The 57,671-nt window shown below is 71.3% G+C and carries 48 protein-coding genes (2 of these 48 running past the window's edge); 23 read left to right on the top strand and 25 right to left on the bottom strand.

What is annotated here, in order from left to right; genetic code table 11:
- Positions 1–2,757, top strand: the 3' portion of a protein-coding gene (locus AC5L38_RS00695; RefSeq protein ID WP_495240750.1) for a discoidin domain-containing protein. 21 nt of this gene lie to the left of the window's left edge; only the last 2,757 of its 2,778 coding nucleotides appear in the window; its start codon lies off the left edge, out of view; the stop codon is at positions 2,755–2,757.
- 207 nt (positions 2,758–2,964) lie between these two features.
- Here AC5L38_RS00695 and AC5L38_RS00690 read toward each other — a convergent pair whose 3' ends face one another.
- The 3 genes from AC5L38_RS00690 to AC5L38_RS00680 form a co-directional block, all read right to left on the bottom strand.
- Positions 2,965–3,597, bottom strand: a complete 633-nt coding sequence (locus tag AC5L38_RS00690) for an HNH endonuclease family protein (RefSeq protein WP_495240749.1) — start codon at positions 3,595–3,597, stop codon at positions 2,965–2,967.
- Positions 3,598–3,893: 296 nt separating this feature from the next.
- Positions 3,894–4,613, bottom strand: coding sequence for a DUF8817 family protein (locus AC5L38_RS00685; RefSeq protein WP_495240748.1), 720 nt, complete (start codon positions 4,611–4,613; stop codon positions 3,894–3,896).
- Positions 4,614–4,776: 163 nt separating this feature from the next.
- Complete coding sequence (locus AC5L38_RS00680) at positions 4,777–5,331, bottom strand: PadR family transcriptional regulator (protein WP_495240747.1); 555 nt, start codon at positions 5,329–5,331, stop codon at positions 4,777–4,779.
- A 154-nt stretch (positions 5,332–5,485) separates the two neighbouring features.
- Between AC5L38_RS00680 and AC5L38_RS00675 the strand changes: the two genes are divergently transcribed.
- The 4 genes from AC5L38_RS00675 (at position 5,486) to AC5L38_RS00660 (ending at position 9,483) form a co-directional block, all read left to right on the top strand.
- Positions 5,486–6,628: a Gfo/Idh/MocA family protein gene (locus AC5L38_RS00675; RefSeq protein WP_495240746.1), complete on the top strand. Its 1,143-nt coding sequence runs from the start codon at positions 5,486–5,488 to the stop codon at positions 6,626–6,628.
- Complete coding sequence (locus AC5L38_RS00670) at positions 6,628–7,767, top strand: dihydrodipicolinate synthase family protein (RefSeq protein WP_495240745.1); 1,140 nt, start codon at positions 6,628–6,630, stop codon at positions 7,765–7,767. The genes AC5L38_RS00675 and AC5L38_RS00670 overlap by 1 nt, the downstream gene beginning before the upstream one ends.
- Positions 7,764–8,609: a sugar phosphate isomerase/epimerase family protein gene (locus AC5L38_RS00665; protein WP_495240744.1), complete on the top strand. Its 846-nt coding sequence runs from the start codon at positions 7,764–7,766 to the stop codon at positions 8,607–8,609. The genes AC5L38_RS00670 and AC5L38_RS00665 overlap by 4 nt, the downstream gene beginning before the upstream one ends.
- 127 nt (positions 8,610–8,736) lie before the next feature.
- Complete coding sequence (locus AC5L38_RS00660; RefSeq protein WP_495240743.1) at positions 8,737–9,483, top strand: hypothetical protein; 747 nt, start codon at positions 8,737–8,739, stop codon at positions 9,481–9,483.
- 103 nt (positions 9,484–9,586) lie between these two features.
- Here AC5L38_RS00660 and AC5L38_RS00655 read toward each other — a convergent pair whose 3' ends face one another.
- Entirely contained in the window at positions 9,587–10,579 is a 993-nt protein-coding gene (locus tag AC5L38_RS00655; RefSeq protein WP_495240742.1) for a LacI family DNA-binding transcriptional regulator, read from the bottom strand.
- A 205-nt stretch (positions 10,580–10,784) separates the two neighbouring features.
- On the opposite strand from AC5L38_RS00655, the gene AC5L38_RS00650 reads away from it, so the two are divergent.
- Positions 10,785–11,984 (top strand): thiolase family protein, encoded by a 1,200-nt coding sequence (locus tag AC5L38_RS00650; RefSeq protein ID WP_495240741.1) that lies wholly within the window; start codon positions 10,785–10,787, stop codon positions 11,982–11,984.
- A complete protein-coding gene (locus AC5L38_RS00645; RefSeq protein WP_495240740.1) occupies positions 11,981–14,083 on the top strand; it encodes a 3-hydroxyacyl-CoA dehydrogenase NAD-binding domain-containing protein in 2,103 nt (700 codons plus the stop codon). Before AC5L38_RS00650 ends, AC5L38_RS00645 begins: the two co-directional genes overlap by 4 nt.
- A gap of 54 nt (positions 14,084–14,137) precedes the next feature.
- Here AC5L38_RS00645 and AC5L38_RS00640 read toward each other — a convergent pair whose 3' ends face one another.
- The gene (locus AC5L38_RS00640; RefSeq protein ID WP_495240739.1) at positions 14,138–15,598 is read right to left on the bottom strand and encodes an amino acid permease; all 1,461 of its coding nucleotides are present in this window, start codon (positions 15,596–15,598) and stop codon (positions 14,138–14,140) included.
- Between the two features lie 152 nt (positions 15,599–15,750).
- Here AC5L38_RS00640 and AC5L38_RS00635 point away from each other — a divergent pair, with 152 nt between their 5' ends.
- The gene (locus AC5L38_RS00635; RefSeq protein ID WP_495240738.1) at positions 15,751–16,488 is read left to right on the top strand and encodes a DedA family protein; all 738 of its coding nucleotides are present in this window, start codon (positions 15,751–15,753) and stop codon (positions 16,486–16,488) included.
- A gap of 98 nt (positions 16,489–16,586) precedes the next feature.
- On the opposite strand, the gene dxs is transcribed toward AC5L38_RS00635, so the two are convergent.
- Entirely contained in the window at positions 16,587–18,509 is a 1,923-nt protein-coding gene (gene dxs / locus AC5L38_RS00630; RefSeq protein ID WP_495240737.1) for a 1-deoxy-D-xylulose-5-phosphate synthase, read from the bottom strand.
- A gap of 167 nt (positions 18,510–18,676) precedes the next feature.
- Between dxs and AC5L38_RS00625 the strand changes: the two genes are divergently transcribed.
- Positions 18,677–19,555, top strand: coding sequence for a neutral zinc metallopeptidase (locus AC5L38_RS00625; RefSeq protein ID WP_495240736.1), 879 nt, complete (start codon positions 18,677–18,679; stop codon positions 19,553–19,555).
- A 283-nt stretch (positions 19,556–19,838) separates the two neighbouring features.
- Positions 19,839–20,186, top strand: coding sequence for a hypothetical protein (locus tag AC5L38_RS00620; RefSeq protein ID WP_495240735.1), 348 nt, complete (start codon positions 19,839–19,841; stop codon positions 20,184–20,186).
- Between the two features lie 186 nt (positions 20,187–20,372).
- Here AC5L38_RS00620 and AC5L38_RS00615 read toward each other — a convergent pair whose 3' ends face one another.
- The 6 genes from AC5L38_RS00615 to AC5L38_RS00590 form a co-directional block, all read right to left on the bottom strand.
- Positions 20,373–21,581, bottom strand: a complete 1,209-nt coding sequence (locus AC5L38_RS00615; protein WP_495240734.1) for an ROK family transcriptional regulator — start codon at positions 21,579–21,581, stop codon at positions 20,373–20,375.
- 35 nt (positions 21,582–21,616) lie between these two features.
- Positions 21,617–22,864 carry a sugar ABC transporter permease gene (locus AC5L38_RS00610; RefSeq protein WP_495240733.1) on the bottom strand — a complete coding sequence of 416 codons (1,248 nt, stop codon included), beginning with the start codon at positions 22,862–22,864 and terminating at the stop codon, positions 21,617–21,619.
- The gene (locus tag AC5L38_RS00605) at positions 22,861–23,625 is read right to left on the bottom strand and encodes an ATP-binding cassette domain-containing protein (protein ID WP_344748023.1); all 765 of its coding nucleotides are present in this window, start codon (positions 23,623–23,625) and stop codon (positions 22,861–22,863) included. Before AC5L38_RS00605 ends, AC5L38_RS00610 begins: the two co-directional genes overlap by 4 nt.
- A 191-nt stretch (positions 23,626–23,816) precedes the next feature.
- Positions 23,817–24,935 carry a sugar ABC transporter substrate-binding protein gene (locus tag AC5L38_RS00600; RefSeq protein ID WP_495240732.1) on the bottom strand — a complete coding sequence of 373 codons (1,119 nt, stop codon included), beginning with the start codon at positions 24,933–24,935 and terminating at the stop codon, positions 23,817–23,819.
- A gap of 426 nt (positions 24,936–25,361) precedes the next feature.
- Positions 25,362–28,133: an aconitate hydratase AcnA gene (gene acnA, locus AC5L38_RS00595; RefSeq protein WP_495240731.1), complete on the bottom strand. Its 2,772-nt coding sequence runs from the start codon at positions 28,131–28,133 to the stop codon at positions 25,362–25,364.
- 190 nt (positions 28,134–28,323) lie between these two features.
- On the bottom strand, positions 28,324–29,049 hold the full coding sequence (locus tag AC5L38_RS00590) for a metal-dependent hydrolase (RefSeq protein ID WP_495240730.1): 726 nt from the start codon (positions 29,047–29,049) through the stop codon (positions 28,324–28,326).
- 836 nt (positions 29,050–29,885) lie between these two features.
- Between AC5L38_RS00590 and AC5L38_RS00585 the strand changes: the two genes are divergently transcribed.
- Both AC5L38_RS00585 and AC5L38_RS00580 read left to right on the top strand, forming a co-directional pair.
- Entirely contained in the window at positions 29,886–30,680 is a 795-nt protein-coding gene (locus AC5L38_RS00585) for a PadR family transcriptional regulator (protein WP_495240729.1), read from the top strand.
- Between the two features lie 7 nt (positions 30,681–30,687).
- On the top strand, positions 30,688–31,260 hold the full coding sequence (locus AC5L38_RS00580) for a DUF1707 SHOCT-like domain-containing protein (RefSeq protein WP_495240728.1): 573 nt from the start codon (positions 30,688–30,690) through the stop codon (positions 31,258–31,260).
- 112 nt (positions 31,261–31,372) lie between these two features.
- Here AC5L38_RS00580 and mug read toward each other — a convergent pair whose 3' ends face one another.
- The 5 genes from mug to AC5L38_RS00555 all read right to left on the bottom strand — a co-directional run bounded on the left by mug (position 31,373) and on the right by AC5L38_RS00555 (position 39,055).
- Positions 31,373–31,936, bottom strand: a complete 564-nt coding sequence (gene mug / locus AC5L38_RS00575) for a G/U mismatch-specific DNA glycosylase (protein ID WP_495241529.1) — start codon at positions 31,934–31,936, stop codon at positions 31,373–31,375.
- Positions 31,937–31,987: 51 nt separating this feature from the next.
- Positions 31,988–33,397: a sugar porter family MFS transporter gene (locus tag AC5L38_RS00570; RefSeq protein WP_495240727.1), complete on the bottom strand. Its 1,410-nt coding sequence runs from the start codon at positions 33,395–33,397 to the stop codon at positions 31,988–31,990.
- 222 nt (positions 33,398–33,619) lie between these two features.
- Positions 33,620–36,118 (bottom strand): polynucleotide kinase-phosphatase, encoded by a 2,499-nt coding sequence (locus AC5L38_RS00565; RefSeq protein ID WP_495240726.1) that lies wholly within the window; start codon positions 36,116–36,118, stop codon positions 33,620–33,622.
- On the bottom strand, positions 36,111–37,880 hold the full coding sequence (locus AC5L38_RS00560; RefSeq protein ID WP_495240725.1) for a 3' terminal RNA ribose 2'-O-methyltransferase Hen1: 1,770 nt from the start codon (positions 37,878–37,880) through the stop codon (positions 36,111–36,113). The genes AC5L38_RS00565 and AC5L38_RS00560 overlap by 8 nt, the downstream gene beginning before the upstream one ends.
- A gap of 251 nt (positions 37,881–38,131) precedes the next feature.
- A complete protein-coding gene (locus AC5L38_RS00555) occupies positions 38,132–39,055 on the bottom strand; it encodes an LLM class F420-dependent oxidoreductase (RefSeq protein WP_495240724.1) in 924 nt (307 codons plus the stop codon).
- 148 nt (positions 39,056–39,203) lie between these two features.
- Here AC5L38_RS00555 and AC5L38_RS00550 point away from each other — a divergent pair, with 148 nt between their 5' ends.
- From AC5L38_RS00550 to AC5L38_RS00540, 3 genes are all read left to right on the top strand, one after another.
- Positions 39,204–40,268: a glycoside hydrolase family 18 protein gene (locus AC5L38_RS00550; RefSeq protein WP_495240723.1), complete on the top strand. Its 1,065-nt coding sequence runs from the start codon at positions 39,204–39,206 to the stop codon at positions 40,266–40,268.
- Positions 40,269–40,492: 224 nt separating this feature from the next.
- On the top strand, positions 40,493–41,263 hold the full coding sequence (locus AC5L38_RS00545) for a Clp protease N-terminal domain-containing protein (RefSeq protein WP_495240722.1): 771 nt from the start codon (positions 40,493–40,495) through the stop codon (positions 41,261–41,263).
- Between the two features lie 68 nt (positions 41,264–41,331).
- Complete coding sequence (locus AC5L38_RS00540; RefSeq protein WP_495240721.1) at positions 41,332–41,568, top strand: hypothetical protein; 237 nt, start codon at positions 41,332–41,334, stop codon at positions 41,566–41,568.
- A 39-nt stretch (positions 41,569–41,607) separates the two neighbouring features.
- On the opposite strand, the gene AC5L38_RS00535 is transcribed toward AC5L38_RS00540, so the two are convergent.
- Both AC5L38_RS00535 and pdxR read right to left on the bottom strand, forming a co-directional pair.
- Positions 41,608–42,768 carry a serine hydrolase domain-containing protein gene (locus tag AC5L38_RS00535; RefSeq protein ID WP_495240720.1) on the bottom strand — a complete coding sequence of 387 codons (1,161 nt, stop codon included), beginning with the start codon at positions 42,766–42,768 and terminating at the stop codon, positions 41,608–41,610.
- 196 nt (positions 42,769–42,964) lie between these two features.
- Positions 42,965–44,449: a MocR-like pyridoxine biosynthesis transcription factor PdxR gene (gene pdxR / locus AC5L38_RS00530; RefSeq protein ID WP_495240719.1), complete on the bottom strand. Its 1,485-nt coding sequence runs from the start codon at positions 44,447–44,449 to the stop codon at positions 42,965–42,967.
- Positions 44,450–44,750: 301 nt separating this feature from the next.
- Between pdxR and AC5L38_RS00525 the strand changes: the two genes are divergently transcribed.
- Positions 44,751–45,986 (top strand): MFS transporter, encoded by a 1,236-nt coding sequence (locus AC5L38_RS00525; RefSeq protein ID WP_495240718.1) that lies wholly within the window; start codon positions 44,751–44,753, stop codon positions 45,984–45,986.
- 115 nt (positions 45,987–46,101) lie between these two features.
- On the opposite strand, the gene AC5L38_RS00520 is transcribed toward AC5L38_RS00525, so the two are convergent.
- Positions 46,102–46,338, bottom strand: a complete 237-nt coding sequence (locus AC5L38_RS00520; protein ID WP_495240717.1) for a hypothetical protein — start codon at positions 46,336–46,338, stop codon at positions 46,102–46,104.
- Positions 46,339–46,496: 158 nt separating this feature from the next.
- On the opposite strand from AC5L38_RS00520, the gene AC5L38_RS00515 reads away from it, so the two are divergent.
- Together AC5L38_RS00515 and AC5L38_RS00510 are read left to right on the top strand one after the other, a co-directional pair.
- Positions 46,497–47,723: a sensor histidine kinase gene (locus tag AC5L38_RS00515; RefSeq protein WP_495240716.1), complete on the top strand. Its 1,227-nt coding sequence runs from the start codon at positions 46,497–46,499 to the stop codon at positions 47,721–47,723.
- 141 nt (positions 47,724–47,864) lie between these two features.
- Positions 47,865–48,527 (top strand): response regulator transcription factor, encoded by a 663-nt coding sequence (locus tag AC5L38_RS00510; protein WP_495240715.1) that lies wholly within the window; start codon positions 47,865–47,867, stop codon positions 48,525–48,527.
- Between the two features lie 125 nt (positions 48,528–48,652).
- Here the strand turns inward: AC5L38_RS00510 and AC5L38_RS00505 are convergent, their stop codons facing one another.
- Positions 48,653–49,543, bottom strand: a complete 891-nt coding sequence (locus AC5L38_RS00505; RefSeq protein ID WP_495240714.1) for an SAM-dependent methyltransferase — start codon at positions 49,541–49,543, stop codon at positions 48,653–48,655.
- A gap of 572 nt (positions 49,544–50,115) precedes the next feature.
- On the opposite strand from AC5L38_RS00505, the gene AC5L38_RS00500 reads away from it, so the two are divergent.
- From AC5L38_RS00500 to AC5L38_RS00490, 3 genes are all read left to right on the top strand, one after another.
- Complete coding sequence (locus tag AC5L38_RS00500; protein ID WP_495240713.1) at positions 50,116–50,430, top strand: hypothetical protein; 315 nt, start codon at positions 50,116–50,118, stop codon at positions 50,428–50,430.
- 206 nt (positions 50,431–50,636) lie between these two features.
- Entirely contained in the window at positions 50,637–51,125 is a 489-nt protein-coding gene (locus tag AC5L38_RS00495) for a SpoIIE family protein phosphatase (protein ID WP_495240712.1), read from the top strand.
- A 516-nt stretch (positions 51,126–51,641) separates the two neighbouring features.
- Positions 51,642–51,962: a hypothetical protein gene (locus tag AC5L38_RS00490; RefSeq protein ID WP_495240711.1), complete on the top strand. Its 321-nt coding sequence runs from the start codon at positions 51,642–51,644 to the stop codon at positions 51,960–51,962.
- Here the strand turns inward: AC5L38_RS00490 and AC5L38_RS00485 are convergent.
- From AC5L38_RS00485 to AC5L38_RS00475, 3 genes are all read right to left on the bottom strand, one after another.
- Positions 51,899–52,447 carry a transposase gene (locus AC5L38_RS00485; RefSeq protein WP_495240710.1) on the bottom strand — a complete coding sequence of 183 codons (549 nt, stop codon included), beginning with the start codon at positions 52,445–52,447 and terminating at the stop codon, positions 51,899–51,901. The genes AC5L38_RS00490 and AC5L38_RS00485 overlap by 64 nt on opposite strands.
- 44 nt (positions 52,448–52,491) lie before the next feature.
- The gene (locus AC5L38_RS00480) at positions 52,492–53,739 is read right to left on the bottom strand and encodes a class I SAM-dependent RNA methyltransferase (protein WP_495240709.1); all 1,248 of its coding nucleotides are present in this window, start codon (positions 53,737–53,739) and stop codon (positions 52,492–52,494) included.
- 68 nt (positions 53,740–53,807) lie between these two features.
- Positions 53,808–55,850: an APC family permease gene (locus AC5L38_RS00475; RefSeq protein ID WP_495240708.1), complete on the bottom strand. Its 2,043-nt coding sequence runs from the start codon at positions 55,848–55,850 to the stop codon at positions 53,808–53,810.
- Positions 55,851–55,966: 116 nt separating this feature from the next.
- Between AC5L38_RS00475 and AC5L38_RS00470 the strand changes: the two genes are divergently transcribed.
- Both AC5L38_RS00470 and AC5L38_RS00465 read left to right on the top strand, forming a co-directional pair.
- Complete coding sequence (locus AC5L38_RS00470) at positions 55,967–56,632, top strand: potassium channel family protein (protein ID WP_344918225.1); 666 nt, start codon at positions 55,967–55,969, stop codon at positions 56,630–56,632.
- On the top strand, positions 56,632–57,306 hold the full coding sequence (locus tag AC5L38_RS00465) for a potassium channel family protein (RefSeq protein WP_495240707.1): 675 nt from the start codon (positions 56,632–56,634) through the stop codon (positions 57,304–57,306). The genes AC5L38_RS00470 and AC5L38_RS00465 overlap by 1 nt, the downstream gene beginning before the upstream one ends.
- Positions 57,307–57,592: 286 nt before the next feature.
- On the opposite strand, the gene AC5L38_RS00460 is transcribed toward AC5L38_RS00465, so the two are convergent.
- Positions 57,593–57,671, bottom strand: partial view of a DUF3159 domain-containing protein gene (locus AC5L38_RS00460; protein ID WP_495241528.1) — the 3' portion only. 584 nt of this gene lie beyond the right edge of the window; 79 of the gene's 663 nt are visible here — the last part of the coding sequence; the start codon falls outside the window, past its right edge; it ends in the stop codon at positions 57,593–57,595.

Here is a 57,671-nt window from a genome sequence, read left to right as displayed (position 1 = left end):
CGTCTCAGGCACCTCCTCCCCTCCGCGCTGGCCGCCGCGCTCGTGGCCACGCTCGTCACGGCCACCCCGGCCCGGGCCGCGACCCCCTCCCCCGCCCAGCAGTGGACCGAGGTCCAGCAGCTGCTCTCCGGCATCAAGGGCAGATGGACCGACCAGGCCTACACCGGCGCCGTGTCGAACACCGTGCCGGGCACCGCCCTGCTCGGCAACGGCGACGTCGGCGTCACCTCCGCCGGAGGTGACGGTTTCAAGACCTTCCACATCACCAAGGGGAACTTCTGGGCGGGCAACCCCAACCCCTCCCTGGTCTCCCTGGGCTCGGTCTCCATCTCCCCCGACGGCGGCACGGGCTCCTCGGGCAACCTCGCGCTGGGCGCGTCGGCGACGGCGTCCAGCTCCCACCCGAGCTTCCCGCCGAACCGGGCCGTCAACGGCGGCTGGGGCTCCGGGTACGAGGGCTGGGTCTCCGAGGTCGGCAAGCCCCAGACCATCACCCTCGACCTCGGCTCCGCCAGGACCTTCACCCGCTACGTCCTCAGGCACGACTCCGCCGCCCGCCCCGCCGAGACGGCCAACAACACCAGGAACTTCACCGTCTCGGTCAGCTCCGACAACAGCACCTGGTCCACCGTGGACACGGTGACCGGCAACACCGGCGCCGTGAGCGACCGGACGATCGCCTCGGTGAGCGCCCGCTACGTGCGGCTGAACATCACCGAGCCGACCCAGGGCACGACGCCGGACTCCGCCGCCAACCCCCGCGCGCGCATCGGCCAGATCGAGCTGTACGGGGCCGGAGGGCCCACCCAGCCGTCCGGCCCCTTCCTGGAGGAGCAGAACATCCTCAAGGGCGAGATCGACACCACGATGACCATCGGCGGCGTGCCGGTGGCCATGAAGACCTGGACCGCGGCCGGCGACAACCTCGTGGTCACCCAGATCCGGTCGCTCGGCTCCGCCACGGTGCGGCTGAGGGCGCAGACCTCCGCCGGATCGCCCGCCCCCAGGACGGGCTTCACCAACACGGCGGGCGTCTCGGGCACCACGACGTGGGCGACGCGCCAGACCCCCTCGGGGTCGAGGTGGGTCTCCCGGGCCTCTCTCGCCACCCGGCTGGTCGGCGCGAACCCCGTGGGGAGCCCTGCCGCCTCGGGCGCGGCGGCGACGACGGTCTTCGACCTGCCGCCAGGCCAGACCGTCCGCGTCGTGACGGCCGTCGCGGGCGGCGGCCAGAACCCGGCGGACCCGGCACCGGCCGCCCGCGCGCTGGCGGACGGCCAGAGCGGAGGCTCGCTCGACACGCTCTACAACGCGCATGTGGAGTGGTGGAAGCAGTACTGGCTGAAGTCGTACGTCGACCTCGGCGACGACGTGCTGGAGAGGTTCTACTACGGGTCGCTGTACCTGATCGGCTCCTCCAGCCGCGCGGGCAAGACCGCCCCGGGCCTCTACGGCGTCTGGGCGACCACCGACTCGCCCCAGTTCAGCGGTGACATGCACCTGAACTACAACTGGATGGCCAACTTCTACGGCGTCTACTCCAGCAACAGGCCCGAGCTCGCCCTGCCGTACTACGACCTGGTGCAGGCCTACCTGCCCGAGGCCAGGCGGCGGGCGCAGCAGGACCTGAGGCGGGTCAAGCCGGACTACGTCGGCGCCCGCTTCCCCAGCGGGGGCGTGCCGAGCGGGGTGCTCTTCCCCGTGGGCATCGCGCCCTTCGGCGCGACCGCCGACGACAACTACCACCAGCAGGTGGTCAACTCGCTGTTCACCGCCTCGCAGTACATCGCCTACTACGACTACACCCGGGACCGGACCTTCCTGACGTCGAAGGCGTACCCCTTCATGAAGGAGGTCGCCGCCTTCTTCCAGCACTATCTGGAGTACGACGCCGGAGCGCAGCGCTACAACCTCTACGGCGGGCCGCACGAGGGCACCTGGGGACGCAACTCCAGCGCCGACCTCGGGCTGCTGCGGAACCTGCTGTCGACGCTGGTCGACGCGAGCGTGGAGCTCGGCGTCGACGCGGGCGACCGGGCCACCTGGACGAACATCCTGCAGCGCCTGGCGCCGATCCCGACCACGACCCACAACGGCAGGCGGGTCTACGCGCTGGCCGACCCGGGCACGCTCAGCGACGGCCGCGCGATCCGGCCGGGCGACAACACCGTGAACCTGGAGTTCATTCACCCCGGCGAGGCCCTCGGGATCAACTCCCCGGCGGCCGACCGGCAGACCGCGATCGACACGCTCGACGCGATGAACTCCTGGGGCCAGGACAACAGCTTCCCCAAGGTGTTCACCCAGGCCGCGCGGGTGGGCTACCCGGCGCAGAGCCTGATCGACAGGCTAAAGAACGAGATCAACAACAAGCTGGACGCCAACCTGCTCGTCCGGGACCCCCACCACGGCATCGAGAAGGGCGGGGCGATCGAGGCGGTCAACAACCTGATGCTGCAGAGCGACGGCGGCGTCATGCGAGTGTTCCCCGTGTGGCCCGCGAACAGGAACGCGAGCTTCGTCAAGCTGCGGGAGAAGGACGCCATGGTCGTCTCCGGCGCGTTCTCCGGCGGGCGCGTCACCTACGTCGACATCACCAGCGAGGCGGGCCGCCAGGTACGCCTGCAGCACCCCTGGCCCGGCCGGACGATCGTGGTCAACCGGGTCGGCGGCGGCACGGTGGCCCATACCGTCAGCGGCAACGTGATCACCTTCCCGACCCAGGCGGGCGCGACGTACACCATCGCGGCCCCCTGACCTTCGCCCCCCTCCCCTGCCGTAGGGCCTGACCGGTGCCGGCGGCGGCCGGCGCGTGCCGGGGAGGTCCGGGGAGGTCCGGGGAGGTCCGGGCCGGGGCGCGGGACCTGGCACGGGAGCTTCCCGCCACGCGGGCGGCGGGCGTCCGGACCCCTGATCAGAGGGTCCGGACGCCCGCCGTTCTCACGAGGGGACGGAGCGGGACGTTCAGCAGCTCGCGAGCATGCCCTGAAGGGCGCTCTTCTCCGAGCTCTGCAGGGTCAGCTTCCAGTAGTACTTCACCTGGATCCACGCCCTGGCGTAGGTGCAGTCGAAGCTTCCCAGCGGCGGCTGCCACGTCGAGGGGTCCTGGTCGCCCTTGGCCTGGTTGACGTTGTCGGTGACCGCCCACAGCTCGGGGCCGCCCAGGTCGTTGGCGTAGGACTGGCGCTGCGCGCTGGTCCAGGCGTAGGCGCCCGAGCGCCACGCCTCGGCGAGCGGCACCATGTGGTCGATGTCGACGTCGCTCGCGGCGGTCCAGGTGGCGCCGTCGAACGGGGAGTACCAGCTGCCGGAGGTGGGCGCGCAGCTGGAGTTGACGACCACTCCCGTACCGTCCCGCTTGAGCACCGTCTCGCGGGTGTTGCAGGCGCCGCTGATGGTGATCCAGTGGTTGAACAGCGACCGGTCGTAGGAGGACTGGTTGGTCTCCGCCGCGACGGTGAGCGTCGCCAGCCTGCTGGCGGCGGTGGCCGCGGAGGGAATGTTGGGCGGGGTCGCCGACGCGCTTCCCGTTGTCAGGGAGACGGTGAGGAGAATTGCCGTGAGGGTGGCGGCAATCCCGGTGACGACTCGTTTCACGAGTGGCCCCTTCTGTCGCTCCACCTCGGCCAGTCGGGGGGTCTGGGCACGGCGAGAGGAGGACAGACGGAACGTCTCAACTCATGACAAATGCGGAAATGTCATGGTTTGACGACGAGTCAGGACGCGCTTGGTCGGATACTGCCTTGGTCCGTGATCGGACGCGTTTGATCTGCGATGACATGGCGCGCGGAAAAGCGCGGGCTCCCCTTTCCCTCCGAACGCGCCGTGAAGATTGCGTGAACGCCGGAATCCTCGCGGGGATCAGCCGGAGAAAAGGACCGTCCTCGCGGGGTTCAGCCGGAGGAAAGGACCACCTCGATGTCGTCGGCGCCCGCCAGCGTCTCGGCCAGCCGTTCCCGCTCCGCGGCCTCCAGGGGGATCGCGCGGACGCGGGCCAGCAGCTCGCCCGCCCGCTCGCGGTCGGAGAGTGCCAGGGCCATCTCGGCGCGGTAGAGGAGCGCCTCGACGAGGTCCGCCTTCGACGCGTCCTCGGCCCGCGCCAGCGCGCCGTCGAGGATCTTGGCGGCCTGCCGGGGGTCGCCGCGGGAGTCGCCCATGACGACGGCGTTCCGCACCGCCGTGGCGAGTTTGCTCGCCGGGGGTTCCTCCGCCTCCTCGGGCGCGGCGGAGGGGAAGATCCGGATCCAGTTCCCTCCCGGGTCGACGACCGTGAACCCGGCGAGGTTGTCGGCGTTCTTCCGCTTCCTCGGCCGGGTTATCCGGGGGATCCCGGAGACGGGGAGTTTTCCGTACGCCGACCGCACGCCCTCGGCGAAGGCGCGGAAGAGAACCCCGGTGTCGGGGACGCTGATGATGCAACTGCCGTAGGAGTCCTCCGGCCTGAAACCCGGGATGCCGCAGAACTGCAGGTGGATGTCCTCCCGCCGCAGGCCGAGGCAGGGGTACGGGCGGTCCTGGCGATAGGTCCTGGTGAAACCCAGCGCGAGGTAGAACTCCTCGACCTCGTCGATCGATCGGCAGGGCAGTATCGGCACGGTTATCTCGTTGGCCATCTCGCTCCTCCGGATATGCAGTAGTCAAATTTTACTACTGGCGCGTCCGAGTGTAGCGGCGACCTAAGGAAGATGCCTCCTGGGTTGTCACGCTCCGCGGGGAGATGCCCCACCCGGAAGCCCCACGGAAACACCTCACGCGCGAACGCCCCGCACGGCCCTCTCAGGACGCGTGCGCGTCCTTCTCCAAACGTTCGATCAGCCCGCGGGTCCATTCGGCGCCGCTGCCGGAGAAGTGCGTCCACAGGCGCATGATCTCGGCGGTCGGCTCCCAGTCACCGGAGTCGGCGCCCTCGGACGTCCAGTGGCGGGCGACCTCCGCCCGCCAGCCGTCGAGTGCCGCCAGCCGCTCCTTCAGCAGCGCGAGCGCCTCCTCCCTGGGCAGGCAGTCGAGGAAACCCACCCCGGCCGTCAGCTCGTCGATCTTCTGGTCGTGCCTGGCCAGGGCCGTGCGCAACATGGCCAGGAACTCCACGTCGCCTTCAGCGGTGAGCTCGTACTCCACGCGCGGCGGCCCGCCCGCGACGCTCGGCGCCAGCTCGTGGGCGCGCAGCAGCCCCTGCTTGGCCATCTGCCTGAGCGCGTGGTAGATCGAGCCGGGCTTGGCGGTGGACCACTCGTGCGCGCCCCAGCTCTCCAGGTCGGCGCGCACCTGGTAGCCGTGCGCCCGGCCGCGTTCGCGGACGGCCCCGAGCACCAGCAACCGAATGGCCGACACCCTGCCCCCATCTCCGAACGGTCGGTGATCCGGAGTTTACCGGCCTCGCGGACGCCCCCCAGCTCACCCCTCCTTTCCCCTGACGCTTGCAGCGGGCGGGACGGCTGCCGTACCGTGGAAAGGAAAGCGCTTTCCACCTGGAGGTCGGAGAAGAATGTCCCCCCAAAGCATCGGCGTCGTGATGAACGGTGTCACGGGCCGCATGGGCTACCGCCAGCACCTGGTCCGATCGGTCCTGGCGATCAACGAGCAGGGCGGCGTGACGCTGTCAGACGGCGGGAGGGTTCTGCTCAGGCCGGTGCTGGTGGGCCGGAGCGCGGAGAAGCTGGAGAGGCTGGCGGGCGAGCACGGCATCGCGGACTGGACCACCGACCTCGACACCGCCCTCGCGGACGACACCAACCTGATCTACTTCGACGCCCAGGTCACCCAGGCCCGGGTGAAGGCCGTGCTCGCCGCGATCGAGGCGGGCAAGCACATCTACGCGGAGAAGCCGACCGCCGAGACGTACGAGGACGCGCTGGCGCTGGCCGAGGCCGCGACCGCGAGAGGGGTGAAGAACGGCGTCGTGCAGGACAAGCTCTTCCTGCCGGGCCTGCTCAAGCTCAAGCGCCTGATCGACGGCGGCTTCTTCGGCCGGATCCTGTCGGTGCGCGGCGAGTTCGGCTACTGGGTGTTCGAGGGCGACTGGCAGGACGCGCAGCGCCCGTCGTGGAACTACCGCACCGAGGACGGCGGCGGCATCGTCCTCGACATGTTCCCGCACTGGGCGTACGTGCTGGAGAACCTGTTCGGCCGGGTCACCTCGGTCTACGCCCAGGCCGTCACCCACATCCCCGAGCGGGTGGACGAGCGGGGCGAGACCTACCGGGCCACCGCCGACGACGCCGCCTACGGGGTGTTCGAGCTGGAGGGCGGGATCATCGCGCAGATCAACTCCTCCTGGAGTGTCAGGGTGAACCGCGACGAGCTGGTGGAGTTCCAGGTGGACGGCACGCACGGCAGCGCCGTCGCGGGCCTGCGCGACTGCCGGGCCCAGCACCGCGCCGCCACCCCCAAGCCCGTCTGGAACCCCGACCTGCCCGCCACCGCCCGCTTCAGGGACGGCTGGCAGGAGGTGCCCGACAACGCGGAGTTCGACAACGGCTTCAAGATCCAGTGGGAGCTGTTCGTCCGCCACGTGGTCGAGGACGCCCCCTTCCCCTACGACTTCGCCTCGGGCGCCCGCGGTGTGCGCCTCGCCGAGCTGGGCCTGCGCTCCTCCGCCGAGGGCCGCCGCCTGCCGGTGGAGCCCTGATGGCCGCCCTGAGGATCGCGCTGCCCGGCGGGGAGCACACCCTGCGCGAGCCGGTCACCTGGACCAGGCCCGCGGGCCCGGCGGTGAGCCGCGTCGTCTACGCCGCCGCCCACGTGGTCGCCGACCCGCTGGGCGACAACACCCCGGGCTCCCCCGCCGCCGTCGACTGGGACGCCACCCTGCGCTTCCGGCACCACCTGTGGTCGTACGGGCTGCGGGTCGCCGACGCCATGGACACCGCCCAGCGCAACATGGGTCTCGACTGGGCGGCCACCCGCGAGCTGATCCGGCGCAGCGCCACCGAGGCGAAGGCCTTCGGCGACCCGGCGGAGCTGGTGGCCTGCGGCGCGGGCACCGACCAGGCCCCGCACGCCCGGACCCTGGACGAGATCGTGGCGGCCTACACCGAGCAGATCGAGACCGTGCGGGACGCGGGCGCCGGGGTCATCGTGATGGCGAGCCGGCAGCTGGCCGCGATCGCGCGGGGCCCGGAGGACTACCACCGGGTCTACGGCGAGCTGTTCTCGCGGGTCGACCGCCCGGTGATCCTGCACTGGCTGGGCGAGATGTTCGACCCGAACCTGGCGGGCTACTGGGGCTCGCGGGACGTGCCCGAGGCCACCGCGTCGTTCCTGTCCCTGATCCGCGACCACGCGGCGAAGGTGGAGGGGGTCAAGGTCTCGCTGCTGGACGCCGAGCACGAGATCGGGCTGCGCGCGGCGCTGCCCGAGGGCGTGCGGCTCTACACCGGCGACGACTTCAACTACCCCTCGCTCATCAAGTCGGGCAGCCACGCCCTGCTGGGCATCTTCGACGCGATCGCCCCCGCCGCGGCGGCGGCCCTGGAGGAACTCGACGCCGGGGACCTCGGGCGGTACGACGAGATCATGGAGCCCACGGTCCCGCTCTCGCGGAAGATCTTCGAGGCTCCGACGTACAACTACAAGACGGGAATCGTCTTCCTGGCCTGGCTCAACGGCCACCAGGACGCCTTCGCCATGGTCAACGGCGCCCAGGCGGCCCGCTCCCTGCCCCATCTGGCCGAGGTGTTCCGCCTGGCCGACGGGGCGGGGCTGCTGGCCGACCCCGAGCTGGCGGTCTCCCGGATGCGCTCGCTGCTGGCGGTGAACGGCCTGTGAGCGTGCGCACGGGCCGTTTCTCGCTGAACCAGTGGACCACCAAGCGCTGGACGGTGGCCGAGGCCGTCGACGGGTGCGTGCGGCACGGAGTCGAGGCCATCGGCCTGTGGCGGCAGGACGTCGCCGCGCAGGGCCTGGAGCAGACCGTCAAGCTCGTCGCGGACGCCGGGCTGCGGGTGTCGTCGCTGTGCCGGGGCGGGTTCCTCACCTCCGGCGGGCCCGAGGCCCTGGACGACAACCGCAGGGCGATCGACGAGGCCGCGACGCTGGGCGCCGCCTGTCTGGTCATGGTGGTCGGCGGCCTGCCCGGCGTGGTGCCCGGCGAGCCGCTGGGCACGATCTCCCGCGACCTGCCCGCCGCGCGGGAGCGGGTCGCCGAGGCGCTGGCCGTGCTGGCCCCGTACGCGGGCGAGCGCGGGGTGCGGCTCGCCCTCGAACCGCTGCACCCGATGTACTGCGCCGACCGGGCCGTGCTGTCCACGCTCGGCCAGGCGCTCGACCTGGCCGAGGCGCACCCCGCCGAGCAGGTGGGCGTCGTCGTCGACACCTTCCACGTGTGGTGGGACCCCCGGGTGCTGGAGGAGATCGCCAGGGCCTCGGGCCGGATCGCGAGCTACCAGGTGTGCGACTTCCTGTCGCCGCTCCCCGCCGACGTGCTGCTCGGCCGGGGGGTGATGGGCGACGGGGTGATCGACTTCGCGCCGATGACCCGGGCGGTGGCCGAGGCGGGCTACACGGGGGACATCGAGGTGGAGATCTTCAACGCGGACGTGTGGGCCGCGGACCCCGACGCGATCCTGGCCAGGGTGAAGGCCGCCTTCGCCGAGTTCGTCGGCGATTGACACGCGGTCCCCCGCCACGGTGTTCCGGGGGCGGGGGACCGTTCCAACACGCGGGAAAACGCGTTCGCGGGGCCCGGAATACCGGTTCACGTTGGAGTGACATGGCAGGTACTCGTACGGTAGGGGTATGACGACCGCAGAAAGCGAAGCCAGCCCCGCCGTACAGCGGCCGCCGGAACATGTGATGGCCGTACTGGAAGCGATCAGGGAGTGGGAGGCCGCCAACCCCGACTCGGCCCCCTCCGGCCAGGGAGAGGCGATCCTCTGGGCCCTGGGCAAGCGGGAGCAGGCGCCGATCAGCGGCCGCCCCACCAACGGATCCCCGCCCTCCCTCGCCGACGCGCGCGCCGAGATCGACGCCGCCGAGCGGGTTCCGCGCGAGGGCCGGGTCGTGCCGGCCGACGGGGTCATCAGCACCCTGAACTGGCTGATCGGCGCCAAGGACGGCCTGCCCATCCCCGGCCGCAAATCCTCGGAGGGCTGGGGACACCTGGTCGGCGGGCGCGGCGTGATCCTGCGCACCGAGGCCGAGATCGCCAGGATCGCCGAGCTGGCCCGCGAGGGCCGGCCCAACGCGGCGGGCGAGTGGGAGAAGGAGTGGTGCTCGGGCACCATCGCCGTCTGCGAGTGGGTCCTCGGCACCCGCAGGAAGTCCCCCGTCCGTAACACGCCCCGCCCCATCCACGGACCGACCGGCCTCAACCTCGGCATGGAGGAGAGCGCGGCCGAGGACGTGTCCCGGCAGCTCGGCCGGGGACGCCAGCACTCCCCCGGCTACGGCGACGGGGTCATCAGGACGATCCGGTGGCTGCGCGGGCAGCTCATCGTCCCGCCGGTCAACGAGCAGGGAAACCCCGTCTCCGGCGTGCGCTGACCTCTTCTCTCCCCTACGACACGATCGGCCCGGACACCGGCAGGTGTCCGGGCCGATCGTCGTGACGCCCCCTCGCCCCGGCCTCGTCCCGGCCGAAGGCGTGTCACCCCAGGCCGCGGGTGCTCTCCCTGAGGATCACCTCGCCGGTCACGCTCTCGGCCCTGGACTCCTGCGAGGGGTCGAGGGCCAGCTCCAGCGCGCGGGCACCCATGCCGGCGAGCGGCAGCCGCACGGTGGACAGCGAGGGGACCAGGTCGCGCAGGGTGAAGATGTCGTCGAAGCCCGCGACGGAGACGTCCTCGGGGACCCGGATGCCCCGGTCCCTGAAGGCGGCCAGGGCGCCCACCGCCATCACGTCGTTGACGGCGAAGACGCACGTGACCCCGGACAGCTGGGTGGCCGCCTCGTAGCCGCCCTCCCGGTCGAAGGAGCCGTGCAGGACGCGCGGCGCGGGCAGGCCGAGCTCCTCCAGGGCACCGGTGAACCCCTCCACCCTGTCCCTGGGCGCGATCAGCCAGTCGGGCCCGGCGAGGATCGCGAAGTTCCGGTGTCCCAGCCCGGCGAGGGCGCGGGCCAGCTCGGCGGCGCCCAGGCGGTTGTCCGGCACCACCGTGTCGACGCCGAGCAGGTTCTGGCCCACGCAGGCGACCCGGCCTCCGGACTCCCGGTAGTGGTCGAGCTCCGTCCGAAGGCGCCGGGTCGTCTCGGGGTCGGTGACCCGGGAGCCGACGAGCAGCACGGCGCGGACCCGCTGGGCGTTGAGCGTCGAGACGTAGGCGATCTCCCGCTCGGGGTCGCGGTGGGTCGTACCGATCATGACCATGAGCCCCTGGCTCTCGGCGACCCGCATGGCCCCGTCGGCGATCGCGGCGAAGTAGGGGTCGGTGAGGTCGTGGACGACCAGGCCGATCACGTTGCTGGCCCCCCTGGCCAGGGTCTGCGCGGCCACGTTGGTGCGGTATCCCAGCTCGGCGGCGGCCAGCTCCACCTTGGCCCGCAGGGAGGCGCCCACCTGTCTGGTGCTGCCGTTGAGCACCCGTGACGCCGTGGCGAGCGAGACGCCCGCCTGCCGGGCGACATCCTCAAGCGTGACCACCGACAACCTCCAGGAAAGCGTTTTCCAAAGTCTGCCAGAGTTACCCCCCGCCCCGCATCCCGGACACGGCCCGCGAGGTGGGGCCTCGCAGGCCCGCACACTCTTGGGGACAACTTACCCACCTCTCGCGCGCCCGGCCGCGCCAAGCGTTGTTACTGACGAGTAGCATGGTGGGGAAGCCATCCAGCAACGAGGAGCGAACCCCGTGCCTTCGTCTCGTGACGTCGTATTCGTCGACGGTGTGCGCACACCATTCGGCAGGTCGGGCCCCAAGGGCCTGTACGCCGAGACGCGCGCCGACGACCTGGTGATCCGCGTCATCCGCGAGCTGATCCGGCGTAACCCGAATCTGCCTCCCGAGCGTGTCGACGAGGTGGCCATCGCGGCCACCACGCAGATCGGCGACCAGGGCCTGACCCTGGGCCGCTCCGCCGCGATCCTGGCCGGGCTGCCCAAGACCGTGCCCGGCTACTCGATCGACCGCATGTGCGCGGGCGCGATGACCGCGGTGACCTCCGTCGCCGGTGGCATCGCCTTCGGCGCCTACGACGTCGCCATCGCCGGCGGCGTCGAGCACATGGGCCGCCACCCCATGGGCGAGGGCGTCGACCCCAACCCCCGCTTCCTGGCCGAGCAGCTCGTGGACGGCTCCGCCCTCGTCATGGGCATGACCGCCGAGAACCTGCACGACCGCTACCCCTCCATCACCAAGGACCGCGCGGACGCCTTCGCCCTCGCCTCCCAGGAGAAGGTCGCCAAGGCGTACGCCGACGGCAGGATCCAGCCCGACCTGGTCCCGACGGCGATCAGGTCGGCGGAGAAGGGCTGGGGGCTGGCCACGGCCGACGAGGCCCCCCGCCCCGGCACCACGCTGGAGGGCCTTGCCGGGCTGAAGACCCCCTTCCGCCCGCACGGCCGGGTCACCGCGGGCAACGCCTCCGGCATCAACGACGGCGCCACCGGCTGCGTCCTGGCCGCCGCCGACGTCGCGCGGGAGCTCGGCCTCACGCCGAAGATGCGCCTGGTCTCGTACGCCTTCGCGGGCGTGGACCCCGAGGTGATGGGCGTCGGGCCGATCCCGTCCACCGAGCGGGCGCTGCGCCTGGCCGGGCTCTCCATCTCCGACGTGGGGCTGTTCGAGATCAACGAGGCGTTCGCCGTGCAGGTGCTGGCGTTCCTGGAGCACTTCGGCATCGCCGACGACGACCCCCGGGTCAACCCCTACGGCGGCGCCATCGCCTTCGGCCACCCGCTGGCCTCCTCCGGGGTGCGCCTGATGACGCAGCTCGCCCGCGAGTTCGGCGAGCGCCCCGACGTCCGCTACGGCGTGACCACGATGTGCGTGGGCCTGGGCATGGGCGGAACGGTCATCTGGGAGAACCTCGGCTGGGAGGGCGAGAAGTGACGGACATCAAGACGGGCACCGCGGGCGGCACGGACATCGCGGAGATCTTCGCCGACGAGGTCGTCACCCGGGCGGTCGTCCGCGACGTGGAGCTGCCCTACGGGGCGGGCACCCTGGCCCTGATCACGCTGGACAACGGCTTCGACCACACCAAGCCGTCGACGTTCGGCCCCGGCGGGCTGACCTCGCTGGGCGAGGCCCTGGACGCGGTCGCCGGGCGCGGCGACCTGGCGGCCGTCGGCGTCGTCGGCAAGCCGTTCGTCTTCGCCGTCGGCGCCGACCTCAAGGGCGCCGCGCTGGTCTCCGAGCGCGACCAGGCCCTCCAGATCGGCAAGCTGGGACACGACGTGTTCCGCCGCCTGGGCGAGCTGGAGGTGCCGTCGTTCGCGTTCGTCAACGGCGCGGCGATGGGCGGCGGCCTGGAGGTCGCGCTGCACTGCACGTACCGGACCATCTCCTCCGGCGTGCCCGCCGTGGCGCTGCCCGAGTGCTTCCTCGGCCTGGTCCCCGGCTGGGGCGGCACCCAGCTGCTGCCCCGCCTGATCGGCCCGGCCGCGGCCGTCAAGCTGATCGTCGAGAACCCGCTCGCGCAGAACCGCGTGACCAAGGGCCGGGAGGCGTTCGCGCTCGGTGTCGCCGACGCGATGTTCGAGCCCGCCGACTTCCTGGAGGAGTCGCTGCGCTGGGCCGCCCAGGTGCTGCGCGGCGACGTGACGGTCACCCGTACCGACCACACCGGGGACGACTGGGCCAAGACGGTCGCCGACGCGCGCTTCCTGCTCGACATGAGGCTGCACGGCGCCTCCCCGGCCCCCTACCGGGCGCTGGAGCTGGTCGAGCTGGCCCGCACCGCCTCGCGCGACGAGGGCTTCGACGCCGAGGACCGGGCCCTGGCCGACCTCCTCATGGGCGACGAGCTCCGCGCCGGCCTGTACTCCTTCGACCTGGTCCAGCGGCGGGCCAGGAAGCCCGCCGGCGCCCCCGACAAGGCGCTGGCCCGCAAGGTCACCAAGGTCGGCGTCGTCGGCGCGGGCCTGATGGCCTCGCAGATGGCGCTGCTGTTCGCCCGCCGCCTGGAGGTCCCGGTCGTGCTGACCGACCTGGACCAGGACCGGCTGGACAAGGGCGTGGGCTACGTCCACGCCGAGGTGGACAAGCTGCTCGGCAAGGGGCGCGTCTCCGCCGACCAGGCCAACCGGCTCAAGGCCCTGGTGACCGGCTCGCTGACCAAGGACGCGTTCGCCGACGCCGACTTCGTCATCGAGGCCGTGTTCGAGGACATGAAGGTGAAGCGGAAGGTCTTCGCAGAGGTCGAGGAGGTCGTCTCCGCCGAGTGCGTGCTGGCCACCAACACCTCCTCGCTGTCGCTGACCGAGATGGCCTCGGGGCTGCGCCACCCCGAGCGCGTGGTGGGCTTCCACTTCTTCAACCCGGTCGCGGTGATGCCGCTGCTGGAGATCGTGCGGGGGGCGGAGACCGACGACGCGACGCTCGCCACGGCCTTCTCCGTCGGGCGGTCGCTGAAGAAGTCGTCGGTGCTGGTCAAGGACGCGCCCGCGTTCGTGGTCAACCGCCTGCTGACGCGCTTCATGGGCGAGGTCATCGGCGCCGTCGACGAGGGCACCCCGCTGGAGGTCGCCGACCACGCGCTGGACGGGCTCGGCCTGCCGATGACCCCGTTCGCGCTGATGCAGCTGGTCGGCCCCGCCGTGGCGCTGCACGTCGCCGAGACGATGCACGAGGCCTTCCCGGCCCGCTACGGGGTGTCGGAGAACCTCGCCCGGCTGGTCGCGGCCGGTAAGCCGGGCGTCTACGCGCCCGACTTCTCGCTGGACCCCGAGGCGGTGGCCCTCTTCACCGGCGGCACCTCACCGTCCACGGCCGAGGAGGTCCGGCTGCGGGCGCTGCGGGCGCTGGCCGAGGAGATCCGCCTCATGCTCCAGGAGGGCGTGGTCTCGGCTCCCCAGGACATCGACCTGTGCATGATCCTCGGCGCGGGCTGGCCGTTCCACCTGGGCGGCGTCACGCCGTACCTCGACCGGGCGGGCATCGCCGAGCCGCGCTTCCTGCCGCCGGGCGTGGCCTCGGTCCCCGCCTGACGTTCTTCCCGTACGGCTCCCCTGTCCTCCCGCGGTCAGGGGAGCCGTACAGCTCTACCGGGAGTGCTCCGACAGCCTGCTGTGCCGGTAGCCGTACCCGAAGTAGATGACGACCCCGAGCAGCATCCACGCCACGAACCTGAGCCAGGTCTCCACCGGGAGGTTGAGCATCAGGTAGAGGCAGGCGAGCACCGACAGGACCGGCACCAGCGGCACCAGCGGGGTGTGGAAGGAACGCGGCAGGTCGGGGCGGGTGCGGCGGAGGATGACCACCGCGATCGAGACCACCACGAACGCGAAGAGCGTGCCGATGTTGACCAGCTCGGCGATGGTGGACAGCGGCACCAGCCCGGCGAGGGCCGCGACGACGACGCCCATCATGATGGTGATGAGGTACGGGGTCCGGTACTTGGGGTGCACCTTGGCCAGCCCGCGCGGCAGCAGGTTGTCGCGGCACATGGCGAACATCACCCGCGACATGCCCATCATGAGGATCATCACGACCGTCGTCAGGCCGGCCAGGGCTCCGATGCTGATCAGCGACGCGGCCCAGGTCTGGCCGACCGCCTTGAACGCGTCGGCCAGCGGCGCCGCCTCGCTGAGCTGCCCGTAGGGCTGCATGCCGACGACGACCATGGAGACCGCGACGTAGAGCACCGTGCAGATGCCGAGCGAGGCCAGGATGCCGATGGGCAGGTCCCGCTGCGGGTTGCGCGTCTCCTCGGCCGCGGTGGCGACCACGTCGAAGCCGATGTAGGCGAAGAACACGATGGCCGCGGCGCTGAAGATGCCCAGCACCCCGAACGCGACCGGGGTGATCCCGAACAGCACCTGGATCAGCGGCGCGGACAGCCCCTCCACCGCGGGGGTGGGCTTCGACGGCGGGACGAACGGGGTGTAGTTGGCGGCCCTGACGAAGAACAGCCCCGCCACGACGACCAGCAGGATGACCGCGAGCTTGATGGTGACGATGACCAGGTTGAACCGGGACGACAGCTTGATCCCGACGACCAGGACCGCGGTGAGGATCAGCACGATCAGCGCGGCGGGCAGGTTGAACGCCGCCCCCTCCCCGGCGATCGCCCCGGGCAGCGTTACCCCCATGGACGCCAGCAGCGAGGTCAGGTATCCCGACCAGCCGACCGCGACGACCGCGGCGCCGAGCATCATCTCCAGCATCAGGTCCCAGCCGATGATCCAGGCGGGGAACTCGCCGAGGGTGGCGAAGGCGAAGGTGTAGGCGGACCCCGCCGCCGGGACGGTCGAGGCGAACTCGGCGTAGCAGAGCGCCGCCAGCGCGCAGACGACGCCCGCGACCACGAAGGACAGGGCGACCGCGGGCCCGGCCATCTCCCTGGCGACGCGGCCGGTGAGCACGAAGATGCCGGTGCCGATGACGACGCCGATGCCGAAGACGGTGAGGTCCAGCGCGCTGAGATCCTTGCGCAGCCGATGTTCGGGGGCCTCGGTATCGGAGATCGACTGTTCCACCGACTTGACGCGCAAGACACTCATGGTCCCTCCTCGGCCGCCGGAACTGTGTCCCAGGTCACATTCCTGGTCTCAGGTCACATGCCCAGTTGATCGGCGGCCGAACGGCGAACTCGGGGTTGTTTGGGGGGCGGTCCCCGATGCCGTCCGTCACCTGCGGCGACGATCCTGAGACCATGCTCCTGGACATGCTGCAGTCGTCGTCTCCGTACCTGGTCGGCTCGATACTCCTCGCGGTGCTGGCGTTCGCCGGGTCGCTGATCCCCGGGGTCGCGGCGCTCCTCGTGGCGGGGGCGACGCTGGCGGACCCGTGGGGAGTCGCGGTGGTGGCGGTCGCCGGGTGCGCCGGGTATGTCCTGTACGCGACCGGCGGCTGGCTCGTCGGCCGCCGGTACGGCTCGCGGCTGCGCCACGGCGGGGCCGGCCGCCGGATCGGCGAGCGGCGCTGGTCACGGGCCGAGCGACTGGTAACGGGTGCGGGAACGAGCACGAGTACGGGCACGGGCACGGGCCTGGACGCGGGCACGAGTACGGGCGCGGGTGTGAGCGCGGACATGCGTACGAACGCGGGCGGCGGCCCGGCTCTGGCGGTGGCCTGTTTCCTGCCCGTGGTCGGCTCGCTCGTCCCGATCGTCGCCGGGACCCTGAGCGTGCCGTACACGCGCTTCGTCCGCCGGGCCCTGGTGGGCGGGGCGGTCTGGGTGAGCGTCCACCTGTCGCTGGGCGCCCTCGCGGGCGAGGCCCTGCGCCAGAACCGGCACCTGCTGGTACCGATCCTCGCGTGCGTGGCCGTCGTGGTGGCGGGCCTCGTCGTGATCAACCACCGCGCCCGCCCGCCCCGGGAGGGGGCGGGCGACGGCGACGCTCCCGACGCCTACGACTCCGACGACGCGAGCGGCAAGATCCTCGGCTAGCCGGGCCGGGAGCTCCCGGACGGCCGGACCGGAGGGCTCTCAGGTGACCGGAGACGCCGCCGGGGACGCCGGAGGACGCCGGGACGCCGGAGACGCTGTCAGCGGGTCGGGTGGTTCTCCAGGGCCGGGTAGCGCTTCGCGATCGCCTCGGTGATCTGGCGGGCGATGTCCTGCGAGGTCAGGCCGATCTCGCCGAGGATCTTCGGGCGCTTGGCGTGGTCGAGGAAGCGCTGCGGGATGCCGTAGGTGCGGACCGGGACGTCCACGTCGGCGTCGCGCAGCATGCGGGCCACCGCGTCGCCGACCGCGCCCACCCGGCCGTTGTCCTCGACCACCACGACCAGCTTGTGGGCGCGGGCGGCCGGCACCAGGGCCTCGTCCAGGGGCTTGACCCAGCGCGGGTCGACCACCGTGGCGGAGATGCCCTGGGCGTCGAGCAGGTCGGCGGCCTCCAGGCACAGCTCGGCCATCGGGCCCACGGCCACGAGCAGCACGTCGGGGTCGTCGCCCGAGCGCAGCACGTCCATCTCGCCGAGGCGGCCGACCGCCTCGATCTCGGCGCCCACCGCACCCTTGGGGTAGCGCAGGACGGTCGGGCCGTGGTCGATCTCCACGGCCTCGGCCAGCAGCTCGCGCAGGCGGGGCTCGTCGCGCGGGACGGCGACCGACAGGCCCGGGACGACCTGCAGGATCGACAGGTCCCACATGCCGTTGTGGCTGGCGCCGTCGTCGCCGGTGACGCCCGCCCGGTCGAGCACGACCGTGACGGGGAGCCGGTGCAGGGCGACGTCCATCAGGAGCTGGTCGAAGGCCCGGTTGAGGAAGGTGGCGTAGACGGCCACCACCGGGTGCAGGCCGCCGAGCGCCAGACCGGCGGCGCTGGTCAGGGCGTGCTGCTCGGCGATGCCGACGTCGTAGAGGCGGTCGGGGTAGGCCTCGGAGAACGGGATCAGGCCGGTGGGACCGAGCATCGCGGCGGTGATCGCCACGATGTCGCGCCGCTCGGCGCCCAGGCGCACCATCTCCTGGCCGAAGACGTTGGTCCAGCCGTGCGGCTTCGGCTTCTCCTCGCCGGTCAGCGGGTCGAAGACGCCCGGCGAGTGGAAGCAGTCCTCGTCGTGGTTCTCCGCCGGGGAGTAGCCGAAGCCCTTCTTGGTGAGCACGTGCACGATGACCGGGCGGCGGAAGTCGCGGGCCCTGCGCAGCGCGGCCTCCACGGCCTGCTCGTCGTGGCCGTCGACCAGCCCGATGTACTTCAGGCCGAGGTCCTCGAACATGACCTGCGGGGCCAGGACGTCCTTGAGGCCCTTCTTGACGCCGTGCAGGGCGTCGTAGACGGGGGCGCCGACCACCGGGACCTTGGTCAGGTTGCCCTTGACGAACTCGAGCACGTCCTCGTAGCGCTGGTTCGTGCGCAGGGAGGCCAGGTGGGAGGCGAGCCCGCCGATGGTCGGGGAGTAGGAGCGGCCGTTGTCGTTGACCACGATGATCAGCGGCAGGTCCTTGCGCGCCGCGATGTTGTTGAGCGCCTCCCAGGCCATGCCGCCGGTGAGCGCGCCGTCCCCGATCACCGCGACGACCGTGCGGTCGGCCTCGCCCCGCAGCCTGTACGCCTTGGCCAGGCCGTCGGCGTACGACAGCGCGGTCGAGGCGTGGGAGTTCTCGATGATGTCGTGCTCGGACTCGGTCTGGCTCGGGTAGCCCGACAGGCCGCCCTCCTGCCGGAGCGTGTCGAACTGCCCGGCCCGGCCGGTGAGCATCTTGTGGACGTAGGCCTGGTGGCCGGTGTCCCACAGGATGCGGTCACGTGGCGAGTCGAAGACCCGGTGCATCGCGATCGTCAGCTCGACGACACCGAGGTTGGGGCCGAGGTGGCCTCCGCTGCGGGCGGTGGAGGCGATCAGGAGGTCCCTGATCTCGGTGGCGAGGACCGGTAGCTCGTCCACCGCCAAGCGCTTGAGGTCTCCTGGTCCCTTGACCGACTCCAGAAGATTTCCAGGCTGCCCGGTCCGCTCGCTCACGGAATCATCCCCTCTGTCCAGTCAACGTCACGACGAGTCTAGTTGCGCTGGGGAACGCAACCCTCAGGGGCGGCGATTCTGCACGCTTTATCCACACTTGCAATAACCTTTGCCCCACCATGAAAACTCTCCCCTTTAGGCAACTATCGTCGCTTGTTGCCGCCTCGTTGACGTTTGCCCTGGTGGCGGGGCTGGACCCCGTCAGCGCGTCCGCCTCGCGGATCGCCGCGCCCTCCGCCTCGCAGCAGGTCGCGCCGATCACCGGGGCGGCGTCGGGCACGATCGCCCCCGTCGCCTCCGTCACCCCAGCCGGCTCCACCACCTCCGCCGGGGAGCAGGCACCCCCGCGCGGCCGGGCCGCCGCGACGGCCAGTCCCCTCTACCGCACCGGCACCCTGCCCACCATGCGCTGCCAGGCCGGACAGATCCGCGCGGGGAGCGCGGCCTCCTACCGAGTCTTCGTCACCAAGCTCATCCGCTGCCTGAACCTGGCCTGGAAGACCCAGTTCAGGAAGACCAACCTGGGCTTCTCCCACCCGAAGCTACGTTTCTCCACCACCAAGGTGACCACCCCCTGCGGCCGGTGGCCCACCAGCGCCGGAGGGCTGTACTGCTCCAGCAACCGCACCATCTACATCGCCATCACGCGTGAGGTCCTGAAGAACGCCCACCCGGCCAACCACGCCCAGTTCATCGCCCACGAGTACGGCCACCACGTGCAGCGTCTCGCGGGGATCATGGACTACTACGGCCGCAGCATCTGGCGGGCCTCCTCGTCCGTCAAGCTGGCCTTCTCCCGCCGCCTCGAACTGCAGGCCGACTGCCTGGCCTCCGCCTTCCTGCGCCAGGCCGCCGACGACCTGCCGGTCGAGCAGGCGCAGTGGGAGGCGATGGTCAGCTGGGTCAACGCCAACGGGCACAAGAACTGGCCCAAGAACGACCACGGCAAGGGCCGCAGCCAGGCCTACTGGATGGAGCGCGGCTTCGACGCGGGCTCCCCCTCCGGTTGCAACACCTGGACGGCCCCCTCCGGCCGCGTCGCCTGACCCTCCCCGATTTCCACGACCACCCGCCGCCGTCCCACGGACGCGCGACGGGTGGTCGTTCTTTCCACCCGGTGTAAGTCTTTTCCCCCAAGAGGTGCGGACCTCGCTCCCTGGCCGCTCATCCCGGGCGCTCTCCCCCGGAAACGCGACCACGAGTGGCGATGGATCCGTGACGTTCGGTAACCTGGCGACGCCGCCTGAGTAACCCTCCCCGTGAGCGCCCTCCACGCCACGGAACCAGGTCCGGTCCCCCCGCTGGTCGAGACGGCAAGGAGAAGACGAGATGAACACGACCGAGAACCGCCTGCGCGTCCTGGAAACGGACGTTGCCGAGCTCCGCGCGCAGAACCTGGAAAGCAAGGTGATCAACGCGGGCATCCTGGAGGTCCTGGGAGACCTGCGAACGGAGATGTCCGGAGTCCGAACAGAGATGGACAAGCTCCGAACCGGACAGGACGAACTCCGAGCCGAGATGCGAGCTGGGCACGCCGAGCTCCGCGAGGAGATTTCCGTGGTCAAGCGCTCCGTCGGCAACCTGGAGCTCTCCATGAAGCGCGTCGAGGGTGACGTCGCCGAGCTCAAGGCCGGCCACATCGAGCTGCGCCACCTGGTCGCCGGTCTCGTGAAGTAACCCCGCGCCACCGCCGGCACCCACGCCTCCGGGTGTCGGCAGCACGACACCCCACGAGTCGCCACAGAAGATGGACCATCACGGACCACGGGTCATCCCGGATCACGAATCGGCGCGAATCAGGACGTCCGCCCCGGACAGCGGGGCAGAATCCGCCCCTCACCGCCCTCGGGCGGCACCGGAGAATCAGGAGCCCGCGCGGGCGAGGACCTCGAGAGGGTCCGCGAGGACCTGGGAGAAGGCCAGTTCGGCGGCGCCGACGAGGGTGGCGTCATCGCCGAGGGCCGAGGTGCGCAGGCGCAGCTGCTCACGGCACGGGGGCAGGGCTGCGAGGGCGAGACGGCTGCGGACCTGCGCGGCGGAGCCGAGGTAGATCTCCCTGAGCGTGCCCCCGAAGACGACCATTTCGGGGTTGAACAGGTTGACGAGGTTGGAGACGCCCAGGCCGAGCCAGTCGCCGACGCGGCTGAGGGCCGCCTGTGCGACGACGTCCCCCCGGTCGGCGGCGTCGACCGCGGCGCGGACGGCGTCCCTGCCGACCCGGGAGCCGAAGCGGCCCGCGGCCTCCAGGAAGGCGCGCTCCCCGACCTCCGCCTCCAGGCAGCCGTGCGAGCCGCACCCGCAGATCCGGCCCTTGTCGGGGTTGACGATCATGTGCCCGACCTCGCCGCCGAAGCCCAGGTGGCCGCCGAGCAACTGACCGTTGACGATCACTCCCCCGCCGATGCCGACGTCGCCGTGGAGGTAGACGAGGTCCCGGCAGCCGACGCCGACGCCCCGGGTCTGCTCGGCGAGGGCGGCGAGGTTGGCGTCGTTCCCGACGGTGACCGGCAGGCCGAAGCCCAGCCGGCGGGTCATCTCGTCGGCGAACGGCACGTCGTCCACGGTGACCATGTTGGGCCCGAACCTGACGACCCCGTCGCCGCGTCCCACTCCCCCGGAGAAGGCCGCCGCCACCCCGACGCACACCGTGTCGGGCCGGGTCCTGCGGTGCATCTGCCGGGCGAAGGCGGCGAGCGGGCCGACGATCTCCTCCAGGGAGAAGTCCCCGCGCCGCCGTACCGTCTCGCGGCGGTCGAGGATGGTGCCGCCCAGCCCGACGCGGGCGGCGACCAGCCGGTCGACGCCCACGTCGAGGGCGAACACGTAGACCCGCGCCGACTCCGGGCGGACCACCAGGGACGGGCGCCCGGCCCGGCCCGTCTCCCTGGGAAGTTCCTCCCTGACCAGCCCGGCGGCGGTCAGGTCGGCGGTGAGAGCCATGATGGTGCTGCGGTTGAGGCCCATCCGGTTGGTGAGTTCCGCGCGCGAGGTGGGGCCGCTCAGATGGACGTGCCGGAGCAGTGCCCCGAGGTTGTGGCGCCTGATCTCCTCTTGGGAGGGGCCTGCCCGCATGGCGTGGTGTTCCTTCGGTGAATCGGAGTCGCTGATCACCTTAGACCAGTGGCGGCCGCCCGCTTGCGGGACAAAGCGTCCACCATGGCGGCCAGCAACAGGACCGATCCGGTCACCATGAACTTCACCCCGGAGCTGTAGCCCATCAGGCCCATGCCGTTCTCGATGACCGCGACCACGGCACCGCCGAGGATGGCGTCCAGCACCCGGCCCTTGCCGCCGAACAGGCTGGTGCCGCCGATGACGGCGGCGCCGACCGCGTAGAGCAGCACGTTGCTGCCGCCGGTGTTGGGGTCGACCGAGCTGGCCCGCGAGGCGGCGATGATGCCTCCGACGGCGGCCATGGAGGAACAGATCACGAAAGCGCTGATCTTCATCCGGTCGACGTTGATGCCCGCCCGGCGCGCGGCCTCGGCGTTGCCACCGACCGCGTACAGGTGGCGCCCGTACGCCGTGCGGCGGAGCACGAATGTCAGGATCAGCAGCAGCACCACGATGATGGGCACCACCAGCGGCACGCCCGCCAGGGAGACGACGGCGACGTTGCGGCTGCGCTCGATGTTGAGGAAGTAGACGGCCAGGCCGCCGAGCAGCGCGAGGGCGCCGACCCTGACCGCGATGAGCGAGATCGGGTCGGAGGTCAGGCCGCGGGAGGCCCGCTTGCGGGCGCGCAGCAGCTGGAGTCCGGCGTAGGCGGCGACGCCCACGGCCAGCAGGATCCAGCCCAGCGTGGGCGGGAGGTTCTTGTTGGCGATCGACAGGATGGTCTCGTCGCGGATGGCGATGATGGTGCCGCCCTTGACGAGCAGCAGGACCAGGCCCTGGAAGGCGAGGAAGGCCGCGAGCGTCACCACGAACGAGGGGATGCCGAGTTTCGCGACGATGGAGCCGATCGCGGTGCCGATCACCACGCCGGTGAGGATCGCCGCGCCCACCGCCACGTACCAGGGCAGTCCCTGGCTGCTGAGCATGATCGCGAGTACCGCGGCGCAGACGCCGCTGGCGAAGCCCGCCGACAGGTCGATCTCACCGAGCAGCAGCACGAAGACCAGGCCCATGGCGATCACGGTGACCGCGGCGCCCTGGGTGAACAGGTTGGCGAAGTTCCCCGAGGTCAGGAAGGAGGGCCGCAGGATGGCGAAGATCGTGCAGAGCACCACGAGACCGAACACAGCGGGCAGCGCGCCCATGTCGCCGCCGCGTACCCTCTCGGCGTAGCCGCGGACGTTGGTCCTGATCGAGGGCGCCTCGGGTGCGGTCTTCGGCGAAATCGTGGCGGTCATACGGTGACTCCGTTGGTGAGGCCGAGGTCCCCGCTGCGGCCGGAGGTGATCAGTTCGACGACCTGCGCGTGGGTGACGTCCGAGGTCTTGACCTGGGCCGCCATCCGGCCGAGGTAGAGGGTGGCGATCCGGTCGGACACCGCGAAGACGTCGTTCATGTTGTGCGAGATCAGGACGACGGCCAGGCCCTGGTCGGCCAGGCGCCGGACCAGTTCAAGCACCTGCGCCGTCTGGGCGACGCCGAGGGCGGCGGTGGGCTCGTCGAGGATGACGACCTTGCTGTTCCACAGCACGGCCTTGGCGATGGCCACCGTCTGGCGCTGGCCGCCGGAGAGGCTGGCGACGAGCTGGCGGATGGACTTGACGGTCCTGACCGACAGGCTCTCCAGGGTCCTGGCCGCCATCTCCTCCATCGTGTCCTCGTCGAGGACGATGCCGCGCTTGTGCTCGCGGCCGAGGAACATGTTCTGGACGATGTCGAGGTTGTCGCAGAGCGCGAGGTCCTGGTAGACGATCTCGATGCCCAGGTCGGCCGCGTCGCGCGGGCTGCCGATCTGGACGGGCTTGCCGTCGAAGAAGTACTCGCCGGAGTCGATCGAGTGGATGCCTCCGACGCACTTGACGAGGGTGGACTTGCCTGCGCCGTTGTCGCCGACCAGCGCGGTCACCTCTCCGGCGTACGCGGAGAGGGAGACGTCGTGCAGGACCTGTACGGGACCGAAACTCTTGTCGATCCCGCGGAGTTCCAGTGCGGGGGTCATGGGGTTGTGCTCCCTGTGTTCATTTCGCGCGGCGAAGCTCGCGCGGCTCGGGCGCCTGCGGGCGGCGTCCCGCCCCGCGCGCCGGGAGACGTCCACCTGCCGCGTCTCCCGGCGCACAGGATGAGGTGTGCCGCGATCGAGCGCGAGGGTGCGGCCGGTCAGGGGGAACGACCGGCCGCACCCTCCGTGCCCTACTGGATTCCGGCCTCGGTGCACTTGTCGGCGAACTCGCCGGTGCACAGCTCTTCCTTGGTCACGAAGCCGTCGGCGACGACGTCCTTGACGCTGTCGAAGAAGATCGGCTGCGGGTCGAGGAGGACGGCGGGCACGTCGGCGCCGCTCTCGGTGTCCTTGACGCTCCCGGTCGCCGCGGGCTTCTCGCCCTTGGCCAGGCCGATGGCGAGCGCGGCGGCCGCGTCGGCCTCCTTCTTGATCGCCTTGTAGACGGTCATGCACTGGTCGCCGGCGAGGATGTTCTGCAGGCCCTGCACGGTGGCGTCCTGGCCGGTGACCGGGACCTTGCCGTTCAGGCTGTTCTTCTTCAGGACCGCGATGGCGGCGTTGCCGAGACCGTCGTTGGCGGCCAGGACACCGGCGATCTTCGGCTGCTCGGTGAGCATCTGCTCGAAGATCGTGCCTGCCTGGGCGTTGTCCCAGTCGGGGACGGACTGGTCCGGGCCCTTGACGTAGTCGCCGGAGTCGTACTTGGGCTTGAGCACGCCGTCGTAGCCGTTCTTGAACAGCGTGGCGTTGTTGTCGGTCGGCGAGCCGTTGAGCTCGGCGACGATCGGCTTCTCGGCCTTCTTGTCGGTCAGGCACTTCACCAGGCCCTCACCCTGCAGGGTGCCGACCTTGGTGTTGTCGAAGCTGACGTAGTACTGGGCGCCGCCGTTGAGGGTGAGGCGGTCGTAGTCGATGGTGGCCACGCCCTGCGCCTTGGCCTTGTCGAGTACGGCCTTGCCGGTGCCGCTGTCGAGGTTGACGATCATCAGGACCGTGGCCCCGTTGGTGATCATCTGGTCGGCGATGGTCTGGAACTGGGTCTTGTCGCCCTGGGCGTTCTGGATGTCGTAGGCGACACCCGCGGCCTTGAACGCCTCCTCCAGGTACTTGCGGTCCGCGGTCTCCCAGCGGGCGGAGGACTTGCTGTCGGGAAGGATGACGCCGACCTTGCCAGCGGCGGCGGCCGTGCTCTCCGCAGGGGCGGCACTGCTCGAAGCGCTGGTCTCGGGGCTGTCGCTCCCGCAAGCGGTGAGGCCGAGGGTCATCGCCGCGGCGGCGGCGGTAAGGCTGAGGATCCCCTTGCGCATGGTGCACGGGTCCTTTCTTCGAAATTGGGGGGTACGGACGTGCGGCATGCCGAATTCGCGGGTACGGCTGTCCGGGTCTCGGCTCACCGTTCCGTTGAATGTTGTTTGCGGCAACGTATTCCGCCGTTGGCCTGGAGCGCCAGACCCACCCGAGGTAAAGTTTGTTGTGGCCGGTAACAATCCAGAAACGCGCCCTTAACCGCCTCGGGTCCGGGTGGCCCCTCCCCCTTACGACACCTTCGCCGTTACCGGGATCGCGGCTCCGAGCTGCCCTTTTTCCCGAACCGCCCCCGAACCGCCCCCGAGGATTCCCGCAACCCCCCGGAAAGCACGGAACCGCCCGGCGGGATGGTGTCCCGCCGGGCGGTTCTCGTCTGGGGTGTGCCCCCATGCGGGCGAGGCTTACGTGCGGCCTCGCCCCCCTGCTCAGCTCTTGGCGAGCAGGGAGCGCAGGACGTACTGCATGATGCCCCCGTGCCGGTAGTAGTCGGCCTCTCCGGGGGTGTCGATGCGCACGACCGCCTGGAACTCCTTGCCGTCGGCCCTGACCGTCACGGTCTGCGGGACGCCGCCCTCGTTGAGGGCGACGACGCCGACGACGTCGAAGGTCTCCTCGCCGGTCAGGCCGAGCGACTGCGCCGTCTCGCCCTCGGGGAACTGCAGCGGCAGCACGCCCATGCCGATGAGGTTGGAGCGGTGGATGCGCTCGTAGGACTCGGCGATGACGGCGCGGACGCCGAGCAGCGCGGTGCCCTTGGCCGCCCAGTCGCGCGAGGAGCCGGAACCGTACTCCTTGCCCGCCAGGACCACGAGCGGGACGCCCGCGGCCTGGTAGTTGGCCGAGGCGTCGTAGATGAAGGACTGCGGCCCGCCCTCGACGGTGAAGTCGCGGGTGTAGCCGCCCTCCACGCCGTCGAGCAGCAGGTTCTTCAGCCGGATGTTGGCGAAGGTGCCGCGGATCATGACCTCGTGGTTGCCGCGGCGCGAGCCGTAGGAGTTGAAGTCCTTGACCCCGACGCCGTGCTCCTTGAGGTAGTCGGCGGCGGGGGTGCCGACCTTGATGGCGCCCGCCGGGGAGATGTGGTCGGTGGTGACCGAGTCGCCCAGCTTCGCGAGCACCCGGGCCCCGGAGATGTCGGTCACCGGCTGCGGCTCGGGCGGCATGCCCTCGAAGTAGGGGGCCTTGCGGACGTAGGTCGAGTCGGGGTCCCACTCGAAGGTGTTGCCGGTCGGGATCGGCAGCGAGCGCCAGGTCTCGTCGCCCTTGAAGACGTCCGCGTAGTCGTGCAGGAACATCTCCTGGTCGATCGAGGAGGCGACGACCGCCGCGATCTCCTCGGGCGCCGGCCAGATGTCGGCGAGGAACACCGGCTCGCCGTCCGAGCCCACGCCCAGCGGCTCGTTGTTCAGGTCGAGGTCCATGGTGCCCGCGAGGGCGTAGGCGACGACCAGCGGCGGCGAGGCCAGGTAGTTCATCTTGACGTCGGGGTTGATCCGGCCCTCGAAGTTGCGGTTGCCCGACAGCACGGCGGTGACCGCGAGGTCGTTCTCCTGGATGGCGGCGGAGATCTCCTCCTGCAGCGGGCCCGAGTTGCCGATGCAGGTGGTGCAGCCGTAGCCGACCAGGTTGAAACCGATCTTGTCGAGGTACGGCTGCAGGCCGGAGCGCTCGAAGTAGCCGGTGACGACCTGCGAGCCGGGGGCGAGCGAGGTCTTGACCCACGGCTTGCGGGTCAGGCCCTTCTCGACCGCGTTCCTGGCGAGCAGCGCGGCGCCCATCATGACGTACGGGTTGGAGGTGTTGGTGCAGCTGGTGATCGCGGCGATGGTGACCACGCCGTGGTCGATCTCGAAGTCGGTGCCGTCGGCCAGGGTGACCCGCACGCGCTTGTGCGGGCGCTCGCCGTTGAGGTGGGCCGGGTGCGGCTTGTCGCCGTTGTCGTCGTGGGAGACCGCCGGGGAGTCGGAGGCCGGGAACGACTCGCCGGACGCCTCGTCGAGCGGGCCCTGCTCGCTCGACACGTAGTCCTTGACGGCCGCGCGCCAGGCGCTCTTGGCGTCCGACAGCGCGATGCGGTCCTGGGGACGCTTGGGACCGGCGATCGACGGGACGACCGTCGACAGGTCCAGCTCGATGTACTCGGAGAAGACCGGCTCCTCGGCCTCGGGGTCGAGCCACATGCCCTGGGCCTTGGCGTAGGCCTCGACCAGGGCCACCTGCTCGGCGGGGCGGCCGGTCAGCGTGAGGTAGTCGGTCGTCTGGCCGTCGATCGGGAAGATCGCGCAGGTCGAGCCGAACTCGGGGCTCATGTTGCCGATCGTGGCCCGGTTGGCCAGCGGCACGCTGGAGACGCCGTCGCCGTAGAACTCCACGAACTTGCCGACGACGCCGTGCTTGCGCAGCATCTCGGTGATCGTGAGCACCAGGTCGGTGGCGGTGGCCCCGGCGGGGAGCTTGCCGGTCAGCTTGAAGCCGACCACGCGCGGGATGAGCATGGAGATCGGCTGGCCGAGCATCGCGGCCTCGGCCTCGATGCCGCCGACGCCCCAGCCCAGGACGCCGATGCCGTTCTCCATGGTGGTGTGGGAGTCGGTGCCGACGCAGGTGTCGGGGTACGCCTTGCCGTCGCGGACCATCACGACGCGGGCCAGGTGCTCGATGTTGACCTGGTGCACGATGCCGGTGCCCGGCGGGACGACCTTGAACTCGTCGAAGGCGGTCTGGCCCCAGCGCAGGAACTGGTAGCGCTCGCGGTTGCGCTCGTACTCCCGGTCGACGTTGCGCTGGAAGGAGTCGGCGCCGCCGAAGAAGTCGACGATGACCGAGTGGTCGATGACCATCTCGGCCGGGGCGAGCGGGTTGATCCTGGCGGGGTCGCCGCCGAGGTCGCGGACGGCCTCGCGCATGGTCGCCAGGTCGACGACGCACGGGACGCCGGTGAAGTCCTGCATGATCACGCGGGCCGGGGTGAACTGGATCTCCACGTTCGGGGCGGCCTTGGGGTCCCACTGGCCGATCGCGCGGATGTGGTCGGCGGTGATGTTCGCGCCGTCCTCCGTGCGGAGCAGGTTCTCCAGAAGGATCTTCAGGCTGTACGGGAGACGTCCCGCCCCCTCCACGGCGTCCAGCCGGTAGATCTCGTACTCCGCGTCACCGACGCGGAGCGTGTCACGGCTGCCGAAGCTGTTCGCGGACACGGTTCGCCTCCCTCATCACCTGATGTCTGGCGCGCCGGTACATAGGGCGCGATTGAATCCTGCCGCACCGCCCGAGCGCCCTTGACTGTTAGGTACGCCTAACTTCCAGGTCACCCACAGGTTGCAGCGGATGTCTCGATGTCAAGATATCGCTCCGGGTATCTCGACATCAAATTACTCCCCAGTATGATCACTGCGGGGCGAGGCGAAGATACAGCAGCCCGAGAACGATGACGGAAAGTACCGGCGCGAGAAACTTCTGCTCGAAGGCGCGGCCCGTCTTGATGCCGATCTTCCACGGCAGCAGCCACTTCTGCCGCATCGGCCAGAGCACCGGACAGCCCTTCTCGGTGCAGCAGTCACCCACGACGTGGGTCAGGCACCCGATCGCGACCGCGAGCCCCAGCCAGGCGTATCCCACGTTGTCGCTGCGGAACACCACGAACAGCCCGGCCGTCATGCCGACGTTGAGCATCGCCGAGGCGAACTTCTTGCCCGGGATGCCGATGCCGATCGCCCGCAGCGCCAGGCCGATGAGCAGGATCACCAGGATGTCGCGGCCGATCGGATAGGTGTTGGCCAGATAGTGCGCGCCGAAGCCCGTGGCGATCGCGAACACCAGCGAGTGGGTGGCGTTGCGGTGGCCTCCGGCGAGCCACGAGACCGCCTTGCTCAGCCCCCAGGTGACCGGCCCGAACGTCTGCGCGATCGTCGCGCTCGGATGGTCGAGGTCCGGCAGCATGGCGGCACCGGCGCAGATGATGGCCCCGGCGACGAACTCGGCCGGGTTGAGCGCGTTGACCATGACGCCGGTCTCGATGAACCTGGACGTCTCGGTCAGCAGGGGCAGCGCGGCCAGCGCCGGTGCCACCCCCAACCACGCGATCGCACCCGTCAGCGCATGCGTATGCCCCATCATCGGTCAAAAACCCCCATCAAGATCACCTCGGGAGACTGTACGTCAAAGCCTCCTCCAGATGGAGGACCGTGCCATTTCACGCCGTCGGCGTGTCGTGGGGGCGGAATGGCCCCGCTGCGCGTGCGCTGATCGTTTCCGGCCGACTCCGGGGTCGCCCGGGGGCGACGACGGTCCGCTTCGATCTCCCCGTCCCTTCACGAGAGGTGACTGCCATCCGAATCTTCCTACGGATGGGGAACGGATGGAACGGGTGAATGGTGCCTGAGGCGAGGGCCCGGAAGCGTCCCGGTGGAGTCGTCGCCTTCGCGAGGCGGGCCCGGAACGGTCACGGGCGGGCCAGGAGCGGCCAGGGGTGACACCGGGAGCGAAGGGCCTCGCGGGAGTCTTCGCCGAAGGCCCGGAGGCGACCCCCGGGAGAGTCGCGATCAAGCAGTGACGTGCGGAAACGTCGGAACGATCAGAAGGGAGGGTCCGGAAACGACAGACGGGACCGTTCCGTGCCGAAAGCACCCCCCAGCCCTTCCGGCACGGAACGAATCCCGTCTACGTCCTTTGTAACGTGCAGGTCTCAGTACTTGTTCCAGAATCCGGCAAGAATTACGTGATCTGCCTCACTTCTACTTAGAGTGACGACCCATTACTCTCCGTCAGAGTCATCGAAAAGGGCGCGGAGGACGGCGAAACGGAGCCCCAGAGGCCTACACCGGCCATCAGATACCCCATGTCGTACAGAATCCCCAATTTCATGACATGAGGTTGCTATCAGAATGTTCTCGATATATCTTTGAAGCATCGAGAGCGATCAAAAGACGATCGCAGCATGGAGGTACGACATGACACCGTCCAACGCGATGGGCGCCCCCTGGGGCGGATTCGGATCCCCCGAGGTCAGGCGCGAGATGAAGCGCGCCGCCAGGCGGGCATGGCGGCAGATGGCCGCCGGATGGCACGAGGGCGGCCCCGAGCACGGCCCCCGCCCGCCACACCACACGCACCACGAGCACCACGAGCACCACGAGGGCGGGCCCCGCGAGCACCGTCACCGCGGCCACCGCGGCGGCCCCTTCCCCTTCGGCGGCTTCCCCTGGGACATGGGCCGGGGCGGCAGGGGGGGCAGAGGCCCGTTCGGCGGGGGCCCCTTCGGCGGCCCGCCGTTCGGCAAGGGGCGCAAGGCGAAGCGCGGCGACGTCCGCGCGGCGATCCTCGCCCTGCTCACCGAGTCCCCGCGCAACGGCTACCAGATCATCCAGGAGATCGAGCGGCGCAGCGAGGGCGGCTGGAAGCCCAGCCCGGGAGCGGTCTACCCGGCCCTGCAGCAGCTCACCGACGAGGGCCTGGTCCTGGCCGAGGAGAACGAGGGCCGCAAGACCTTCGGCCTCACCGACGCCGGGCGCGCCTACGTGGCCGAACACTCCGACGAGGTACGCGCCCCGTGGGAGGAGATGACGCCCGACGTCGACGACAGCACCTGGGAGCTGATGGACATCACCCGCCAGTCGGGGTTCGCCATGCTCCAGATCCTGCAGACCGGCAGCGACGCGCAGATCCGGCAGGCCAAGCAGACCCTGGTCGAGGCGCGCCGCAAGCTCTACCAGATCTTGGCCGACGGCGACACCGGCGAGGAGTGACCCGACCATGACGCCCCGAGACGACCTCCGTATCGGAGACGCCGAGCGTGACGTGGCGATGGAGTCCCTGCGCGAGCACTACGTGCAGGGCCGCCTGACCCGCGAGGAGCTCGACGAGCGCCTGGAGATGACCCTGTCCGCGCGGACCGGCGGCGAGCTGGCCCGGGTGAGCGCGGATCTTCCCGGCCCGAACGACCCCCGGCCGGAGGAGTCCGGGGAGGCCTGGGGTCCCTGGGGCGCGGGGGCTCCCTGGGGCCCCGGGAGAAGGCCGTGGGGGCCGGGGGAAGGGCCGTGGGGGCCGGGCCACCGGCACCACGCGCACGCCCACCCCTGGGGCCCCCGCCGTGCCGGGAGCCGCCACCAGGGCTGGAGCCACCGTCACACGGGCCGCCGCGGCGGGCCGCCGCTCTTCCCCCTGATGTTCCTGGTGCTGGTGGGCGGGTTGCTGGTCGGCGGGTTCGGGGTGCTCAAGTTCGTCTTCCTCGCCTGGCTGGTGATCGCGGTGCTGGGCATGCTCCGCCACGGGCGGGGACGTTCCAGGACGCGCTCCCGCCGGGTCGGCCCCCCGGCCACGTTCTGACCCCGCCCGCGAGGCACCTCCGCCGTGCTTCCGGCCGGCCGCCGTCGGGCTCCGGGCGAGCGCGCGACGTGCTCGCCCGTCGTCCCCTCGCGGGGGCGCTCGCCCCGGCCGGTCAGGCGAGGGACTCCCGCAGCCTGCGCATCTCCCCCGCGATCCCCTCCAGCGTCCAGTGCGCGTTCAGGCCGCTCGGGTTGGGCAGCACCCACACCGCCGCGCCGCCGATCTCGCTCTCCTGCGGCCCGATCACGGCCCTGGGCACGCCGAACGCCTGCCGGTAGGCGGTCACCCCCGCCACCGCCAGCACCTTCGGCCGGACCTCGGCGACCAGCCCCGCCAGCCGCTCCCCGCCCGCGCGGAACTCCTCGGCAGACAGCTCCGCCGCCTGCGCGGTGGCCCGCGGCACCACGTTGGTGATCCCCAGCCCGTACGAGGGAAGCAGGTCCTGCTCGGCGGGCGAGAGCAGCCGGGGGGTGAAGCCGGAGCGGTACAGCGCGGGCCAGAAGCGGTTGCCGGGGCGGGCGAAGTGGTGGCCGGTGGCCGCGGAGTACAGGCCGGGATTGATCCCGCAGAACAGCACGTCCAGCGAGGGCCCGAGCACGTCCTCGATCGTCTCCGCCCCGGCCGCCTCCAACTCGGCGCGGCTCGGCCGCGCCGGGACCCGCGCTCCGGGGGTCACGCGCCTCGCGGGCGGGACGTTCTCCTGTTCCTGGGACGGCACGAGGCGAACCTAGCCCATCTCCTCGAGCTTCCGCCCCTTGGTCTCCCGTACCTTGAACAGCACGAAGACGAAGGAGAGCGCGGCGAAGGCGGCGTACCCCACGTAGGCTCCGGCCAGGTTCCACTCGCTCAGCGACGGGAACGAGACGGTGATCAGCCAGTTGGCCACCCACTGGGCGGCGGCGGCCACCGAGAGCGCGGCGGCCCTGATGCGGTTGGGGAACATCTCACCCAGCAGCACCCAGACGATCACACCCCACGACAGGGCGAAGAACAGCACGAAGACGTGCGCGGCGATCAGGGCGACCGTGCCCTGAGCCTCGGGCAGCTTGACGGCCTCGCCACTCGGGACGCCCGCGCTGAAGGCCCACGCGGCCACGGCGAGCGCGACCGTCATGCCCGCGGAGCCGATCAGCAGCAGCGGCCGGCGGCCGATCCTGTCGACCAGCGCGATGGCGACGAACGTGCCGACGATGTTGATGATCGAGGTGGAGAAGCTGATGAGCAGCGAGTCCGACTGGTTGATGCCGACCGACTGCCACAGCGACGCCGAGTAGTAGAAGATGACGTTGATGCCGACGAACTGCTGGAACACCGACAGCAGGATGCCGATCCAGACGATCGGCAGCAGCCCGAACCGGCTACCGCGCAGGTCGCGCAGGCGGGGCCGGTGCTCGCTGCGCACCGAGGTCTCGATCTCCGCCACCCGGGCGTCCAGGTCGCCTCCCTCGCCCTCGACCTCCGACAACACCTTGCGTGCCGCGTCCGACCTCCCGACCGCGATGAGGAAGCGCGGCGACTCGGGGATGACCGTCGCGAAGACCAGATAGAGCAGGGCGGGGATCAGGCAGGCGCCGAGCATCCACTGCCAGGCCTGCAGCCCGAGCAGCTCGTTGTTGACGTCGCCCCCGGCCCGCTCCGCGATCGCGTAGTTGGCCAGCTGGGAGACCGCGATGCCCAGCACGATCGCGAGCTGCTGGAAGGATCCCAGGCGTCCCCGGTAGGCGGGCGGCGCGACCTCCGCGATGTAGGCGGGGCCGATCACCGAGGCCATGCCGATTCCCACACCGGCGAGCACCCGCCAGAAGGCGAGGTCCCAGAGCGCGAAGGGAAGGGCCTGGCCGACGGAACTGACCGCGAACAGGATCGCGGCCACCTGCATCGTCCTGGTGCGCCCCCAGCGGTCGGCCAGCCCCCCGGCGATCCAGGCGCCCAGCGCCGAGCCCAGCAGCGCGATCGCCACGACGAAGCCGGTCTGCACCGGGCCGACGTCGAAGTTCTTCTCGATCCCGGTGACGGCGCCGTTGATGACGGCGCTGTCGTATCCGAAGAGGAAGCCGCCGATCGCCGCCGCGGCGGTGATGAAGACGACGTGCCCGATGTTCTCACCGGAGGTGTTCGCGGGAGTGGTTCTGGCCATGAGGGTTCTTTCCCCCGGAAAGAGATTTGAGACATGGCCCCGGACTCCGGGGGACGGCCTCATACCGGCCGTCCCCACCAGCCGCCGTCCCCGCCGGCACCGTTCCCGCCGGCCCTGTTCCAGCCGGCACCGTCCCCGCCGGCGCCATCTCCGCCGCCCCTGTTCCCGTCGGCGCCGTTCCCGCTGACGCCGTCGACCACGGCCGGGAACCGCGGCCGGTGGCTACAGCCGGGGGTCGACCGGCTCGGATTCCAGGGCCAGGACGGCGAAGACCGCCTCGTGCACCCTCCACAGCGGCTCCCTCTCGGCCAGCCGGGAGAGCGCCTCGAGACCCAGCGCGTGCTCGCGCAGGGCCAGCGAGCGCTTGCGGCCCAGGAACCGGTGGCGCAGGACGTCCAGGCTCTCGGTGTAGTCGGGACCGTAGATGATCCGCAGGTACTCGCGCCCGCGAACCTTGATCCCGGGCTGCACCCGGCTCCGCCCGTCCGGCGGGTCCAGCGGCTTGACGACCATGCCCTCACCGCCCTCGGCCGTGAGCGCCGACCACCAGGCCGTGGCCGCCTGCGTCGACTCCGGCGAGGCCAGGTCGGCGAACACGTGCCGGGTGGGCGCGATCAGCGGGTCGTCGAGCCGGGACAGCAGGTCCAGGTGCCAGGAGTGCGGCTCCTGGACCGCGGTCGCCCGGCCCTCGCAGGCGAGGATCTGGAACGGTGCCAGGCGAATGCCCTCCAGCCCGGAGACAGGCCAGCAGTAACGTGCATATGCCTGCCTGAAACGGGCAGCGTTGGTGGAGCGGCGGCGGGTGCGGTCCAACAGATCGCCCACATCCAACCCGCGCCCGGCCGCCGCTTCCAGCACGGTGACCGCCTCGGGCAGCACGGTGCGCGCCGCGGCGCCAACCGACGCGTACTGGCCGCGGATCAGCCCCTCGGCCTTCGCCGACCAGGGCAGCAGCTCGCAGTCGAGGGCGACCCAGTCCGACCCCAGCTCCTTCATCAGCGGCGCGCACACCCGCCTGAGCCTGCCGACGAGCTCGGTGGTGTCGGCGAAGAACGGCCGTCCGGTGCGGGTGTAGACCGCCCCGGCACTGCCGTCGGTGATCCCGAAGCGCGCCGCCGCCACCCCCGGGTCGGCTGCCAGCACGGCCACCGCCCGCGAGCCCATGTGCTTCTCCTCGCACACCACCCGGCTCACCCCGGCCGCCGCGAACTCGGCGAACGCCTCGGCCGGGTGCTCCAGGTAGCCGTCGAGACGGGAGGTCTCCGGCGGCGCCATCGTCGGCGGGAGGTAGACCAGCCAGCGCGGGTCCACCGCGAACCGGCTCATGATCTCCAGTGCGGCGGCCGAGTTCTCCTCGCGGACCTTGATGTGGCCGCCGCCGTGGCGCACCTCGATGTGACGGGTGCCCCGCACGTCGTCGACGGAGAGCAGGCCGGGATCGCGGTGGCCGGGAGCGGTGAACGGCCTGACCGACTCGTACCAGACGCGCTCGGCGGGCACCGAGACGGTCTCCCGCTCCGGGTAGCGCAGGGCGGTGAGCCGCCCGCCGAAGACCACCCCGGTGTCCAGGCAGATCGTGTTGTTGATCCACTCGGTCTCGGGGACCGGGGTGTGGCCGTAGACGACCATGGCGCGGCCCCGGTACTCGCGCGCCCAGGGGTAGCGCACCGGCAGGCCGTACTCGTCGGTCTCGCCGGTGGTGTCGCCGTACAGCGCGAAGGAGCGGACCCTGCCGGAGGCGCGGCCGTGGTAGTCCTCCTTGAGCCCGGCGTGGGCGACGACGAGCCTGCCCCCGTCGAGCTGGTAGTGGCTGATCAGCCCTTCCATGAAGGCCAGCGCCTCCCGCCTGAACTCCTCCGGCTCGGCGGCCAGCTGGTCCAGCGACTCTTGGAGGCCGTGGGCCACCCGGACCTTGCGGCCGTTGAGCGCGCGGGCCAGCTTCTGCTCGTGGTTGCCCGACACGCACAGCGCGGTCCCGGCCGCGACCATGCCCATGACCAGCCGGAGCACGCCCGGCGAGTCGGGCCCCCGGTCCACCAGGTCGCCGACGAACACCGCCGTCCTGCCCTCGGGGTGGACCGCCCCTGCGCCGCCGGGATCGATCCGCCAGCCGAGGTCGCGCAGCAACGTCTCCAGCTCGGCGCGGCAGCCGTGCACGTCGCCCACGATGTCGAACGGGCCGGTCAGCTCGCGCCTGTCGGTCCACGCCCTCTCGGTGACGACCGTGGCGGCCTCGATCTCCTCGGCCCCGCGCAGCACGTGGACCCGGCGGAAGCCGTCGCGGGAGATCCTGCCCATGGAACGGCGCAGATCCTTGCGCTGCCTGATGACCACGCGTGCCCCGAAGTCCCGGTCGGGCCTGGACTCGTTGCGCGCGACCGCCAGCTCCTCGGGCACGTCCAGGACGATCGCGTCGACCAGCACGTTGTGCGACTTCGCGAGCGCGACCAGCTGCTTGCGCGCCTCCCACTGCACGTTCGTGGCGTCCACGACCGTGAGCAGCCCGCGCCGCAGGCGGGTGCCGACGATGTAGTGGAGCACGTCGAAGGCGTCGGGCGTGGCGGCCTGGTCGTTCTCGTCGTCGGCGACCAGCCCCCGGCAGAAGTCGGAGGAGATCACCTGCGTCGGCGCGAAGTGCCTGGCGGCGAAGGTCGACTTGCCGCTGCCGGACACCCCCACGAGCACGACCAGCGACATCTCCGGTACGGCGATCTCAGTCATCTCCACCTCCCTCGCTTCCCGCGTTCCCGGTGTTCTCAGCGTTTCCCGTGCTCACGCGCGCTTCCGTACTTCCTCCGGAACCCTCCGGCCCGCCCGCGAGGCCTCTCGTGTCCGGGATACCTTCCGTGTCCGCGGGATCCTTCGTGTCCGCGAGGCCGAACAGGGCCATCTGGGTGGGCGGGCCGACCTCGGGGTCGTCGTCGCCCACCGGCAGGAACTCGGCGCGGTAGCCGTACTCGCCGCACACCTTCGCCGCCCACGCGCGGAACTCGGCGCGGGTCCACTCGAAGCGGTGGTCGGGGTGACGAACACCGTTCAGGAACTCGTAGCGGACGTTGTACTCGGCGTTCGGGGTCGTGACGATCACGTGCCCCGGCCGGGCGGTTCCGAAGACCACCCGCTCCAGCGCGTCCAGGCGCGGCGGGTCGACGTGCTCGACGACCTCCATCAGCACCGCGGCGTCGTACCCGGCGAACCGGGCGTCGGTGTAGGTCAGCGCGCCCTGGAACAGCTCCAGCCGCTCCCTCCGGCGCTCGGGCATCCGGTCGAGCCTCAGGCGCCTGGCCGCGAGCGCCAGGGCATGGGAGGACACGTCCACCCCTGCGACCTTGCCGAAGCGGGGGCGTTCGAGCAGCGCCCCGACCAGGCGGCCGGAACCGCACCCGAGGTCGATGACGGTGCTCACCCCCAGCCCCTCCAGCGTGGCGAGCACGGCCTCCAGCCGGAGGGTGTTCAACGGCCGCCTGGCGGCACCGGCGGTCCCGGCCCCGTCCGGCACGTCCGGGGCGGCGGAGGCCGTACCGGGCGGCGGAAGGGTGGTGGCGGGCGTCACGGGGGTGTCGTCTCCCGTGGCGGAGACCTCCTGGGAGGAACTCCCTCGGTCCGGGTCGTCGGCGGGGCCTCCGTCGGCGGTCCCCTCCGCGACCGGGCTTTCCTCGACCGGGCTTTCCTGGACGGGGCCCGGCACGCCGGGATCGGCCGAGGGGTCCTCCTCTACCGGGGGTTCGAGGTCCTCCTCCACGTCGTCGCCGATCTCGGCGAGACGGGCGAAGGCCGTACGGGTGAGGGCCCAGCGACGGCCGAGGTAGCGGCGGGTGATCAGACCCCGCTCGGGGTGGGCGGCCAGCCACGACTCGCCCGCCCTGATCAGCTTGTCCACCTCGTCGGGGGCCACCCAGTAGTGCTTGGCGTCGTCGAGCACCGGCAGCAGCACGTAGAGCTGGTTGAGCGCGTCGGCCAGGCGGACCTCCCCGCGCAGCACCAGCCGCACGTAACGGGAGTCGCCCCACTCGGGGAACTCCTCGTCCAGCGGCAGGGCGGTCGCCTCGACCCGCCAGCCCAGCGGTTCGAACAACCGGTGCGCGAGTTCGGGGCCGCCCTTGCACGGCAGCACGGGCAGGGTGATCTCCAGTGGCATCGGCCCCGCGGCCAGCTCGGGACGGCTGTCACAGCGTCCGGTGCGCGCCGTGCGGAACACGTCGGCCAGCGCCACGGCCAGCAGCGACGACGCGGCGTAGGGCCGGTCGTTGACGTACTGGCCCAGCGTGTAGTCGGGCGTGGACCGGTCGCGCGAGCGCACCAGGCGGATCGGGTCGACGTCGAGCATCAGCGCGGCCGTGCAGCGCTCCTCACCCGCCTCGGGGTAGAGGACACGTGCCACGCCGTACGACTGCCCGAACTCCTGGACCCGGTCGGGATGCTTGTGCAGCAGGAAACCGAGGTCCGTGGCGGGGCGTACGGTGGTGGAGATCGTCAGCAACACCCGGTTCAGTGTGCCGCACCCATGCCGGGACGGCCATCGGTTAAAGGCCCGGCGACGATTCCGTACCCACATGGAACGGTCACCGGCCGGACGACCTGCCCCGCCCGTGGATCCGGCCGGACGGGCCGTCGTCGCAACCGGGGAGACGCCCGCCTTCCCCGAAGGCCGGCGGGCGTGGAAGGGCGGGGGGCGAGCCGGTCCGTGACCCGCTCGCCCGTGAACGGCCCGCCCGTGACGCGCGGATCCGGGACCTACACGTGGGACAGGATCTCGTCCGAGATGAGTTCCAGGTGCTCGATGTCGTCCAGGTCCAGCACCTGCAGGTAGACCCGCTCGGCGCCCAGCTCGGCGAACCGGCCGATCTTCTCGGCCACCTCGGCGGGGGTACCGGCCAGGCCCGTCGCGCGCAGCGCGGCGAGGTCCTGCCCGATGACCCCGGCCCGCCGTGCGATCTCCTCGTCGTCGGCGCCGACGCAGACGGTCTGCGCGACGGAGAGCACGACCGGCTCCCTGCCCTCCGCCTCGCATGCCTTCCTGACCCGGTCGAAGGCCTGCGAGGTGTCCTCCAGGGTGCGGAACGGCACGTTGTACTCGTCGGCGAACCGGGCGACCAGGCGCGGGGTGCGCGTGGCGCCGGTGCCGCCGATGATGATCGGCGGTTTCGGGCTCTGCGCGGGCTTCGGCAGCGCGGGCGAGTCGGCCAGCCGGTAGTGCGCCCCTTCGAACGAGAACGTCTCGCCCTTGGGCGTGGTCCAGAGCCCGACCAGTATCTCCAGCTGCTCCTCGAACCGGCCGAACCGCTCACCGATCGGCGGGAACGGGATGCCGTACGCGGTGTGCTCGGCGTCGTACCAGCCGGTGCCCAGGCCCAGCTCCACCCGGCCGCCGCTCATCTGGTCGACCTGGGCCACGCTGATCGCCAGCGGGCCCGGCAGCCGGAAGGTGACCGGCGTGACCAGGGTGCCGAGACGGATCGTGGAGGTGTCCCTGGCCAGTCCGGCCAGGGTCGTCCAGGCGTCGGTGGAGCCGGGTCCCGGGTCGCCGGGGCCGAGCCGCATGTAGTGGTCGGAACGGAAGAAGGCGTCGAACCCCAGCCGCTCCGCGGCCAGCGCGACCGCCAGCAATTCGTCGTATGTGGCACCCTGCTGCGGTTCAGTGAAGATCCTCAACTTCATGGGAACCATTATCCGGGCACTCCGGACGGCATCCGCAGAAAGCCCGCGCCGTGGCGGGGACGCTTGCTAACGTTCTGGCCTCTGACGCAACGGGTAGCCGATCGACCACTCATAGCGATCACCCCTTGTCCGTCGAGGAGGGGATCCCATGCCTGTGGTGACCGACCGCCCCGAGACCCGCCGGGCCCGAGAGCCCGGCACCCCGCCCCGCCCCCTCGTGGTGCTCGCCTCGATCGTGCTCGCCACCGGCACCGGTGCCGCGATCTGGCTGCTGCCCTCCAGGGCGCAGGGCGAGTGGGCCGCCCTCGACGAGCGGGCCGGGGCCGGGGCGACGCCCGCGGAGACGGCCCCCGGGCCCGCGGCCGAACCCGCGCCCTCGCCGGCCGTCGCCCGCCCCTCGGGCTTCGTGACGTTCGTGGACGCGGTCCGCGAGCCGCGCTTCAACCTGTCCAAAGAGGCCAGGAGGAGCCACGTGCGCTGGTTCACGCTGGGCCACCTCACCGCCGGGCAGAAGGGCTGCGTCCCCAAGTGGGGCGGGCTCCAGGAGCAGGGGGGCAACCCGGTCGCCAACCGGCTCGCCTCCCTGCGCGCCGCGGGCGGGGACGCGGGCCTCGCCTTCGGCGGCCCGGCGGGGCGCGAGCTCGCCGCGGCCTGCTCCGACCCGGCCAGGCTCACCGCCGCCTACCGCCGGGCGATCGGCGCCTTCGCGGCCACGTACATCGACTTCGAGGTCCGCGACCCGGCGGGCGGCGCCACCGTGCTGCGGCGGGCCAGGGCGATCGCGGCCCTGCAGCGCGAGGCCGCGGGCGAGGGCCGTTCCCTCACGGTGAGCTTCACCCTCCCGGTCACCGAAACCGGCCTGTCCCCCGCCGACCAGGAGATGCTCCGGGCCACCCGGGCGGCGGGCGCCGAGATCGCCACCGTCAACCTCCTGGCGTCCGTCGGCTCCGTCCCGGGCGCGGGGAGCCGCCTGCGCCCGATCGCCTCGGCCGTCCGCGCCGCGCACCCGCAGATAGCCCGCTCCCTGGGCGAGAGCGCCGCCTGGAGCCGGATCGCCCTGACGCCCGTGCTGGCCGGGCCCGGCGACCTCACGCGACCGGAGGCCCGCAGGCTCGCCTCCTTCACCAGCCGCAACCGCCTGGCGTGGCTCTCCACCAGGGGGGCGGCCCTCTCCCCCGGCATCACCCGGTTCCTCAGCGGCGCGACGCGCTAGACGACCTCGGCGAACCGGGCCCTCGGTGAGCGACGCCGGACGACCTCGGCGAACCCGGCCACCCGGCGAGCGGCGCCGGACGACCTCGGCGAACCCGGCCACCCGGCGGGCGGCGCTGAACGACCTCGGCGAATGCGGGCATCCTGCGAGCGGCGCTGGACAAGCGCCCCCTTTGGGGTTATGAATGGGTTATAACCCTCCTGTAACCCCAAAGGGGAGACGAGATGCCGAAGATCAATGTCTACCTGCCCGACGAACTGGCCGAGGCGGTGAAGAAGGCGGGCGTGCCGGTCTCCGCCGTGTGCCAGCGGGCCCTGGAGCAGGCCGTCCGGCGGGTGACCGCCATCCGAGAGACGGCGCTCGGCGCCCCCGAGCTCGATGACCTGACCGCGCGGCTCACCCACTTCACCCCGCGGGCGCGGGAGGTGGTCAAGCTGTCGGTGGAGCAGGCGCGCGCCCTGGGCGCGGCCGAGGTGGGCACCGAGCACCTGCTGGGCGGCATGCTCGCCGAGGGGGGCAACCTAGCGCTCCAGGTCCTGGGCGCCCTGGAGATCGACCCCGAGGAGGTCCAGCGCCGCCTGGACCGGCTCGGCCTCGACGCCCCGGCCGCGGCCGGCGCCGCCGAGACGGAGCTCGCCTTCGGTGCGCCCGCGGCGACGGCCCTGGAGATGACCGTCACCGAGGCCACCTCGCTCGGCCACAACTACGTCGGCTGCGAGCACCTGCTCCTCGGGCTGGTCGCCGAACCCGACGGGGCGGCCGGGCGCATCCTGCGGGAGCTGGGCGCCGAGCACCGGCTGACCCGCCACGCGGTCTCCGCCGCGCTCGCCGGATACGTCCACCTGCGCGCGCAGACCAGGCCCGCCGCCCCTCCCCAGACCCCGCCCTCCGACGCGGCGAGCGCCCTGTCTGCGGCCGTACGCGAGGAGCTGCGCCCCATCCTGCTCAGGCTCGAACGGCTGGAGGAGCGTCTCGGCACGGCGGACGAGGCGTAGTCGTGGGCGTGCCCACCCGCGTGACGACTCACATGGCCGCTCGCATGGCCGCTCGCATGACGACTCACATGGCCGCTCGCATAGCCACGCGCCTGGCCGTCCGCCCGGCCGCGCGAGTGGTCGCGGGCGTGGTCGCGCGGCTGGTGACCGGGATCGCCGTCGGCGTGCTCGTGGGGATGGGCTCGGGCGCGCCCGCCGGGGTGCTGGCGGGCCTGAGCGCGGGCCTGGGCGTGCACGCCCTCACCGGGCGTTTCCTGGCCGAGGTGCACACGAGCTCGGACCGGGAGCCGCCCCCGGCCCGGTAGCCGAGGGGCGGCCGGCGGCACCGGGGAAACCTCACGGCCTCACCGGGTTCGGCCGCACAGGGCGGCGTCGAAGGCGGCGATCAGGTGCTCGCGCTGCCCGGCCGTACCGGCTTGGCCGGTGGTGTAGACGGTCGCCTCGCGTCCCGACCGGTCACGCCCGCTGACGACGGACACGCCGGGCACGTCGCCGCCGTGGAACCAGGCCGGGCCGCAGCTCAGCCGGGCGCGGGCGATCCCGAGACCGTACCGGGCGTCCTCGGGCCAGCCCTCCTCCCCGACGGGCACGGGAGCGCCGACCATCGTCCGCAGCGCCTCGCGTGACAGCGCCTTGCCGTCGAACACCCCCCGCCAGAACCGGTTGAGGTCCTCGGGCGTGGAGACCAGGCCACCGCTGGCGCCGAACTCGTAGCCGGGCAGCCGGGTGAGGTCGACGATCCCGGCTCCGGGGTCGGCGGGGTGCACACCGTACGTGTGCGCGTGCGCCCCGCGGATGCCCGTCTCGCCGCGGGCCGGCCAGTAGGTGTCGCGCATGCCCAGCGGCTCCATCACCAGATCGCGGCTGACCTCGCGGAAGTCACGGCCGGTCACGGCACGCACGATCATGCCCGCGACCAGGTAGTTGGTGTTGGAGTAGGCGAACCGGCCGAGGGGCGTCGGCTTGCGGGCGAGCGCGAGCCCGAGATAGTCCTGGGGGATCTTGGACCAGTCGACCGCGTCGGCGTACTCGGGCAGCCCGCTGGTCTGCCGGAGGAGGTCGCGCACCGTGATCCTCCGCCCGTCCGTCGCCGCGCCCGCGCCCTTCCCGCGTACGACGCCGGGCAGGTAGCGGTCGACGGGCGCGTCCAGGTCGATCTTCTTCCGCCCGGCCAGCCGCATCACGGTCACCGCCATGACCGGCTTGGTCACGCTGCCGATCCTGAACCTCCCGCCCGCACCGGCCATCGGCCGCCCGGTGCCCCGCTCGGCGGTGCCGGACACGACGGTGACGCCCCTGCCGCGACGGTCACGGACGTGGGCGAGCGCGCCCGGCAGCCCGTCCGCGCCGGTGAGCCGGTCCAGCCGCGCCTGGAGGGAGGTGGGGCGAGGTGTCTCCGGCTCGGCCCGCGCGAGAGCGGGACTCGACAGGGACGGCAGTGCCGACAGGACCAGCGCGCCGGCGACCGCGGCCGCGAGCGACCGGCGGGAGTACTTCCAGGACATGATTTCGCCTCACGGCTCGGGGGACGGATGACGCCTCCGACTCTGTCCCGGGAAGGGGAGAAGGGCAGTGACGCCCGCACCGCTCTTGCGGGAGGGCCTTCCCTACCCCCTCCGGTCGTGCCCGCCCCACGGCGAACCGGCCGCCGGACCGGGGTCGAGCGCCGCGCGGGACGGGCGCGAGGCCGGACCGGACGTACTAGCCGTGCTGACGGATCTCCCGCGCGCGAGGGCCCCCGTCCTCACGGGAGGTCCCCGCCTCGCGGAAGCTCTCCGCGAGCAGCTTCAGGCCCGGTTCGATCCTGTCCAGCGGGACGGCGCCGTACCCGAGCACCAGTCCCGAGCGCGCGTGGGCCTCGCCGTAGTAGGTGGCGAGGTCCTCCACCGCGACGCCCGCCTTCCTCGCGTACGCCGTCACAAGGGCGGTGTCGACCCCAGCGTCCGGCGTCAGATAGGCGCAGAGGTGCAGGCCGGCGGCGGAGGGGACCGGCTCCAGCCAGTCGCGGAAGTCGCGCCGCAGGACGGTGAGGATCCGATCGTGGCGGGCCGCGTACTCGCGCGTCGACTTGCGGATGTGCCGCCCGAGGAGTCCCTCGTCGATGAAACCGGCCAGCGCCGCCTGGGTGGGAAGCTCCCCGCCCCAGTCGGTGAGCCGCTTGGCGGCCCGGAGGGCGGGCTGGAGCGAGGCGGGGGCGATCAGGAAGCCCAGCCGCAGCATCGGCAGCATCGTCTTGGAGAAGGAGCCGACGTAGATGACGTGACCGCTGCGGTCGAGGCTCTGGAGCGGTTCGAGCGGGCGGTCCTCGAAGCGGAACTCGCTGTCGTAGTCGTCCTCGATCACCACGGCGCCGCGCCGCCCGGCCCATTCGAGCAGCGCGGCGCGGCGGCCGAGCGACATCGGCGTACCCAGCGGGAACTGGTGTGACGGCGTGACGTAGACGAGACGGGCGGAGTCGGGGAGGGCGGCCACGTCCAGGCCCTCCCCGTCGACGGGGACGCCGACGACCCGCGCGCCCAGTGACTGGAACAGCAGCCTGGCCGGCGGGTAGCCCGGCTCCTCGACGGCCACCCGGCAGCCCGGCTCGATCATGACGCGGCCGATGAGGTCGAGCGCCTGCTGGGCTCCCTGCGTGATGAGCACGTCATCGGCGCTCGCCCGCACTGAGCGGGAGACGCCGACGTGGCGGGCGACGGCCTCCCGCAGGCCCGCGTACCCGGAGGGGGCGCCGTAGCCGGCGGAGCGCACCAGCGCCGGGCGCAGCTCGCGGGCGACGAGCCTGCGCCACGTCTCGAGCGGGAACAGCCCCGCGTCGGGGAGACCCACCCTGAAGTCGTAGACCGCCTCCTCCCCCGGTTCGGCGGGTGAGGAGGCCGCAGAGCGCCAGAGACGGCGGGGGCGCACGCCGCCGCCCGCGGGCGCGTTCCTGGCCTGGGTGCGGGCGAGCGGCTCGTCGCACACGAAGGTGCCCGCCCCTACCCGGCCGACGAGGACTCCCTCGGCGGTCAGCCGCTCGTAGGCGAGGGCCACGGTGTTGCGCGACACGTCGAGCCGCCGCGCCAGCTCGCGGGTGGGGGAAAGGCGCTCCCCCGGGCGCAGGCGGCCGTCGAGGACGGCGTCCAGGAGCTGGCGGTAGATGCGGGCGGACAGGTCGCCACGACCGGTGAGGCTCACGTGGAAGTCCATCGCGCCTCCTCACATTGGCCCAGTGGATCCCCCGTGTATTGGATCTTACATGGGACCAATGGGCTTCGTAGAGTTGCCCTCCGTACGGCTCTCGGCAGGCCTTTCCCGCCTGAGACAACCGCCCGAGACAACCGGCCTGAGACACCGCCTGGGACACCGCCCGAGACACCGTTCGGGCGCGTCGCGGGTGCCCGGCCGGAGACACACCCGTGCCCGAGTGCCGCCGGCCCGGTGCCGGCCCGGTGCCGGCCCGGTGTGCCGGCCAGGCCGGTGACGACCGAACGGCCGACGAAGGAGTCCCATGTTCAGCAGGCTCATGCCCTCTCCCGGGCCGCCCCGGGTCCTCGCCCTCGCGCAGCTGGCCAACTCCATCGGCGACGGCGCGTACTACGTGTGCTCGGCGCTCTACTTCACCCGGATCGTGGGGCTCTCGCCGACCCAGGTCGGCTTCGCCCTGACGCTCGGCTGGGCCGTCGGCTTCGTGGCGGGCGTCCCGCTCGGCCATCTCGCCGACCGCAGGGGCCCTCGTGGCACGGCGGTCCTGCTGGCCGTCGCCACGGCCGCCGCGGTCGGCTCGTTCCTGTTCGTCCGCTCCTTCCCGGTGTTCGTGGTGGTCGCCTGCCTGTACGCGACCTCGCAGTGCGGTCTCGCCGCGGCCAGGCAGGCGCTGCTCGCGGGCCTGGTGGACAGGACGCGGCGGACCCGCGTCCGGGCCCACCTGCAGGCGACGGTGAACGCCGGGCTGGCGGTCGGCGCGGCGCTCGGCGGGGCGGCGCTGCACCTCGACACCCGGGCGGCCTACCTGACGGTCCTCGCGATGGACGCGCTGAGCTTCCTGCTGTCCGCCCTGATCCTCCTCCGCCTGCCCCCGGTGCCGCCCACGGCGGCCGCACCGGCGGGCGAACCCGCACCGGCGGTGCTCAGGGACAGGCCGTACGCGCTGGTCTCCCTGCTCAACATGGTCGCGCTGCTGAACATGCCGCTGCTCAGCCTGGTCATCCCCCTGTGGATCGTCCAGCGGACCGAGGCCCCGACCTGGACGGTCTCCGCCCTGCTGATCCTCAACACCCTGGGCGTGGTGCTCTTCCAGGTGCGGGTGGCCCGGCGGGTCACCGACCTGGAGAGCGCCGCCAGGTCCGTACGGCGGGCGGGTGTGGTGCTGCTCGCGGCGTGCGCGGTGTTCGCCCTGTCGTCGGCCTGGTCCTCGGCGTGGGCCGCCGGGCTCCTTTTGCTCCTCGCCGCCTGCCTGCAGGTGTTCGGCGAGATGGCGCACGCCTCCGGCTCCTGGGAGATCGGGTTCGACCTCGCCCCGGCCGGCGCTCAGGGGCAGTACCAGGGCTTCTTCGGGTCCGGCGCGGCGGTCGCCAGGATGCTCGGCCCGCTGCTGCTCACGACGCTGATCCTCACCTGGGGTACGCCGGGCTGGCTGGTGCTCGGCGGCCTGTTCCTGCTGTCCGGCCTCGCCATGGGACCGGCGGTGCGCTGGGCCCTGCGAACCCGGCGGGCGGAGCCGGCCGCCGAGGGGGTGTCCGGGTAGCGGGCGTCCCGCCCGGGGCCTCGGCGGCGCGGGGTCGTCCGCCACGGCGTCGACGAGAACGGCGGCCGTGACCTTCGCGGGCCGGTCTCACCGGTCGGCCTGGAGGTGGTACGGGTCATCCTCGTCCCCGCCGCGAGGCCGCGTCACCGGCCACGCCCACCACGAGGCCGAGGACGATCATGATGACGTAGCTGTAGATCTCGTAGCCGTCGGGGACGAGGAAGCGGAGGAAGCCCATGAAGTGGAACCAGTCGAACCACTCGCGCAGGAGGCCGCTCGTGCCGCCGGCGACGAGGACGAAGCAGACAAAGCCTGACAGGGCTGCCAGGGGGGACTTCGAAGTGGAGGTCATGGCCCGACGGTAGGCGCGTGGTGCCCGGCACCGGATCGGGCGCAAGATGGCCGGGCGGCGACCAAGGTCGGCCGTCGGCGGGCCGGGAGTCGTACTTAAGTATCCGGACGCGGGCCGAACGCCCGGTCACGGGCGGGGGCCGCGTAGATTTCCGAAGTATGCGCCGCATCCACCGCACCCGCCGCGACTGGGTCGCCGACCTGGCGCTGTTCCTCTTCGCTGCCTGCTTCGCCGCCGTCAGCTCGCAGTCCATCCCGATCCCCGACGACCTCGATCCCCTGTGGCGGGACGTCGACCAGGTGGTCGGCGGGCTGGGGTGCGCGGCGGTGCTCCTGCGGCGGCGCTGGCCGGTGGCGCTGGCGGTGGCGCTGCTGCTGGCGGGCACCCAGGCGCACTACCTGACCGGCCCGGCGATGGTGGCGGTGTTCACGGTGGCCGCGACCCGGCCGTGGAGGATCACGGCGTGGGTGGCGGCGCTGGCCTTCGCCCCGCTGCCCGTCTTCCTGTGGCAGATGGCGGAGTTGCCCGAGGACCGCGCGAGCTCGGCGCTGACGTACTTCGCGCTGATCGCCGGAGCCATCGGGTGGGGGCTGTTCCGGCGTTCCCGGCAGCAGCTGATCGCCTCGCTGCGCGAGCGCGCCGAACTGGCCGAGGCGGACGCGGAGTTGCGCGCCGAGTGGGTCCGGCGGGAGACGCGGGAGGAGATCGCCCGCGAGATGCACGACGTGCTCGGTCATCGGCTGTCGCTGCTGAGCGTCCACGCGGGAGCGCTGGAGTTCAACCCGGGCGCCTCCGGGGAGGAGATGGCGCGGGCCGCCGGGGTGATCAGGGAGAGCGCCCACCTGGCCCTGCGCGACCTGCGCGAGGTGATCGGGGTGCTGCGGGCCGGACCCGAGGAGGGCGAACGTCCGCAACCGGAGCTGGCGGACCTGACCCGGCTGGTGGCGGAGGCCCGGGCGACGGGCGGCCGGGTCGAGCTGACCGGCCCCCCGGAGGGGCCCGCGCCACCGCCCGTGGTGGGGCGTACGGCGTACCGGATCGTCCAGGAGGCGCTGACCAACGCGCGCAAGCACGCGCCCGGCGCGGCGGTCGCGATAGAGGTGACCGGGAGCCCGGCGGGCGGGCTGGCGGTGGAGGTCCGCAACGCGCCGCCGCCCCGACCGGCTCCGCTCTCCGCCTCCGCCTCGGCCGGGGGCGAGGGCGGGGGCGGGGGCGCCGGGACGGGCAGGGCCGAAGGCGTCGGGCAGGGGCTGATCGGGCTGGCCGAACGGGCCCGGCTGGCAGGCGGTGAGCTGACGGCGGGCCCCGCCGGCGGTGGTTTCCGGGTGCGCGCCTCACTACCCTGGCCCGCGACGGACATCGCGCCCCTCACCGGCCGGGGCTGAGGAGTGGGACGAGGTGGTCCGCGTCCGTCGCGATCGGGAACCGGGGAGAGGAAGAGTCCGCGTCCATCGCGGATCGGGGCCGGGGAAGGGTTACGAGGTGATCCGCGTCCGTCGCAGGCCGGAGTCGAGGAGGGAGACGAGGTGATCCGTGTCCTGCTGGTCGACGACGACGCGATCGTGCGGGCCGGGCTGCGCCTGATGCTGGGCGGCGCCCCGGACGTCGAGGTCGTCGCGGAGGCCGCCGACGGGGCGGAGGTACCCGCCCTGGTCGCCGCGTACGGACCCGATCTGGTGCTGATGGACATCCGGATGCCGGGCGTCGACGGGCTGGCCGCCACCGAGAGGCTCCGGGCCCGGCCCGGCGCCCCGGAGGTGCTGGTCCTGACCACCTTCCACACCGACGCGCACGTGCTGCGGGCGCTGCGCGCCGGGGCGGCCGGGTTCCTCCTCAAGGACACCCCGCCCCAGGACATCGTCACGGCCATCCGGACGGTGGCCGCCGGAGATCCGGTGCTCTCCCCCGCCGTCACCCGCCGCCTCATCGAGCAGGTGGCGGACGGTTCGGGGCGGGACGACCGGGCCGCCGCCGCCCGGGCCCGGCTGGCGCTGCTGGCCGGGCGGGAGCGGGAGGTGGCCCTGGCGGTCGGACGTGGCCGCTCCAACGCGGAGATCGCGCGGGAGCTGCACCTGGCGCTGCCGACGGTGAAGACGCACGTGTCACGGATCCTGACCCGCCTGGATCTCAACAACCGGGTCCAGATCGCCCTGCTGGTCCACGACGCGAGCGCACCGGGGAACCGGTAGGTGTCTCTCCCCCGTACCGTGGAGATCCGGCTCGGGGGAAGGCCGGCTCGCCCTGGGCGGTCCCGCCTGATGCCTCCCGCGCCGGTGCCTGCCCGCCGTCGCCGGACATTCCACAACGAAAACCCTTACAGGGGCTTCTCGGCGACGGCGATGACGTAGTCCATGTTGGCGTACCTCTTTCGCATGAGGTTGTCGTCGGCCAGTTCCTTGCGCAGCCAGCGGCGGTAGCCCCACGTGGCGCGCTGCTGGAACACCGGGTTGTCCAGCTTCTGCTCAGCCCATCTGCACCACGGTTCGTACACATGGGAGCGGATGGAGGTCAGCCGGGCGTTGACGAACCCGGCGGCCTGGAGGCGGGCGACATACTCGTCGCCGTCATACCAGTTCACGATGGGGATCGTGGAGGAGAAAAGATCCTTGCGGCCGTAGTCGGTCAGCGGCAGGATGTCCGCCGTCGCGAGCACCCCGCCGGGTCGAAGCATGTGATGAGCCTGGCGGAAGAATTCGTCCCTGGGCAGGAAATGCAAGGCCGACTCCAGTGCGACCACCCGGTCGAAGCTACCGGGCTCGAACGCCATCGCGGTCGCCGACCCCTCTTCGAAGATCAGTCGACCGTCCAGCCCGAGTTCGCGGGCTTTGGCCTGAGCCACCCGCACATGCGTCGGCGTTATGTTCAATCCGACGATCTTTGCCAGGTCATATCGTTCCAGCCACATGAAATCCTGGTCGCCGTAACCGAACCCGGCGTCAAGGACGCGATCGCCCTCCTGAAAGCCGGCGGCGTCCGACAGCTTTTCCGCCAGCGCCTGGCACGCGTCGTCGATCGTGTCGGACTCACTGGTCCAATAGCCGAAATTGAGGTACGTACTGTGCTCGTTCAGTGCGGTCCAGGTGCTCGGCGGGAAGATCTCGTAGGCGCGTTTGGCGCGATTCTCGGGTGACGACAGGGCGAGTCTGATGCTCCGGCCGAGGGAGAGGATGTCCTGCCAGGGTGAGGGTTGCTGCGTGCTGACCAAGGGGGCCTCCTGGATGTCGTTCGTGCCTCAGGCGCGCCGGGGCGGAAAAGCGAACATCGACCACTTCGTTGATCGACGCGGTGAGCGGATGAACGGTCGTGAACGCCGGCGATCGGCTGAACGCGGCGCACATCACCCTTCCGTGATCCGGCAGGTCTCTCGGGTGTTCAACCGGCGACCCGTATTCCCTGTCGTTTCCGTCAAAGAATCCGGCCCAGAAAACACGCGAGCGTGGCGACAGTCGACGGTTCGCGCCGGATGACCCATCGTCGTGAACGGGTGCGGGTTTTCGGTGCTCTTCATGGGAGCCGGACAGGACAGTCAGCCTGGTCGCAACATATCCGCCCATGCTTCCCGTGCTGCGTGAAGTCATCTGTGCGCGAGTCTAGATCGGTGCACTTCCCGGCACACTATGGATTTCCGTAGGATTCGACCCTCTTCGCCCTGGTTGACGGCCCTTCTTCGGCGAGGTGCGGCACGAGGTGGCCGACCTGCTCGGCATGTGACCACCCGATAGCGATGATTGTGAGTACCCGCCGGCGATCTCGACCACGAAGGCTACGGTGACTGTCATGGATCATGATCTCACCCGGTGTGACGCCACCCTGGTGCTGACCCTTGGAGAGGTGGCTCGGCTCAACGCCGTCCCGCGCGCCGCGTACACGGTCGGCGCCGAGCAGCGCTGCGAGATCCGAGAGAACAGGCACCCAGGTCCGCACATCGCGACCGGCCAGGCGGCCAGTGGCACCGAGTGGTGGCTGGTGTGGGACGACACAGGGCAAGGGCGACTCAAGGCGCTGCCGTCGTGCGGAGCCGAAGATGTCGAGTTGGACGAGCCGTGTCTCCTCCCTTTGAACCATCCCGGCCCTCACACCTGTGACGTATAGGTGCGTCCACCTGCCCCGTCGCCTTCGGGGGCGTTGCCGTGTCTGCCTGCGGCCGATCAGCGGGCCGGGTGAGCATGGCCCCATGACCTCACCTTCACCCGGCCCGCCCCCGCCCGACGACGTGCCCGACTGGGTGTTGCAGTAGACCAGGGAGCCGCTGCTCCGGGCCGCGGAGGCCGCTCTGGACTCTGAAGAAAAAAGATCACATGACTGCCACGACCGGCGACCGGATGATCACGGTCGCAAAAGCGACCCGACCCGGCACGACCACCCCCACCGAGGCGGACGACATACGGATCGCATGGGTGGCGGACTGCCGCGCCTACGCTCTGGAGGACGGGCACCTCCGGCTCCTCACCGTCGACCACAACCTGGCCACGCGGCTGGAGATGTGCGGGTACGAGGGCGAGGTCACCCGTCGCGCCGCCCAGTTCGTGCGCACCACCATCGCTACAGCCGCCGTCGCGACAGTCTCGGAGGCATGGACCACGAGCGACCTGGTGGTCCTCACCTCCGACGGCGTGCCCGACCGGGTGCCGCACGAGGTGCTGGAGAGGCTGGTGCTCGCGCGCCGGGACGACCCGCAGGCGCTGGCCGAGGCGATCGTGGCCGCCGCTCGCGCGGACGAGGACGGCCACCGGGACGACGCGACGGTGGTCGTCCTGGCGGCGCGACCGCCGGCTGCCGCCGTCTGACCGCAACGCGAAGGCCCCGCCGCTCCGGAGGAGAGCGGCGGGGCCTCTTCGCGTGGTTCAGCTGCAGCATTCCTCAAGGGGAGGGGGCCGTACCGGGCCGGCGCACGGGGAGGGCACTCAAGGCGGGGGCGAATCGGCTCGGTCGCCGGCGCTCGACCGCTCGTTCCCCTACCTGATCAACGCCTCAGCGGCAACCTGGAATCTTGCAGGTTGTCAAGATCGAAACCAAATGGTGATCATTGCCTGGATCTCATGTGACAACAGTTCATCTCAAGTCGATGGAGGAAACTGCCTGCAAAAGCCGCCATCACCAGCAAGTCCAGGTTTAGCAGCTTCCACATTTGCAACAGCAAATATCGGGACGTGCGGTCCGAAGTTTTATCTATGAGTTCGACGAGATCCCACATCGCTCAACCCGTACAACTGGAGGAAAGCATGGGTAAAGTAATGGGAACCCGTACGGCAGTCGTGAAGCGGTTATCGGCTGTAGCAGCCGCAACGGCCCTGGGGGCGGCGGTGCTCGCTTCCCCGGGCGTCGCCCACGCTCAATCGTCCTACTGCTCGGTCAACGGATGGCTCAGCCCGATCGTCAACAGCTGCACCACCGATGCCGTGCAGGCGCACTCGAACGGCTGGATCGATGTCTGGGTCTCTCCGTACTCGGGATGCAAGGCGGACTTCTACATCTGGGACGCCCGCAACCAGGCAGTCATCTACCGGGCAACGGGTGTCTCCAACTTCTCCACGACGCTGTTCCGCGTGCACTCGTGGTATCACCTCAAGGCGACCTTCCGTGGCACGAAGTGCGGCGGTGAGGCCGGCCTGGACAACGAGTAGAAAAAGCGGACAGCCGTTCGTGCCGTTACCCCAGGCACCACCCAGCCCCGATGCCTTGCGGTGTCGGGGCTGTTCGCATGCCTTGCCCGAGCGAAGACCACCCGGCAGCGACCACGCAAGTACAGCCCCAGCAGCATGGTGGTGGCCCCGGCACGATCCTGCGCACTGGCCGGGCGCGCCATCACCGCCGGCAGCAGTCCGAGCGTGTCGGTGACCACGAATCGCTTGCGGCCGTTGATCTTCTTGTTCGCGTCGTAGCCGCGGCTGTCGGCTCCAACGATGTCGGCGCCCTTGACGCTTTGGGAGTCCATCACCGCGGCCGATGGCTCGGCCTCACGGCCGGACTCCTTGCGGACCCGCCGACGCAGCACGTCCATGATCTGCTGCGTCACTTCCTGGTCTTCCCAGCGCACGAAGTGCCAGTAGACGGTCCGCCAGGGCGGGAAGTCAGCCGGTAGGTGCCACCGGGAGCAGCCGGTACGCACGGTTCGATGAAACACCCTGCGTTGCCGTTCGCCCAGGTCAAACGCTAGACCGTCTCGCTGACCAGGTGGGCGACGCACTCCACGTGGTGGGTCATCGGAAATGCATCAAAAGCACGCAAATCAGCAAGGCGGTAGCCCCGTTCGGCGAACCAGGCCAGGTCGCGGGCCAGGGTGGCCGGGTCGCAGGAGACGTACACGATCCGAGTGGCCTGGAGGGTGCTCACGCGGTCGACGACGTCGCGGCCCAGGCCCGCCCGGGGCGGGTCGACGACGACCAGGTCCGCGCGCTCGATGCCGAAGCGGTCGAGGGCGTTCTCCACGCGGCCCCTGGCGAAGCGGGCCTGGGGCAGGTCGCGGAGGTTGCGCTCGGCGTCGCGGACCGCCACGGACTCGGACTCCACGCCGAACACGGCCCCCTCGGGACCCACCGCCTCCGCCAGCCCGGCGGCGAACAGGCCGACGCCGCAGTAGAGGTCGAGGGCCCACTCGCCCGGCCGCGGGGCGGCGAACTCCATGACGGCGTCGAGCAGGGTGGCGGCGGCGCCGGGGTGCACCTGCCAGAAGCCGCTGCCGGTGACCTGGAAGTCGCGCTCGGCGACGCGCTCGACGAGGTGGTTGCGGCCGTGGACGACCCGGCTGCGGCCCTTGCCCTCGTCGACGAAGACGGCCACGCTCGTGTCGAGGTCGGGCACGGCCACCGTGCGCCGGGGCTTGGGCGCGACCACGACCGCCTGGTCGCCGGTGGTGGAGGCGATGACCTCGACCGAGGAGGCGTTGCGCCAGTTCATGACCTCGGCGCCGACGTTCTCCACCTCGGGGTGGGCGATCAGGCAGGCGTCCACCGGCTCGACGTCGTGGGAGCGGTGCCGGCGCAGGCCCAGCCCGCCCTCGCGGTCGACGGCGAACTGGACGCGGGTGCGCCAGCCCAGCCCGTCCGGGGCTCCGGGAACCTCCTCGACGGTGCCCTTCCAGTCGATCGAGGCCAGGCGTTTGAGCTGCTCGGCCACCACGTCGGCCTTCAGGCGGCGCTGGGCCTCGAGGGAGGCGTGCTGCCAGTCGCAGCCGCCGCAGCGCCCGGGGCCCGCGAACGGGCACGGCGGGGTCACCCGGTCGGCGGAGGGCTCCAGGATCTCGACCGCGTCGGCCCGCAGGAAGTGGGAGGTCTCCTCGGTGATCTCGGCGTTGACCCGCTCGCCGGGCAGCGCGTGCCGTACGAACACGACCCGGCCGTCGTGGCGGGCGACGCACCAGCCACCGTTCGCAACCGGTCCTACCGTCAGTTCGATGGCCATGGTCGTTGCCCCCAAGGGAAAAATCGTCGTCGGTCGAGCCTCCTCGCGTCAGGAGCGCATACGAAAGGTTATGCCTTGACGTCCTCGTCCCGAGCCGCCTCCGGGCGCGGACGGCGAACGGCGCCGGGCGCGAAGGGCTCGGGGCGGCCCTTGAGCCGGTCGGAGGAGTGCAGCTGCCAGGGCACGCTGATGACCATCACGCCGGGCTGGAACAGCAGGCGGCCCTTCAGCCGCAGCGCGCTCTGGTTGTGCAGGATGTGCTCCCACCAGTGGCCGACGACGTACTCGGGGATGTAGACGCTCACCACGTCCCGGGGGGAGCGGCGGCGCAGCGACTTGACGTACTCCAGGATCGGCCGGGTGATCTCGCGGTAGGGCGAGTCGAGCATCTTCAGCGGCACCGGGATGCCGCGCCGCTCCCACTCCTCCTGCAGCGCCCTGGCCTCGGGGCCCTCCACCCCCACGGTGATCGCCTCCAGCTTGGAGGGACGGGTGGCGCGGGCGTAGGCGAGGGCGCGCAGGGTCGGCTTGTGGATCTTGGAGACCAGCACGATGGCGTGGTTGCGCGCGGGCAGCATCGACTCGTCCACCTGGGAGTCCTCGGCGACGGCGAGCTCGGCGGCCACGTTCTCGTAGTGGCGGTGGATGCCCTTCATCATCAGGAACAGCACCGGCATGGCCACGCAGACGATCCACGCCCCGTGGGTGAACTTGGTGACCAGCACCACCACCAGCACCACGCCGGTCATCACGCCGCCGAAGAAGTTGATGGTCCGCGAGCGGTGCATCTGGTGCCGGACCCTCAGGTCGGTCTCGGTCCTCAGGTGCCGCGTCCAGTGCCTGACCATGCCGATCTGGCTCAGCGTGAACGACACGAAGACGCCCACGATGTAGAGGTTGAGCAGGCGGCTGACGTCGGCGTCGAAGCCCCACAGCAGCAGGCAGGCCGCGGCGGCGAGGATCACGATGCCGTTGGAGAAGGCGAGCCGGTCCCCCCGGGTGTGCAGCTGGCGGGGCAGGTAGCGGTCCTGGGCCAGGATCGAGCCGAGCACCGGGAAGCCGTTGAAGGCGGTGTTGGCGGCCAGGAACAGGATCAGCGCGGTGACGGCGGCGATGAGGAAGAAGGGGAGCGAGCCGTTGCCGAAGACCGCGTCGGCCACCTGGGCGATGATCGGCTGCTGGTAGTAGCCGGGCCCGGCGGGCTCGCCGTCGATGAGGACGTCGCGGTAGGCGACGGCGGGGTCGGCGACCTTGACGCCCGAGGCCAGCCCCAGGGTGATGATGCCGACGAACATGGTCACCGAGACCAGGCCCATCATCAGCAGGGTGCTCGCGGCGTTCTTGCTCTTGGGCTTGCGGAAGGCGGGCACCCCGTTGCTGATCGCCTCGACGCCGGTGAGCGCGGCGCAGCCGGAGGAGAACGCGCGCAGGATCAGGAAGGCCGCCGCGAAGGAGGTCAGGTTGGTCTGCTCGGCGATGATCTCGTACTCGGAGGTGGGCGCGTGCAGCTGGTCGCCGAGGACGAGCACCCGGAAGGCGCCCCACGCGACCAGGCCGAGGACGGCGAACATGAAGGCGTAGGTGGGGATCGCGAAGGCCGCGCCCGACTCCCGGATCCCGCGCAGGTTGACGATCGTCAGCAGCACGACGATGGCGATCGCGACCAGCGGCTTGTGCTGGGCGACGTACGGGATGGTGGCGCCCACGTAGTCGACGCCGTTGGCGACCGAGACCGCGACGGTCAGCACGTAGTCGACCATCAGGGCGCTGGCGACGGTGAGCCCGGCGCTCGGGCCGAGGTTGACGGTGGCGACCTCGTAGTCGCCGCCCCCGCTGGGGTAGGCGTGCACGTTCTGCCGGTACGACGCCACGACGGTGAGCATCACCACGACGACGGCGACGGCGACCCAGGGGCTGAAGTGATAGAAGGAGACTCCGGCGAGGGAGAGAATGACCAGGATCTCCTGCGGGGCGTAGGCCACGGAGGAGAGGGCGTCACTCGCGAAGACGGGCAGCGCGATGCGCTTGGGGAGCAGCTGCTCGTGCAGCTGCGTGCTGCGCAGCGCCCGCCCGATGAAAAGGCGTTTGACAAGGTCCGTCACCTTCGACACGTCTGCAGATGCTAGCCGTTATTACTCGGCCCCACTCACGCGGCACTCCTGGGGCGGTCCATACTGGCTGAATACATCGGGCACAAGATCCGCCTCACAGCGACCGGCGGGGGAGCATGCATATCGTGATCATGGGGTGTGGCCGGGTCGGTTCGACCCTGGCGCACATCCTTGAGGACAGCGGCCACTCGGTCGCGATCATCGACCGTGACCCGCAGGCGTTCCGCCGCCTGCGGGCGGGGTTTCGGGGTCGCAGGGTGACCGGGATCGGCTTCGACCGGGACGTCCTGGAGGAGGCGGGCATCGAGGCCGCGGGCGCCTACGTGGCGGTGAGCAGCGGCGACAACTCGAACATCATCTCCGCCAGGGTCGCCCGCGAGACGTTCGGCGTCGACAACGTCGTGGCCAGGATCTACGACTCCCGGCGCGCCGAGGTCTACCAGCGGCTGGGAATCCCCACCGTGGCCACGGTCCGCTGGACCGCCGACCAGATCCTGCGCCGCGTCCTGCCCGAGGGCGCCGAGCCGCTCTGGCGCGACCCCAGCGGGTGCGTGGTGCTGGCGGAGGTGGCCTACCACCCCGGCTGGATCGGCACCCCGACGAGGGATCTGGAGGCCGCGGCGGGCACCCGCCTGGCGTTCATCAACCGGATCGGCGACACCCTGCTGCCCAGGAACGACTCGGTGGTGCAGGAGGGCGACGTGCTGCACGTCATGGCGGTCGAGGCCGACATGGACCGCATCAACAAGGTGCTGTCCGGAGCGCCGGAGGAGGAGCACTGATGCGCGTCACCATCGCCGGCGCGGGAGCGGTCGGCCGGTCGATCGCCGCCGAACTCCTGGAGAACGGCCACGAGGTCCTGCTCGTCGACATCGACCCCAAGGCCATCAAGATCGATACCGTGCCGCGGGCGGAGTGGCTGCTCGCCGACGCCTGCGAGATCTCCTCGCTGGACGAGGCCGGCCTGGCCGAGTGCCACGTGGTCGTCGCCGCCAGCGGTGACGACAAGGTCAACCTCGTGGTCTCGCTGCTCGCCAAGACGGAGTACGGCGTGCCGCGCGTGGTCGCCAGGATCAACCACCCCAAGAACGAGTGGCTGTTCAACGAGTCGTGGGGCGTCGACGTGGCCGTCTCGACCCCGCGCCTGCTGAGCGCGCTGGTCGAGGAGGCCGTCAGCGTCGGCGACCTGGTGCGCCTGATGACCTTCCGTCAGGGCCAGGCCAACCTGGTCGAGCTCACCCTGCCCGAGGACGCCCCGGTCGTCGGCCAGCGCGCCGGTTCGGTGCCCTGGCCCAACGACAGCGCCCTGGTCGCGATCCTGCGCGAGGGCCGGGTGCTGGTGCCCACCGCCGACGACCCGCTGGAGGCCGGCGACGAGCTGATGTTCGTGGCCAGCCAGGAGGTCGAGGAGGAGCTCGCCGAGCTCCTGTCCCCGCACCACCGCACGCCCCGCTGAACCTGCCTTCCGTCCATCCCGTACGCCAACCGGACCGGTCTCCCGCGCGCCACGCGGGAGCGCTCCTTCCGCGCCACCCGAACCGGTCTCCCGCGCGCCGCGCGGAAGCGGTCCTTCCGCACCACGCGGGAGCGGTCCTTCCGCGCGACGCGGGAGCGCCCCTTCCGCGCCGCGCGCCGGGTGGACCGGTGGCGGGCCCCCGGGCCACGAACCGGGCGCGAGGGGCACCGGAGAGGCCGGTCGGGAGGCCCGGACGCGCCGGTCGGCCGGAAGGACCGTCCGCCGGTCAGGAGGCCGCGGGTCGCACCGGGGTCCTGCCCCGGGCCAGCAGCCACACCATGGCGGCGAGCGCCGCGACCTGGAGC

Source organism: Streptosporangium nanhuense (genome assembly GCF_059358815.1).
This window is presented reverse-complemented; position numbering and strand designations above follow the sequence as displayed.

Coding starts and splice junctions, on each gene's coding strand:
- AC5L38_RS00465 (WP_495240707.1), top strand. CDS start 56,632: ATGCGCGTCACCATCGCCGGCGCGGGAGCGGTCGGCCGGTCGATCGCC.
- AC5L38_RS00500 (WP_495240713.1), top strand. CDS start 50,116: ATGGATCATGATCTCACCCGGTGTGACGCCACCCTGGTGCTGACCCTT.
- AC5L38_RS00555 (WP_495240724.1), bottom strand. CDS start 39,055: ATGAAGTTGAGGATCTTCACTGAACCGCAGCAGGGTGCCACATACGAC.
- AC5L38_RS00535 (WP_495240720.1), bottom strand. CDS start 42,768: ATGTCCTGGAAGTACTCCCGCCGGTCGCTCGCGGCCGCGGTCGCCGGC.
- AC5L38_RS00600 (WP_495240732.1), bottom strand. CDS start 24,935: ATGCGCAAGGGGATCCTCAGCCTTACCGCCGCCGCCGCGGCGATGACC.
- AC5L38_RS00615 (WP_495240734.1), bottom strand. CDS start 21,581: ATGCGGGCAGGCCCCTCCCAAGAGGAGATCAGGCGCCACAACCTCGGG.
- AC5L38_RS00480 (WP_495240709.1), bottom strand. CDS start 53,739: ATGGCCATCGAACTGACGGTAGGACCGGTTGCGAACGGTGGCTGGTGC.
- AC5L38_RS00495 (WP_495240712.1), top strand. CDS start 50,637: ATGACTGCCACGACCGGCGACCGGATGATCACGGTCGCAAAAGCGACC.
- AC5L38_RS00660 (WP_495240743.1), top strand. CDS start 8,737: ATGACGACCGCAGAAAGCGAAGCCAGCCCCGCCGTACAGCGGCCGCCG.
- AC5L38_RS00570 (WP_495240727.1), bottom strand. CDS start 33,397: ATGGCCAGAACCACTCCCGCGAACACCTCCGGTGAGAACATCGGGCAC.
- pdxR (WP_495240719.1), bottom strand. CDS start 44,449: ATGGACTTCCACGTGAGCCTCACCGGTCGTGGCGACCTGTCCGCCCGC.
- AC5L38_RS00605 (WP_344748023.1), bottom strand. CDS start 23,625: ATGACCCCCGCACTGGAACTCCGCGGGATCGACAAGAGTTTCGGTCCC.
- AC5L38_RS00540 (WP_495240721.1), top strand. CDS start 41,332: ATGGCCGCTCGCATAGCCACGCGCCTGGCCGTCCGCCCGGCCGCGCGA.
- AC5L38_RS00590 (WP_495240730.1), bottom strand. CDS start 29,049: ATGGGGCATACGCATGCGCTGACGGGTGCGATCGCGTGGTTGGGGGTG.
- AC5L38_RS00545 (WP_495240722.1), top strand. CDS start 40,493: ATGCCGAAGATCAATGTCTACCTGCCCGACGAACTGGCCGAGGCGGTG.
- AC5L38_RS00610 (WP_495240733.1), bottom strand. CDS start 22,864: ATGACCGCCACGATTTCGCCGAAGACCGCACCCGAGGCGCCCTCGATC.
- AC5L38_RS00520 (WP_495240717.1), bottom strand. CDS start 46,338: ATGACCTCCACTTCGAAGTCCCCCCTGGCAGCCCTGTCAGGCTTTGTC.
- AC5L38_RS00515 (WP_495240716.1), top strand. CDS start 46,497: ATGCGCCGCATCCACCGCACCCGCCGCGACTGGGTCGCCGACCTGGCG.
- AC5L38_RS00620 (WP_495240735.1), top strand. CDS start 19,839: ATGAACACGACCGAGAACCGCCTGCGCGTCCTGGAAACGGACGTTGCC.
- AC5L38_RS00550 (WP_495240723.1), top strand. CDS start 39,204: ATGCCTGTGGTGACCGACCGCCCCGAGACCCGCCGGGCCCGAGAGCCC.
- AC5L38_RS00565 (WP_495240726.1), bottom strand. CDS start 36,118: ATGACTGAGATCGCCGTACCGGAGATGTCGCTGGTCGTGCTCGTGGGG.
- AC5L38_RS00580 (WP_495240728.1), top strand. CDS start 30,688: ATGACGCCCCGAGACGACCTCCGTATCGGAGACGCCGAGCGTGACGTG.
- AC5L38_RS00470 (WP_344918225.1), top strand. CDS start 55,967: ATGCATATCGTGATCATGGGGTGTGGCCGGGTCGGTTCGACCCTGGCG.
- AC5L38_RS00670 (WP_495240745.1), top strand. CDS start 6,628: ATGGCCGCCCTGAGGATCGCGCTGCCCGGCGGGGAGCACACCCTGCGC.
- AC5L38_RS00585 (WP_495240729.1), top strand. CDS start 29,886: ATGACACCGTCCAACGCGATGGGCGCCCCCTGGGGCGGATTCGGATCC.
- AC5L38_RS00635 (WP_495240738.1), top strand. CDS start 15,751: ATGCTCCTGGACATGCTGCAGTCGTCGTCTCCGTACCTGGTCGGCTCG.
- AC5L38_RS00640 (WP_495240739.1), bottom strand. CDS start 15,598: ATGAGTGTCTTGCGCGTCAAGTCGGTGGAACAGTCGATCTCCGATACC.
- AC5L38_RS00685 (WP_495240748.1), bottom strand. CDS start 4,613: ATGGCCAACGAGATAACCGTGCCGATACTGCCCTGCCGATCGATCGAC.
- AC5L38_RS00525 (WP_495240718.1), top strand. CDS start 44,751: ATGTTCAGCAGGCTCATGCCCTCTCCCGGGCCGCCCCGGGTCCTCGCC.
- AC5L38_RS00675 (WP_495240746.1), top strand. CDS start 5,486: ATGTCCCCCCAAAGCATCGGCGTCGTGATGAACGGTGTCACGGGCCGC.